The 47,373-nt window shown below is 53.3% G+C and carries 48 protein-coding genes (1 of these 48 running past the window's edge); 20 read left to right on the top strand and 28 right to left on the bottom strand.

The window, feature by feature from the left end; genetic code table 11:
- Positions 1 to 133 carry the 3' end of a chemotaxis protein CheD gene (locus tag KKG35_03850; GenBank protein ID MBU1737249.1) on the top strand. Its footprint begins 473 nt before the window's first position, so 133 of the gene's 606 nt are visible here — the last part of the coding sequence; the start codon falls outside the window, past its left edge; the stop codon is at positions 131 to 133.
- A gap of 12 nt (positions 134 to 145) precedes the next feature.
- Positions 146 to 1,228, top strand: coding sequence for a chemotaxis response regulator protein-glutamate methylesterase (locus tag KKG35_03855; GenBank protein MBU1737250.1), 1,083 nt, complete (start codon positions 146 to 148; stop codon positions 1,226 to 1,228).
- Positions 1,229 to 1,363: 135 nt separating this feature from the next.
- Here KKG35_03855 and KKG35_03860 read toward each other — a convergent pair whose 3' ends face one another.
- The gene (locus KKG35_03860) at positions 1,364 to 2,428 is read right to left on the bottom strand and encodes a response regulator (GenBank protein ID MBU1737251.1); all 1,065 of its coding nucleotides are present in this window, start codon (positions 2,426 to 2,428) and stop codon (positions 1,364 to 1,366) included.
- A gap of 355 nt (positions 2,429 to 2,783) precedes the next feature.
- On the opposite strand from KKG35_03860, the gene KKG35_03865 reads away from it, so the two are divergent.
- Positions 2,784 to 4,679, top strand: a complete 1,896-nt coding sequence (locus KKG35_03865) for a hypothetical protein (GenBank protein ID MBU1737252.1) — start codon at positions 2,784 to 2,786, stop codon at positions 4,677 to 4,679.
- 63 nt (positions 4,680 to 4,742) lie between these two features.
- Here KKG35_03865 and KKG35_03870 read toward each other — a convergent pair whose 3' ends face one another.
- The 5 genes from KKG35_03870 to KKG35_03890 all read right to left on the bottom strand — a co-directional run bounded on the left by KKG35_03870 (position 4,743) and on the right by KKG35_03890 (position 7,625).
- On the bottom strand, positions 4,743 to 5,033 hold the full coding sequence (locus KKG35_03870) for a hypothetical protein (protein ID MBU1737253.1): 291 nt from the start codon (positions 5,031 to 5,033) through the stop codon (positions 4,743 to 4,745).
- Positions 5,034 to 5,115: 82 nt separating this feature from the next.
- Positions 5,116 to 5,331 (bottom strand): DUF2892 domain-containing protein, encoded by a 216-nt coding sequence (locus tag KKG35_03875; GenBank protein MBU1737254.1) that lies wholly within the window; start codon positions 5,329 to 5,331, stop codon positions 5,116 to 5,118.
- 152 nt (positions 5,332 to 5,483) lie between these two features.
- On the bottom strand, positions 5,484 to 5,774 hold the full coding sequence (locus KKG35_03880; GenBank protein MBU1737255.1) for a metalloregulator ArsR/SmtB family transcription factor: 291 nt from the start codon (positions 5,772 to 5,774) through the stop codon (positions 5,484 to 5,486).
- 60 nt (positions 5,775 to 5,834) lie between these two features.
- Positions 5,835 to 6,635, bottom strand: a complete 801-nt coding sequence (locus KKG35_03885) for an SAM-dependent chlorinase/fluorinase (GenBank protein MBU1737256.1) — start codon at positions 6,633 to 6,635, stop codon at positions 5,835 to 5,837.
- 18 nt (positions 6,636 to 6,653) lie between these two features.
- Complete coding sequence (locus tag KKG35_03890) at positions 6,654 to 7,625, bottom strand: divergent polysaccharide deacetylase family protein (protein ID MBU1737257.1); 972 nt, start codon at positions 7,623 to 7,625, stop codon at positions 6,654 to 6,656.
- A 215-nt stretch (positions 7,626 to 7,840) separates the two neighbouring features.
- Between KKG35_03890 and KKG35_03895 the strand changes: the two genes are divergently transcribed.
- Together KKG35_03895 and KKG35_03900 are read left to right on the top strand one after the other, a co-directional pair.
- Complete coding sequence (locus KKG35_03895; GenBank protein MBU1737258.1) at positions 7,841 to 8,380, top strand: DUF1566 domain-containing protein; 540 nt, start codon at positions 7,841 to 7,843, stop codon at positions 8,378 to 8,380.
- A gap of 716 nt (positions 8,381 to 9,096) precedes the next feature.
- Positions 9,097 to 10,338, top strand: a complete 1,242-nt coding sequence (locus KKG35_03900; GenBank protein ID MBU1737259.1) for an ATP-binding protein — start codon at positions 9,097 to 9,099, stop codon at positions 10,336 to 10,338.
- A 243-nt stretch (positions 10,339 to 10,581) separates the two neighbouring features.
- On the opposite strand, the gene KKG35_03905 is transcribed toward KKG35_03900, so the two are convergent.
- The 5 genes from KKG35_03905 to KKG35_03925 all read right to left on the bottom strand — a co-directional run bounded on the left by KKG35_03905 (position 10,582) and on the right by KKG35_03925 (position 16,670).
- Positions 10,582 to 11,829, bottom strand: coding sequence for a PAS domain S-box protein (locus KKG35_03905; protein ID MBU1737260.1), 1,248 nt, complete (start codon positions 11,827 to 11,829; stop codon positions 10,582 to 10,584).
- A gap of 164 nt (positions 11,830 to 11,993) precedes the next feature.
- Positions 11,994 to 12,617 carry a metallophosphatase family protein gene (locus KKG35_03910; GenBank protein MBU1737261.1) on the bottom strand — a complete coding sequence of 208 codons (624 nt, stop codon included), beginning with the start codon at positions 12,615 to 12,617 and terminating at the stop codon, positions 11,994 to 11,996.
- A gap of 152 nt (positions 12,618 to 12,769) precedes the next feature.
- Positions 12,770 to 13,555 carry a formylglycine-generating enzyme family protein gene (locus tag KKG35_03915; GenBank protein ID MBU1737262.1) on the bottom strand — a complete coding sequence of 262 codons (786 nt, stop codon included), beginning with the start codon at positions 13,553 to 13,555 and terminating at the stop codon, positions 12,770 to 12,772.
- 99 nt (positions 13,556 to 13,654) lie between these two features.
- The gene (locus KKG35_03920; protein MBU1737263.1) at positions 13,655 to 14,647 is read right to left on the bottom strand and encodes a polyprenyl synthetase family protein; all 993 of its coding nucleotides are present in this window, start codon (positions 14,645 to 14,647) and stop codon (positions 13,655 to 13,657) included.
- A 70-nt stretch (positions 14,648 to 14,717) separates the two neighbouring features.
- Complete coding sequence (locus KKG35_03925) at positions 14,718 to 16,670, bottom strand: ATP-dependent DNA helicase (protein ID MBU1737264.1); 1,953 nt, start codon at positions 16,668 to 16,670, stop codon at positions 14,718 to 14,720.
- Positions 16,671 to 16,839: 169 nt separating this feature from the next.
- On the opposite strand from KKG35_03925, the gene KKG35_03930 reads away from it, so the two are divergent.
- A complete protein-coding gene (locus KKG35_03930; GenBank protein ID MBU1737265.1) occupies positions 16,840 to 17,286 on the top strand; it encodes a universal stress protein in 447 nt (148 codons plus the stop codon).
- A 142-nt stretch (positions 17,287 to 17,428) separates the two neighbouring features.
- Here KKG35_03930 and KKG35_03935 read toward each other — a convergent pair whose 3' ends face one another.
- Positions 17,429 to 18,445, bottom strand: coding sequence for a hypothetical protein (locus tag KKG35_03935; protein MBU1737266.1), 1,017 nt, complete (start codon positions 18,443 to 18,445; stop codon positions 17,429 to 17,431).
- A 75-nt stretch (positions 18,446 to 18,520) separates the two neighbouring features.
- Here KKG35_03935 and KKG35_03940 point away from each other — a divergent pair, with 75 nt between their 5' ends.
- Positions 18,521 to 18,811 carry a hypothetical protein gene (locus KKG35_03940; GenBank protein MBU1737267.1) on the top strand — a complete coding sequence of 97 codons (291 nt, stop codon included), beginning with the start codon at positions 18,521 to 18,523 and terminating at the stop codon, positions 18,809 to 18,811.
- Between the two features lie 80 nt (positions 18,812 to 18,891).
- Here the strand turns inward: KKG35_03940 and KKG35_03945 are convergent, their stop codons facing one another.
- Entirely contained in the window at positions 18,892 to 19,698 is an 807-nt protein-coding gene (locus KKG35_03945) for a hypothetical protein (GenBank protein MBU1737268.1), read from the bottom strand.
- Between the two features lie 127 nt (positions 19,699 to 19,825).
- Here KKG35_03945 and lon point away from each other — a divergent pair, with 127 nt between their 5' ends.
- From lon to KKG35_03970, 5 genes are all read left to right on the top strand, one after another.
- Positions 19,826 to 22,195: an endopeptidase La gene (gene lon, locus KKG35_03950; GenBank protein MBU1737269.1), complete on the top strand. Its 2,370-nt coding sequence runs from the start codon at positions 19,826 to 19,828 to the stop codon at positions 22,193 to 22,195.
- 18 nt (positions 22,196 to 22,213) lie between these two features.
- Positions 22,214 to 23,245 carry an endolytic transglycosylase MltG gene (gene mltG / locus KKG35_03955; GenBank protein MBU1737270.1) on the top strand — a complete coding sequence of 344 codons (1,032 nt, stop codon included), beginning with the start codon at positions 22,214 to 22,216 and terminating at the stop codon, positions 23,243 to 23,245.
- Positions 23,246 to 23,258: 13 nt separating this feature from the next.
- Positions 23,259 to 23,687: a type II secretion system major pseudopilin GspG gene (gene gspG, locus KKG35_03960; protein ID MBU1737271.1), complete on the top strand. Its 429-nt coding sequence runs from the start codon at positions 23,259 to 23,261 to the stop codon at positions 23,685 to 23,687.
- Between the two features lie 351 nt (positions 23,688 to 24,038).
- Positions 24,039 to 24,479 carry a MarR family transcriptional regulator gene (locus tag KKG35_03965; protein ID MBU1737272.1) on the top strand — a complete coding sequence of 147 codons (441 nt, stop codon included), beginning with the start codon at positions 24,039 to 24,041 and terminating at the stop codon, positions 24,477 to 24,479.
- Positions 24,476 to 25,888 carry an MFS transporter gene (locus tag KKG35_03970; protein ID MBU1737273.1) on the top strand — a complete coding sequence of 471 codons (1,413 nt, stop codon included), beginning with the start codon at positions 24,476 to 24,478 and terminating at the stop codon, positions 25,886 to 25,888. The genes KKG35_03965 and KKG35_03970 overlap by 4 nt, the downstream gene beginning before the upstream one ends.
- A 404-nt stretch (positions 25,889 to 26,292) precedes the next feature.
- Here KKG35_03970 and KKG35_03975 read toward each other — a convergent pair whose 3' ends face one another.
- The 3 genes from KKG35_03975 to KKG35_03985 all read right to left on the bottom strand — a co-directional run bounded on the left by KKG35_03975 (position 26,293) and on the right by KKG35_03985 (position 31,067).
- Positions 26,293 to 27,381 carry a flagellar hook-length control protein FliK gene (locus tag KKG35_03975; GenBank protein ID MBU1737274.1) on the bottom strand — a complete coding sequence of 363 codons (1,089 nt, stop codon included), beginning with the start codon at positions 27,379 to 27,381 and terminating at the stop codon, positions 26,293 to 26,295.
- Between the two features lie 9 nt (positions 27,382 to 27,390).
- A complete protein-coding gene (locus KKG35_03980; GenBank protein MBU1737275.1) occupies positions 27,391 to 29,337 on the bottom strand; it encodes a response regulator in 1,947 nt (648 codons plus the stop codon).
- Between the two features lie 473 nt (positions 29,338 to 29,810).
- Entirely contained in the window at positions 29,811 to 31,067 is a 1,257-nt protein-coding gene (locus KKG35_03985; GenBank protein MBU1737276.1) for a YeeE/YedE family protein, read from the bottom strand.
- 546 nt (positions 31,068 to 31,613) lie between these two features.
- Here KKG35_03985 and KKG35_03990 point away from each other — a divergent pair.
- From KKG35_03990 to KKG35_04005, 4 genes are all read left to right on the top strand, one after another.
- Positions 31,614 to 31,871, top strand: a complete 258-nt coding sequence (locus tag KKG35_03990; protein ID MBU1737277.1) for a sulfurtransferase TusA family protein — start codon at positions 31,614 to 31,616, stop codon at positions 31,869 to 31,871.
- A 93-nt stretch (positions 31,872 to 31,964) separates the two neighbouring features.
- Positions 31,965 to 32,282, top strand: coding sequence for a peroxiredoxin (locus KKG35_03995; protein ID MBU1737278.1), 318 nt, complete (start codon positions 31,965 to 31,967; stop codon positions 32,280 to 32,282).
- Positions 32,283 to 32,294: 12 nt separating this feature from the next.
- Positions 32,295 to 32,597 carry a hypothetical protein gene (locus tag KKG35_04000; protein ID MBU1737279.1) on the top strand — a complete coding sequence of 101 codons (303 nt, stop codon included), beginning with the start codon at positions 32,295 to 32,297 and terminating at the stop codon, positions 32,595 to 32,597.
- Positions 32,598 to 32,617: 20 nt separating this feature from the next.
- Positions 32,618 to 32,791, top strand: coding sequence for a hypothetical protein (locus KKG35_04005; protein MBU1737280.1), 174 nt, complete (start codon positions 32,618 to 32,620; stop codon positions 32,789 to 32,791).
- A 95-nt stretch (positions 32,792 to 32,886) separates the two neighbouring features.
- Here KKG35_04005 and KKG35_04010 read toward each other — a convergent pair whose 3' ends face one another.
- From KKG35_04010 to tadA, 11 genes are read right to left on the bottom strand one after another with little or no spacing between them, the layout of a single operon-like run.
- Positions 32,887 to 33,219 (bottom strand): hypothetical protein, encoded by a 333-nt coding sequence (locus KKG35_04010; protein ID MBU1737281.1) that lies wholly within the window; start codon positions 33,217 to 33,219, stop codon positions 32,887 to 32,889.
- Positions 33,220 to 33,222: 3 nt separating this feature from the next.
- On the bottom strand, positions 33,223 to 35,487 hold the full coding sequence (gspD, locus tag KKG35_04015; protein MBU1737282.1) for a type II secretion system secretin GspD: 2,265 nt from the start codon (positions 35,485 to 35,487) through the stop codon (positions 33,223 to 33,225).
- Between the two features lie 60 nt (positions 35,488 to 35,547).
- Entirely contained in the window at positions 35,548 to 36,402 is an 855-nt protein-coding gene (locus KKG35_04020; GenBank protein ID MBU1737283.1) for a hypothetical protein, read from the bottom strand.
- A 43-nt stretch (positions 36,403 to 36,445) separates the two neighbouring features.
- Entirely contained in the window at positions 36,446 to 37,030 is a 585-nt protein-coding gene (locus KKG35_04025; protein ID MBU1737284.1) for a hypothetical protein, read from the bottom strand.
- Positions 37,027 to 38,169 carry a hypothetical protein gene (locus KKG35_04030; protein MBU1737285.1) on the bottom strand — a complete coding sequence of 381 codons (1,143 nt, stop codon included), beginning with the start codon at positions 38,167 to 38,169 and terminating at the stop codon, positions 37,027 to 37,029. The genes KKG35_04025 and KKG35_04030 overlap by 4 nt, the downstream gene beginning before the upstream one ends.
- Positions 38,166 to 39,161, bottom strand: coding sequence for a general secretion pathway protein GspK (locus KKG35_04035; protein ID MBU1737286.1), 996 nt, complete (start codon positions 39,159 to 39,161; stop codon positions 38,166 to 38,168). The genes KKG35_04030 and KKG35_04035 overlap by 4 nt, the downstream gene beginning before the upstream one ends.
- 1 nt (position 39,162) lies before the next feature.
- Positions 39,163 to 39,495, bottom strand: a complete 333-nt coding sequence (locus tag KKG35_04040; GenBank protein ID MBU1737287.1) for a prepilin-type N-terminal cleavage/methylation domain-containing protein — start codon at positions 39,493 to 39,495, stop codon at positions 39,163 to 39,165.
- On the bottom strand, positions 39,492 to 40,151 hold the full coding sequence (locus tag KKG35_04045; GenBank protein ID MBU1737288.1) for a prepilin-type N-terminal cleavage/methylation domain-containing protein: 660 nt from the start codon (positions 40,149 to 40,151) through the stop codon (positions 39,492 to 39,494). Before KKG35_04045 ends, KKG35_04040 begins: the two co-directional genes overlap by 4 nt.
- Positions 40,152 to 40,159: 8 nt before the next feature.
- Positions 40,160 to 40,642, bottom strand: coding sequence for a GspH/FimT family pseudopilin (locus KKG35_04050; GenBank protein ID MBU1737289.1), 483 nt, complete (start codon positions 40,640 to 40,642; stop codon positions 40,160 to 40,162).
- Positions 40,639 to 41,862, bottom strand: coding sequence for a type II secretion system F family protein (locus KKG35_04055; protein MBU1737290.1), 1,224 nt, complete (start codon positions 41,860 to 41,862; stop codon positions 40,639 to 40,641). Before KKG35_04055 ends, KKG35_04050 begins: the two co-directional genes overlap by 4 nt.
- An 11-nt stretch (positions 41,863 to 41,873) precedes the next feature.
- A complete protein-coding gene (tadA, locus tag KKG35_04060) occupies positions 41,874 to 43,541 on the bottom strand; it encodes a Flp pilus assembly complex ATPase component TadA (GenBank protein ID MBU1737291.1) in 1,668 nt (555 codons plus the stop codon).
- Positions 43,542 to 43,731: 190 nt separating this feature from the next.
- Here tadA and KKG35_04065 point away from each other — a divergent pair, with 190 nt between their 5' ends.
- From KKG35_04065 to KKG35_04075, 3 genes are read left to right on the top strand one after another with little or no spacing between them, the layout of a single operon-like run.
- Positions 43,732 to 44,073, top strand: a complete 342-nt coding sequence (locus KKG35_04065) for a histidine triad nucleotide-binding protein (GenBank protein ID MBU1737292.1) — start codon at positions 43,732 to 43,734, stop codon at positions 44,071 to 44,073.
- A gap of 21 nt (positions 44,074 to 44,094) precedes the next feature.
- Complete coding sequence (gene mobB / locus KKG35_04070) at positions 44,095 to 44,766, top strand: molybdopterin-guanine dinucleotide biosynthesis protein B (GenBank protein MBU1737293.1); 672 nt, start codon at positions 44,095 to 44,097, stop codon at positions 44,764 to 44,766.
- Positions 44,753 to 45,331, top strand: a complete 579-nt coding sequence (locus KKG35_04075) for a molybdenum cofactor guanylyltransferase (protein ID MBU1737294.1) — start codon at positions 44,753 to 44,755, stop codon at positions 45,329 to 45,331. Before mobB ends, KKG35_04075 begins: the two co-directional genes overlap by 14 nt.
- Positions 45,332 to 45,442: 111 nt before the next feature.
- On the opposite strand, the gene KKG35_04080 is transcribed toward KKG35_04075, so the two are convergent.
- Positions 45,443 to 45,853: a hypothetical protein gene (locus tag KKG35_04080; protein MBU1737295.1), complete on the bottom strand. Its 411-nt coding sequence runs from the start codon at positions 45,851 to 45,853 to the stop codon at positions 45,443 to 45,445.
- Positions 45,854 to 46,050: 197 nt separating this feature from the next.
- Here KKG35_04080 and serS point away from each other — a divergent pair, with 197 nt between their 5' ends.
- The gene (serS, locus tag KKG35_04085) at positions 46,051 to 47,322 is read left to right on the top strand and encodes a serine--tRNA ligase (GenBank protein MBU1737296.1); all 1,272 of its coding nucleotides are present in this window, start codon (positions 46,051 to 46,053) and stop codon (positions 47,320 to 47,322) included.
- Positions 47,323 to 47,373 lie beyond the last annotated feature (51 nt).

Consider the following 47,373-nt stretch of genomic DNA (forward strand, 5'->3'; position numbering starts at 1 on the left):
CGTCTGGTCTAAAAAACTCTCGGCGGGGGAGCCCTGTCCCAGATACCCGGAAAATGTCGGCCATCAAAATATCACCCTGGGCGGATTCACCATCTGCCCGGCCACGCAGCAGCAGGATTTCAATTTTTTATAACGGCCACCGCGCATGGATTTCAAACCAAGTCAAAAAAAAATCAGGGTTCTTGTTGTTGATGATTCAGCCGTGGTCCGGCAGGCCCTGGAAAGCATCCTCAATTCAGACCCGGAAATCGAGGTCATGGCCACCGCCATGGACCCGTTCATCGCAGCGGACCGTATGCGGACCGAACTTCCGGACGTGATCACCCTCGACATCGAAATGCCCCGGATGGACGGGATCACCTTCCTGCAGAAGATCATGTCCCAGAACCCGATTCCGGTAGTGATCTGCTCGACCCTGACCGGCCACGGCTCGGAAACCGCCCTCAAGGCTCTCGAGCTGGGAGCGGTCGAGATCATTCAAAAACCGAAACTCGGCGCCAAAACCTTTCTGGAAGAGTCCCGGATCTCGATCTGCGATGTGGTGAAGGCCGCCGCCCAGACCCAGATCAAGAAACTTACGGTCAGAAAAACCGTGCAGCCCAAACTGACCGCGGACGCGGTCATCGCCAAACCTACCGGCAAGGCGATGATCCAGACCACCGAAAAGGTCGTGGTGATCGGGGCCTCAACCGGAGGGACCGAAGCGCTCCGGGTTTTTCTCGAATCCCTGCCCAGGGACGCCCCGGGCATCGTCATCGTCCAGCACATGCCGGAAAATTTTACCGCAGCCTTTGCCCGGCGGCTCGATTCACTCTGCCAGATCTCGGTCAAGGAAGCCGAAAACAACGACACCGTCCTCCGGGGAAGGGCCCTGATCGCCCCCGGCAACCGGCACCTTCTACTCAAACGAAGCGGCGCCCGTTATTATGTGGAAGTGAAAGAAGGTCCGCTGGTCAGCCGCCATCGGCCGTCGGTTGATGTTCTGTTCCGTTCCGCAGCCCGTTATGCCGGGAAAAACGCGGTGGGGGTCATCATGACCGGCATGGGGGATGACGGCGCGAAAGGAATGCTGGAGATGAAAAACGCCGGCGCTTACAACATTGCCCAGGACGAAGCGACTTCGGTGGTCTTCGGCATGCCGAATGAAGCGATTAAATTAAAAGCCGTCGACCGGATTGCGCCGCTGGAGTCGATCAGTGTCAACATCCTGAAGATATGCGATTCGTAGGAGAACAAAGGTTCCGTTGGCCAGCCCGTCTGCCCGTCCCGATCAGCGGGCTTGCGAAGCATCGAAACCTTTCCCCGAAGAGAGAAGGACGCCGGACAAAAACGCCTTCCGGCGCCATGCCTCGCCGCAAGGAAGTTAGTTCGCCCTGATTTGCGGGGCCAGGCTCGCCATCTTGATCTGCATCAGCGTGGGATTACAATCCGGTGCAACCAGGGCAACCAGCAGGAACTCCCCTTTGCTTCCGGCGCTGCGTGTGGCCAGGGTGCCATCGGTCGACTCCAGGACAATGGAGTCGCATTTTTCCAGTCCGTTTTCGGTTGTTGTCTGTGACGCCAGCCTGAACAGGTCGGCAATAACCGTCCCGCCGCTGTTGAGGTCGATCGAATTCCCGTTTTTCTCCTCCGCCAGCAACACCCCATTCCTGTGCAGGATTGCTGCCCCGATATATCCCGCCACTTTTGCCAGCGCCCTGAATATCCCGGCCTGCGGCAATTCCTTTTCTTCCGGCTGGGTCACGGCCCGGCTTGCGGTTTCATCTTTTCTGCGGCTTGCCTCGAGCAAGAGCCCGACATAGCTCTTTTCAATGCTCAGGACCGGGGGCCTGACATTCCTCCTGCTTTCGATATTGCCGCCCCCAAAGGCCATAATCCGGTAAAAAGCCTCCTCTCCTTCAATATCACCGGCAATGGCGTGGACAATATTGCCGCTGTCGAAAAATATCATCCCCGATTTTTTTCCGTCACGGATCTTGAGCGCTACAGTATTGCACGACAGGCAATTGAGCTGAATCATGTCTGAGAGCTCAATACCGGCCATGGTACCGGTAAAGCCTTTCTGTTCGGTCAGAGCCTCGATCACGCTACCACGTAAGAGCTCGATATCATAAGGTTTTTCAATAAAACGAAGACATCCGCCGAGGAGCGCGTCGCGTTTTATTTCAGCAGTCGGGAAGGCGGTCATTACAATAAAAGCAAGGTCCGGGACTATCGCCGATGCCGCCAGAATCAGTTCCATGCCATTCATTCCCGGCATATGAACATCGGTGATCAGGAGACTGATACCTTCCTTTTCAATGATCGACAGCGCCTCTTCGCCGGAGGAGGCGGTGATGATTTCGGCATTGATCTCTTTACAGTCAAGGCTTAAGGCGAGAATTTTAAGCTCCTCGATCTCGTCGTCTACCAGTAATATTTTTTTCATAGGCATCACCCGATATGTGCATGCAACAGCAGATAAAACTTTATGTAATCAGACAAACATTTCCGACCCGACAGGGATTTCAACAGCCTCCCAGAGGACTCCCGGGGGAAGATCAGCCCATACCCGGAAAGACTTTTGCCGAACATTTTCCTGATTATAAAAGGATATTACGCACTCCACAGAAGTGTCAAGAATTGAATTCCCGAAAAGACTCTTTTGACCTGTTTGAACCCATGCCTTTGACTTTCCGTATATTCAACCATTATAATAACATTAGGGCGTATCCTGTTGCTGCCCGGCTCCCGGCTTTTCTCTTAAAGGCCGGACATATTCCCCCCTCTCTGGAGGATTTACCATGCCACTTAAAATCAATGACCCTTCTTCTCTCTTTGGCTTGAACCGCCTGAACCAGACTCACAAAACCCTTTCCAGTTCGCTCGAGAAACTTGCCACCGGCAGCCGCATCAACCGGGCTGCGGATGACGCCTCGGGCATGGCCATTGCCGATGCCCTGGAAAGCCAGCGAAAGGGATACGTCCAGGCAATCCGCAACGCAACCGATGCGATCTCCATCACCCAGACCGCAGACGGCGCGATCGGCGAAATGACCAGTATTCTCCAGGAGATCCGGACCAAGGCGATCCAGGCCGCTTCCGACAGCCAGTCCCGAGACTCACGCCAGGCCCTGCAGGCGGATATCAACCGATACCTTGAAGGGCTGGACAATATCGCCAGGACCACATCCTACAACGGCCAGAAACTTCTGACCGGCCAGTTCGCAGGGAAATCGTTTCAGGTAGGCGCGGTTTCCGGGGAGACCGTGCAGATCAGTATCGGAGATATCAGTCTTGGAAAACTCGGCGGAGGATCCGATTCCGGCGATGGAGAACAGGTCTCGCGCACCTATCTTGCCTCGCCCCTGACCCTGCAGAATCCCCTGACGACCAGCGCCGAGTCAAGCCTTGAACCGGGTTCAACGTTAACAGCGCGGACGGAACTCGCCGCCGGGTCCTCCCTCGGGTTCGCTCTGGACAGCGTCAATCTGGGCGCCGATATTTCGACAACCGGCGAATCAGCTCTCGCAGCCGGTTCTACCCTTGGGGCGGGGAGTGTTATCGCAGGCGGCACAGAGCTCGGCGGCACAGTCACGCTTGCCGCCGACACGACCACAAGCGGGGTGAACACCATTGCCACCGGCTCGACTCTTGCCACCGGGACCATTCTTGCCGCCGGGACCGTCTTGAGCACCGACATAACCAGTGGCGGCACAACGTATTCCTCCGGGCAGCCCCTTGCCGCAGAGGTCACCCTGACCCAGGACGCAGCGATAACCGCACCATTGCACCTCGGCCCGGGATCATCCGTCGCCGCCGGCAGCTCCCTGGCCGGAGGTTCCGCCATATCCGGCAATATCACCCTGGCCGCCACCGCAACCATGACCGGCCCGGCAGTTTTGAAAAGCGGTTCAATCATCGCGGATGCTGCGGGAACAAACATTCTGTCCGGCTCAAGCATCGGAGGCCGGCTGACTCTTGCCGCCAACACCTCCGTTATCGGGAAGATGACCGTTGCCGCAGGCTCAGAGATCGAGGCGGGGAGCCTCCTTGGGTCAGGATCATCCGTGGGTGGTCCGGTCGTCACAGGGACCCCGTTCACCCTTGACAACACGATGCACATCGGTGCGGGGTCTCTGCTGGAATCAGGATCGGTACTCAAGGCGGGAACAGTTCTGGGAAGCGGGGTCAGCGTGGCCGGAGGGCAATCTCCGGGAGCCGGGACCGTCCTGACCGGCGATGTCGTCACCGAGGGCCGGAATTACCTCGATTCGGGAACGATCCTCGCAAAAGGCTCGACCCTGGCATCCGGCTCAACCATTGCCCCGCAGACATCACCTGTTACTACTGCCGGAGACAGCAGGCCCTCAGGATTCAGCCGGCTTGCGGAAATCGATGTGACTTCCATGGAAGGCGCCCAGGCGGCCATCGGCGCAGTTGACGAAGCGCTGTCCCAGCTGAACCGGACCAGATCGGGCCTCGGCTCCACCCAGAATCAGCTGGTCTCCTCCATCACCAACCTGTCGGTCACCATGGCCAACACCGCAGCCGCCGGATCGACCATTGCCGATCTGGACTTCGCCGAGGAATCGACCCTGCTCAACAACTTCCAGATCCTGCTGAAAGCGCAGGTGTTCGCCCAGGCTCAGACCAACCGGATCAGAGGCAGCAATGTCATGAGTTTATTGCAGGGATAAGAGATAGCACAGAAGGCCCACCGAACAGGAAGCCCCCTGCCGACTGCCTCCTGAACCCTGAAATCACGATTTTTCTTTTTTCTTCTGCAGGAAAGACCAGATGAACAGCGCCAGACCGGCGATGGAAACGACGATCGCAACCGGCCAGGGAGTGCGGTAACTTCCGGTTTCCATGGCGGTAACGATAAAAACGGCGGCAATAAAAAGGACAACATAGCTGGCGTTGCGAAGATCATCCCCGGGAATACTGTGGTCTTCTTCGCTCCCCGACCCTGCTCCGTTGCCTGCGCCGCAGGACGCCTTCTCTGCATCCCCCAAATCTACACGCCCTTTCTTCTCAGTGGATTCGTCCATATTCAATCCTCTCCTCCGGAGATCCGGTTTCACCCTACGGGTAGAAGTTTCGCATGCGCAGGCAAGCTGCCCGGCATAAGCTTTACTTGCAGCAGCTCTGCCGCTCTTCAGGCACACCAAGCTTTTTCAGGATCAGCCCCATCGGGCAGAAGCCGGTGATCCCGAACTGAAAAAGATTGGCGCCGACAAAAGCGGTAAAGAAGTACCAGTAAGGATGGACCCAGGTCCCCAGAGCAAGACTTGCGAGAATAAAAATACCGGCAATCGAGTGTATCCAGTCATTCACTGTTTTCGTCATGGTGAAACCTCCTGAGAAATATCTGAAAGCAGAACTTGTTTGAAAATAATGATAAAGGCGGAGAATGCGAGGCGACCTGAAAGGACAATATCCGCGCTTCAGGAACCGCACACCCCGCCGGTCCCGAAAGCGACAATGGAAAACCGGCGGGACTATTCCTTGCAGAACAACTTGCGCATGGTAGCGATAAGTTCGAGAATTCTTCTATCTTCAATCTTGTTGTAGATAAAATTTGCATCCTTGCGTGAGCTGATGATCCCCTGATTTCTCAGGATCGAAAGATGTTGCGAGACATTGGCGTTGGTGGTCTTGACCTCTTCCCGGATATCGCCCACCGCCATTTCACCATCCTGCAGCATGCAGAGAATCTTCATTCTGATCGGATGGGACATGGTCTTCAACAGGGCCGCCACACTTTTTACGTCTTCTTCCTTCAAGATCATCACCCCTTTTTACTATTTCAGCGTTTAGTTTAATTTCAGCCACAGGAGTTGTCAATGAGATTAAGACCGGGAAACTGTGACTTTTATCCCCTTCGCCGCCTTCAGTTCACAGGCAGCACTGCCGCCGTTGACGGCAACCTCCAGGTAATTCCGACTGCCGAGCAGGGCCAGCAGGCGCCCTTTTTCCACATCACTGTATGCACGCCGGAGAGGACCTATGCCCTGCCCCCCGACACCAACAGCCAAACCGCCATCCGCCGGATCATACCCCCAGTCCATCATATTATCACGACTTATATTGCTGATCAGAGAACCGAAACTGTCGACCGAGACGACCTTTCCGCGAATCTCACCTCTCGCGGAATCAGGCACGGGGAAGATATCTTGCAGGGAAACGAGTTCCGCCACCCCGATTTCCGGGCCGACCATGGAGGAGGCCAGGCCGCCATCGAGTTTGGCGGCAACCGGAGCAAAGATATCGCGCCCGTGAAAGGTCGCGCTGACCGGTTCAAGAAAGTATTCCTCGCGAGAAACAACGTACGCCCGGACCGGGCCAAGCTCATTGAGCAGAAGGGTCGCCACCCCGTTGTCCGGCACCAGGAACCGATGCCCCGCCGCCTCAACAAGAACAATCCTTCTTCCGGAACCAACCCCCGGGTCCACAACCACCACATGGACGGACCCTTCCGGGAACCAGGAAAAGACCGACCGGATCAGAAAGGCTGCTTCGGTGATGTCCTGCGCAGCCAGAGAGTGATTGATATCGACAATCGTCGCGTGCGGGGAACGTGACAGGATCACCCCTTTCATCACTCCGACATACTCGCTGGTCAGCCCGAAATCAGTGGTCAGTGTGATCATGCCTGAATATCTCAATCATTAATGCACCATTCTGCTGACCCCGACCAGTCTGGCCCGCCTCCCGATCTCCGGGCGCATTTCCTTTAATGCCGCCATGGTTTGCGGATAGGGATGCCCGATCCCGATCGCCCAGCCCTTCTTCCCGGCCACATCGAGGAGATGGGAGAGCTGTTTTTTGATCTTGCGCTTTTCCCGGTCATTATCGAGAAAGACATGCCGCTTGGCGGTCTTTATCCCCATCTCTCGCGCCATGAAATAGCCGACACTGTTTCTGGAGGTCATGCTGTCGAGAAAGAAGAGCTTATGTTCCTGCACCATCTCCAGAAAGAGGGCCATCGCCTCCCGGTTCTGGGTGAACCGGGAACCCATGTGATTGTTCACCCCGGTCGCCTGCGGAAGTGCGGCAAGATCTTTCCGGAACATCGCCCGCATCTCTTCACGATTCATCGAAATAAACAACGCGCCCGGTCCCGGGTCCCAGCGACTGTCGGCCGGCTCCAGCGGAACATGGAGAAGAACATCGCGTCCTTTCCGGGCGGCCATTCGAGACAGCTTCTCCAGGTAGGGACCCGAGGGCAGAAAAGCGAATGAGAGTTCAAGGTCGAGGTTTAAAAGCCCCTTCCCTGTTTCAAGCTGATAGCCCATGTCGTCGATCACGATCGCCAGCAGCGGTTTTTCAGCATCGTCCGGCTCTTCTCCCGCCGGTTTTACGGCATCACGGTCAAGCAGAAGCTTTTTGTCTCCGGGTTCGACAATGACCGGGGCATGCGGCAAGCCCGGTTCCTCATAGGTGAAAGGCCCGGCTTTGTCCGCGCCCCTCCCGCCATTGCCGTTTTCGGTCGAATAGGGCTTGATCACCAGGATCACAAAAGCGGCGATCAGGGTCTGGAGGATAACCCCGGCAATGATCACCGGCACCAGAAGGTTTTTCTTCTTGCGCTTCGAGATCTTTTTCCGCTTATTATTCTGTCTGCCTTTATATACAGCCATGCCACTATTTTCTGCCGGTCAGATTTTATTACCAACAGTCATGAAGAGAGGGGGAAACAATCCGGGAATCACAACCGTCACCAGGAATTTCATGCACTGCATTACATTATCTGCCACGAAAGAATAGTCAACCGAATTGATCCGGGGCCGTCCTGATGGTATACTTTGTGGCACCTTGCATCCCCATAAGATCAACACATCACCGGAGTCATCCCATGTGCGCAACCAGATATCTATTTCTCATTCTCTGTCTTCCCCTCATCTTTTTGCCGCCGGCAACAGCAGGAGAAAACCCGGCAGCAGGACGTTTTGTGAAACTGGATGAACAGGCTAAAGAGCTTCCCGATGACGCACCGCACTGGGTGATGGTGAAAGACACCGGAAACGGTCTGATCTGGGAGGTCAAAACCGATGACGAATCCGTCCACAATTTGAACAACGTCTATTCCTGGAAAAAATCAAAAAGTCAGTTCATCAAACAGCTCAACGATGAAAAATTCGGCACCTTTTCCGACTGGCGCCTGCCGGAAGAAGACGAACTGGGCTCCCTCCTCGACAAAACCGGAGCTCCCCCATACATCAACGACCAATACTTTCCGAAAACCTTGCCGGAACACTATCAGAGCTGGGTGTTATGCGGAGATGGCCAATCAGTGAACAGCAGCACGATCCATTTCGGCGATCCGCAGAAAGACAGGAAGAAACCACGCGAAATCAGGGTGCGGGCCGTTCGGGGGCAGACGGCAAAGAAATGAAGCAAAACCCGGAAGAGACGGCAGACATTTCCAATTCCGTCAAAGTCATGGTGGGCAAGGAAACTATGTTTTGCAAGGGCTGTCAGGGAACCTTAAGTTTTGTGAAATGAATTGCCGATCCAATCAATCCTCACATTGTGACCCGGCGGATTCGCTGCTTACAGAGACCACATTCTCAGACCCACAATCGGGACATATCGTTTTGGCTTCATACATTTTTGGTGAGGTGTTTACCAAAACAACTGTTTTTACCATATGACAAAAAGTTTTCTTGCAATCACAGCAACACTTGATCACTTCGTATCTTCCGTCGCATTTATCACACTTCATCCCCTTTCTCCTCAGAATCACTGATAATAAATCTCATTATACTATAAAATGAATGGATTACGATTTCGTCTGCACATCATATTTTTTGCGTCACTCATGTGTACAGAACTTGCCACGGCATTCTAAATACTGACTCCCTGGCGGCTTACCGGTTTGAGGGCAAAAAGGCAACCCAGGATTGCAACTCCCCCAGCAGATAGTGAACAGCGCGAGACTCCGAGCTACGCGGAATGATGAACCCTTACGGGTACTCGCTCCCCTGAGGAGTGGAAAATTATCGCTTTGCGGATCAGAACTCCCCCCACCTTTTCCTCGGCAAATAACCCAGTGACCACCCTGTCGCCGCCCTTGACACCCATGGATTTTACGGGTAGCCTGTAAATATCATGGATAAAAAAAGAGCGTTGGAAGAGAAAATCAACCGCCTGCTTGAGATGTTCCCGGTAGTTGCGGTCATTGGACCCAGGCAGTGCGGCAAGTCAACTATAGTTCGCCGTTTACGGGCTGACTGGAAATATTATGACCTGGAAAGCCCGGACGACTATCAGCTGATCAGCAACGACCCGGTAGCATTTTTGTCCCTTAACCCGGAAAGGGTGATCATTGACGAAGCCCAGCAATACCCCGAACTGTTTCGGGTGCTCCGGGGGGTTATTGATGCCGATCGGAAGCAGAAAGGCCGATTTCTGCTGACCGGCTCAAGCTCGCCGGAAATTGTCAAGGGGATCACCGAGAGTCTGGCCGGTCGTATTGCCACGATTGAACTGTGGCCATTCAAACAAAATGAATTTTATGAAACCCCTTTTTCAGGCGTCTATGAGAAAATAATCGCTCCTTCCGTCCGCCCGAAAGACTATTCAGACCTTGCCCCATCTCTCAAGCTGAACCAGAGCATGCATCTCTGGCTCAAAGGCGGCTTTCCCGAACCGCTCGTTGAGGGTGCGGGGAGTCAAGATTTCTACCGGCAATGGATGGAGAACTACATCATCGATTATGTCGGCCGCGATATCCGGCAGCTTTTCCCCAGGCTCAATATCCACAACTTCAGGAGATTTCTCACCCTGCTGGCTCAATTCTCAGGACATCAGCTCAATATGAGCACCATGGCCAGGGCCCTTGAGGTAAGTGTGTCCACGGTCAAGGATTATCTGGATATCATTCACCAGACATTCCTGTGGAGAAACCTGCCCCCTTTTACCAAGAACCCGCTCAAGAAGATGCAGAAAGCAAAAAAGGGATTTTTCCGGGACACCGGGATTTTGCACTACTTTCTGAAGATCACGGAACTGGACCGCTTGCTTATTCATCCGGTTGCAGGTTTCTCCTTTGAAAGTTTTGTGACCGAAGAGCTGATCAGAGGCCTTCAGACAACAATGACGACCCAGCTGGACTTCACATATTACCGAACGATCGACAAATCAGAAGTGGACCTGGTGATAGAAGGTCCTTTCGGCATTGTCCCCGTGGAAATAAAACTCCATTCATCTATGGAAAAGCGGAGCTCTTTGCGAGGTCTGGAAAACTTCCTGGCCGACACCGGGGCTCCATACGGAATTCTGATCAACCGGGGAAAAAGGGTGGAACTTCTCACCGACAAAATCGTGCAAATTCCGGTCAACTATCTCTGATCAGGGACGGCCAATCAGTGAACAGCAGCACGATCCATTTCGGTGATCGGCAGAAAGACAGGATTGAATTGACGAGCCGAAATCTTCAAGAGCCGAAGGTCTTTCAGCAGGCAGATTGTTCCCGGCAGGATGCAGAAATCACAGCTCGGGTCAGAACATTGTTTTGTTACCCAAACCTGTTATTTCAAGACCTGACCCCACGTATGACCCCACGTACGTTCTTTCGACATCAGCTATCGTTGCTTATTTATCCGGGTAATACTTTTCCATGCATGCCGGACAAATTGTATGGCTGAAATCCACTCCTGAGTGTTTATGAATATACGATTCAATCTGTTCATAATAACCCGAATCGTTGCGTACATTTTTACAGAAACAACAGATCGGTAATATCCCTCGCAGGGTTGAAATCTCGGCAAGGGCCTGCCGGAGTTCTCCGATCAATCGCTCCCGTTCATCCTCAGCCTTCCTTCGTTCCGTGATGTCCACGGTGAACCCGGCAAGCATGTTGCCCGTACCGTTCAAGAATATTGGAAATTTTGTTGTTTCATATATTCTGCCACCCAGTTCTTCAACAATGTTTAAAACCTTTCCCTTGCTTAAGATCTGTTTATCATCTTCGATCATGCTCTTTGCCAGATCGGAAGGAAAAATCTCGTCCATGGTCTTGCCTAAAATATCTTCAACGGGCATGCCGAGCAGTTGCTCGTAATTTCTACTCAGCATCAATGGCCGAATTTCACTGTCTTTAAAAAAGATATATACCGGACTGTTTTCAAGAAATGCGTTGAAAATAGTCTGAGTTTTCCGCAGCTCTTCCTCAATCTTCTTACGTTCCGAGATATCGGAAACGATCACGAGAAAATTTGGCTCATCACCTTGGCCGACAATCCTGCAGACCCGGCACCCAAGAACCCTTTTGATAGAGTCAGGGGTTGTAAGCGTAAGCTCCAGGACCCCTGACCCTGTTTGAATGACCCCGGCAAAGCTTTTCCTGATTGTGTCCCTGTCAATCTCCCCAAAATGGTCGCCCAGATTCGTGCCGACAACTTCTTCAGTCGGTCTTTTTGAAAAGGTATGATTGATGAATCGGATATTCGCTTCCTGATCGACAATAAGAATGAGATCCGGAGAATTTTCGGTAACGGATCTCAACTTTGCTTCGCTTTCCAGCAAGGCTTGATTTGCCAGAGTCAACTCCCTGGAACGTTCCTCAACCAGTTCTTCAAGGCGGTCTTGATAAACCTGCAGTTCATTGCGACTTTGCTGGAGGTTTTCGGCAAGGGAACTGTAAGAATAGATCACAACCGGGGCTATGACACCGGGGCAGAGTGCGGCTACAACAAGAAATTCAGCTAAAAAATCGGGCTCCCCAACCACTAACCAGGAAATAAAGGAGATAAGGACCGAAGCAATAACACAAAGCACACTCAAAAAAAATGTTGTCCCGGTTTTGCCGTACTTATCCAATGCCTGGTTCAAAAAGCCCATTCGGTTAATCCTCCCATCTCATACTCAACATAGGTTACGTTATCATCTGACGATTCACGTTGTCGAGCAGAACGTCGGACCAGAGTTGCTTTTCCTCCTCCGGGTGTTTCCAGAAGAACGAAAAGCTTGCCCCAATCAAGCAAGGCACAGGAATCCGCGGGACTCTAATTCCTGGCAAGCATACTCCAGTTCCAGCTTTTCAGGATTTCAGAGCCGCTCAGAGTATAAAAATCGACCGTCAGGTCAGGCAGGTTTAAAATGGCACAACTGTGGTTGTACACACTGCTTCCGGGATTAATAACAAGAGTGTTGCCCAACGGTTCGAAAAACACCTGATGCGTGTGACCGACAATGAGGATCTCTCTTGCAAAGTCATCGAGGGCTTTACTCCAGCGCTGCCTTTGCCGGTCGATTATTCTGCCATTTTCATCGAGCAATTTTATCCCGCCGTGCTGTGAATTTGGCGGCTGGGCATGCACAACATAAATGCGTTTATTTTCTATGAAATATTCACGGACGGCAGGTAAGGATCGCAGATAATCCCGGCATTCTGCATTCTGCCCGTTTTTGTCTTCTTCGAGATAAGCTTGATCGTGATTACCGATAATCGCCTCGCAGTCGTTTTTTACCAGCAGATCAACAGTCGCTTCGAGCTGGTCGTTATACCCTGCAATGTCGCCGACACAGATAATCTTATCGACCCGTCGACGCCTGAATAAAGCCATCGCTTCCTCAACCGGAGCCGGGCAGGCATGCACATCACTTATGAGTCCGATGCGAAATGACATAACGACATTATAGGTTCATTCCATTCAGTTTCCAGATCTAAATTAATGATAAAACCTCCGGCAAAATGATCTCCGGCAGAAAGTCTTACTTTGAAGGGTGGCTGATTTTTTGGATGTTACCGGAGCTTCTCGCGTAGAGACCCCGTGGCGCTTTACTGTGCTGAGGGCAAGGCAAGGCGGAAGCCGAGGAAGAAGTGGCGATCGTCCGGAGTGAGCCAGAAACGGGAAGTAGCGCGCAGGTATTTTGTTTTGAAATTCCATGCCCCGCCCCGAAACACGCGATCGGAGCCGGAACCGGAACCAAGCGGGTTGGTGCGGGGGCTTGCGGCATAATAGGCCGGGTCGAACCGGTCGCCGGTCCACTCCCAGACGTTGCCGCTCATGTCGTAAAGCCCCAGAGTATTTGGCTGTCTGGTGCCCACAGGATGGGTTGCGCCGTTACTGTTGGCGTCATGCCAGGCAAGTGAATCGACAGCGTCCCCGCCGCAGTATTTTTCGTCTTTCCCGCCGCTGCGGCAGGCATATTCCCATTCCGCCTCGGTCGGCAAGCGAAAATTCCTGCCGCTCCTGCGGTTCAACCTGTCGAGATATGCCTGAACATCGTTCCACGACACCTGCTCAACCGGATAATTGCCTCCCCGCCCAAAATACGATGGATTCTCCCCCATAACCTGCCGCCATTGTTCCTGGGTCACCTCATATCTGCCGAGAAAGAAATCATCGACGCATACTTCGTGGACCGGCTGTTCGTCTGCGGCTCCGGAATCGCTGCCCATCAGGTAACAGCCTCCTTTGACCGCAACCAGCAGGTGGCCGTCGATTGTTCCGGCCTGAACTCCTGGCGCGGGTGGTGGCGGAAGCGTTTTCGGCTGCGAATAAACGGGGGAAGAGGATGAAATAACTATCAGGCAAGCAATGATCGAAATCCTGAAGTTCATAACACCAACCGGGCTGAAATGAATAGTGACTGAATAAACGCCTGTGCTGATGATTGTATGGCCTGCGGGAAACGAATGCAAGATTTTCACGCCACAGGCTTATTTGTCCCTGCTGAGCACGTATCCGGCAAGACCTTTGAGGATTTCCTGCTGCACCCCGTCGGCAAAGACCTCAAGCCCCGAAACCCCTTCAGAAACCAGTGTCTGCGCTTTCTCCCGGGCGTACCTGAATCCGCCGCAGCTCTCGATAACCGCTGTTGCCTCGCCGGTAAGCCGAAGCCTCTCCTGCGGCTCCTTTGAAAAAATCCCTGCCAGGAAATCCTTGTCACTTTGGGAGCCGTTGCTGCAGGCATAAATCAAAGGCAGGGTCATCTTTCCTTCGGCCAGATCATTGCCGATCGTCTTGCCGGTTTTGGCAGGGTCACCGAGATAATCAAGCAGGTCGTCAACGATCTGAAAGGCCAGGCCGATGTTTTTGCCATAGGTTCTGATGGCTTGACGATCTTGATCATCGCCGCCGGCCAGGACCGCTCCGCATTCGCAAGCAGCGGCAATGAGCGCCCCGGTCTTGCCGGAAACGACCTGGAAGTAGATCTCTTCCGAGGTATCGACCCGGCCCGCCGCCTGCATCTGCAGAAACTCCGCCTCGACCATCGCCTCGGTTGCCCTGCCGACGATGGCCACGCACTCTCTGCCGCCGACGGTTCCGGCCAGGGTCATCGCCCGGGCATGGAGGAAATCTCCGGCCAGAATCACCGAACTTGTACCATATACCGCATTGGCCGTCGGGCTGCCGCGCCTTTTTTCCGACCGATCGATCACATCATCGTGGAGAAGGCTTGCGGCATGGAGATATTCAAATACGATGGCCAGCCTGAAGAGCCCTTCCCTGGCCGGCGCATCCTCCGGCAACAGCATCTGTCCGGCGAGAACCGTGAGCTGGGGGCGGATCCTCTTGCCGCCGTTGAAAATGGCATACCGCAAGACCTCGGGCAGAAGCCCTTCGGCAACTCCGGCCAGATCCTCTTCCATGACCCGATCGATCGCCCCGGAGGCCTCTTTAAAGTATTGCAGCAGTTCAGGAGTATTCATGATCGCACACGCATCAATTATTTCTGTATTTCCCGGCAAAGATCCCAATCTATAACCTGGTTTCAATAAATCAAGCCATATCTGAGCCGTTGTCGCGCCAGAATGCCCTGACCCCTTCCAGGCTCCGGACTACCGGGCTCGGGGGCAGACTCTGCAGAAAAATCCGCCCATAGCTCTTCCCGAACAACCGGGTATCAAGCACGGCAAGGGCCCCGCGGTCCTGCATGCTTCGCATCAATCTGCCAAGCCCCTGCCGCAAGGTGAGAACCGCCCGAGGCACCTGATAATCGAAAAAAGGGTTCCCCCCTTCCTTTCGCACCCTTTCAATCCTCGCCTTCACCACCGGATCGCTCGGCACCTCGAACGGGAGCTTGTCGACAATCACGCAGCTCAAGGACTCGCCCGGCACATCAACACCCTCCCAGAAAGAGGCGACCGCCAGCAGCACCGAGCTGACATCATTGATGAATGCATCGAGCAGTACCGCTCGTGGCGCCATCCCCTGGACCAGCACATTATAGGGCAATCGCCCGACCAGATAATCAAAGGTCTGCTGCATCGCCCCCATACTGGTAAAGAGAACCAGGGTCCGCCCGCCGGATATCTCGATCAGACTGCAGATCTCCTCCTGAACGGCAGGGGCATAGTGTTCCGTTCCCGGAGAGGGGAAACCTCCACCCGGGACATACAGGCAGCTTCTTCCCTGATAATCGAACGGGGTCGGCAGAGCCATGGTCTCGGTGTCGGGGGGCAACCCGAGACGGTTCAGAAAAAAGCCGAAGTCTTTTCCGGCCACCAGGGTTGCCGAGGCGAATACCGCAGCGGAAACCCTGTTATAGAGATGTTCGGACAATTCATCGGCCACTTCAATCGGCGAAGCGGAAAGGACTACGGTCCGCTCTCTTCGTTCAAGCCAGTAAATCATGGAGTCATCCTGCCCGGAAGTCACTGCCGTCAGGTTCCCCTGCAACTCAGAGCAGCGGCGGAAGAAGCCCCCCCAGAGTTCCGCGCCCTGCAGCGCATCAAGATTTGCGGCAAGGCTTGAGAAGCAGCCGTCAAGGGCCGCAAGTTCTCCCGGCCAGAAGCTTACGCCCGCCACCGCCTGGTCAAGATCAAAACGACCCGTCTCAACCGGCAGGATGGACACCAGCCGGTCTGCCTGGGAGGCCAGAGCCCTTGCCAATTGCACCGTCGGCTCCCGCCGCTCTTTGGGCAGGTCCGCTTCAGCAGCCTGTTCAATATCCCTTGCCAGATCAATGGCCTGGTAATGGCTGAAAGACACCCCGAAATAACGGGTCGCCACCTCCTCGATATGATGCGCCTCATCGAACACCACCGCTTCATACCGGGGCAGAACCTCGGCATGACCGTATCGGCGCAGCGCCAGATCCGAGAAGAAGAGATGATGGTTCACAATCAGCAGCCGGGAATACGCCGCCTCCTTACGCAACCGGTTGATAAAACATTCGGCGCCGTCCGGGCAGTTGCTGCCGAGACACTGTGACGCGGAAGCGGAAACCGCGCTCCACAGGGAGGCCCCGTCGGCCAGCCACTCCAGTTCCGCCCGGTCACCGGAGGTCGTTTCCTGAAGCCATTCGCCGATCGCCTCCAGCTCGTCGGTTGTGGCAAAAAGCCGGTGCTGCGGGGTTGCCGCCACCTGGCGCCAGCGATAAAGACAGAGATAATTCTGCCGCCCCTTCACACAGGTCACTTCCAGGTTCCGGTCGAGATGCTCGCGAATGAAGGGGATCTCCTTTTCGATGATCTGGTCCTGCAGATTCAGGGTGCCGGTGGAGATCACCACCCGCTGCCCCGACAAGGCGGCCGGAACAAGATAGGCCAGGGTCTTGCCGATTCCGGTTCCGGCCTCGGCGACCAGAAGCCCAGGTTCACCATACGCGCGACCGGACCGATCTTCCAGGGTTCTCCAAACCGACTCGGCAAGAGCGAGCTGACCGGGACGGAACTCATACCCGGGCAATTTTTCGGCAAGGACTCCCTGTCGGCCGAATATATCTTTCATGGATCTCATTGATCTGTTTCCCGCATCTTTCGCGCCCCCTTCCGCCCTCCATTTCCAACTCCCGGCAAGCCGCTTGACAAGAGGTTTTTCATTCTGATAGCCTGATTACAGAGAGAGCCGTTACTGCTTCACTAGTCAATGGAAATAATCAATCCAAAGGAGAAAAAAAATGACCGAATACAAAAGGATTATGATTCCGGTGGATTTTTCGGAAAATTCCCCCAAACTCCTTCAGGCGGGTGTTGATGTGGCGGAGAAATTCCAGGCCGAACTCTTCATCGTGTTCGTGGTCCAGAGCTTTGAAGACTACTCCGGATTCTTTGTCCCCCATATGCCGATCGCCCAGTTCGAAGAAGAAATGCTGCAGAGTGCCGAACAGAAAATGGACAACTTTCTTCACGAAAACCTGAAAACCTCGCTCACCTGTCACCGGAAGGTCCTGAAAGGAGACGTTGCCGAAGAACTCGCCAGGTACGCCGCAGAAACCAAGGTGGCAATGATCATCATGGGAACCCATGGCTACAAAGGGCTGGAACGGGTCCTCTTCGGGAGCGTGGCCGAAAAAATCGTCAAAACGGCCCCCTGCCCGGTCCTGACTATCAACCCATACCGGTAGCTAGCTGTTGTCGATCCCCGGCTGCCTCACACCCTGTGCGGCAGCGGAAGAGATTGGCGGACACACGATTGCGGCGTTGGCGACCAGGCCCCCCCCTCATTTCACGCTGCGAACCGACAGTGCCATCTTATCACTCGGTCCGCTAACCAAGGCGGGACCTGATGATTCCCACCAGACAGCGGTCGCTTGTTCTGACCGGTTTTACCCCGCTGATTTGCCCGAACAGATCCGGCACCGACCCGCCTTCCAGCAAAAAAACCTCCATTGAAGAAGAGCCTGCCGGACCGTCGCAGGCAAGATCCTTTCCATGTGCTTCCCAGACATCATGAACACCTGCCGTTGACCGGCCTCCGGCAATAGCAGCCAGTGCCTGTTGCAATTTCTTCCTGGCCTCTGCCTGGCAGGGATCACCCTCCGCCCCTGCTCTTTCCGGCAGCCCGGCCTCAAAAAGCCTTTCCGGCTCTCTTCCCATCTTCCTCTCCCATAGATCCAGAAGAAGACCTGCGCAGCCGTCGTTGTCCGTCACCAGAAAGCTGCTTTCCGCCGGATCAAGCGCATGAAGACATCCCCAGGCCGCAAGCAGAACATGTTCATTGAGATGACGCCCGGCAGTCGGTGCTGCCGGAGCCGGAATCAGATCGTCATCCGAATCCTCCACCCCCGCCTCGTCACCGTGCAGGGCAACAAACAATTCCCGCTCCTTTCTGCGCACATCATTCAGAACCAAACCGACCTCACGCTCCTCATCAGCCAGGATCTCGGCCAGTTTCAGAATGAGCCGCGCCTGCCACAATCTGTCCGCAGCCTTTCTCCCTCCCTCTTTCCGGGCGTCACCCCGATGGAGCCTGGACACCAGACTCCAGACCGAGGATTCATCAACATCATAGCGGGCGGCGGTGGAAATGAAAGAAAGAAGGCCGCCATAATAATCGGCCTGATTGGCTTTGAGATCGGCAAGCATTCTGACAAAAAGATTTTTCTCCGGTCCGAGAGGGACCGGGGTGTAGGGATGACACCCATCAGGGAAACCACCCTCCGGGGTGATTTCATTCTCAATCACCTGATAATACGAAAGACGATCAACCAGCCAGGAGATTTTCCCCGGCAGGTTACCGGGAATAATCGTCCCCGGAAAAAAAAGGGCCTCAAGCATGTTCATATTCCATTTCCCTGTCAAATACGCTAGTTTGTGCTGACCTTTACCAGAAACATTCATATATTGTAATACTTAAAAATGCCGAAACATCGAGAAGCCGCCATTCTGTTTTTACTGACCACAGTCTACCTGCTCTGCGGACTCCGCTATTTCCCGGACCAGCCCCAGAAAACGGCAGTCAGCACCATCATTCATCTCCTGATGACCGCCCCGTTTATCATCGGCAGCCTTCTGATGATCAACTCCCTGGTCAGAAAAACAAGCGGTGAAAAGCTGGCCGCAAACAAGCTCGCGAGATTTTACCTGACGGGGGGAATTGTCATCGAATTCTTTATCGGGCTTTACAATTACCTGCAGATCAGCGCCTGACCGGGAAAAGCGACCAGTTACCGCGCCACACTCCTCCCGCCTCCACCTTGGGTTCAGGGAGGTATCCCATCTGCCACTGTTCAACGGATCATCGAGCTGTCCGGATGGTAGCCGGAAGGGGCCGTTGTATTCGGAAGAAGAAATGATTTTTTGCCGATCAGGGTCCCCGGGCTGGTGACGGAATTGCACCCGGTCTGGGTCTGATCGCCCAGAACCGCGCCAAACTTGCGTAACCCGGTATCAATGGTCTTTTCTGCCGTTCTGACATTCACGTTGCCACTGACAAAACGTAAGTTCGCCATCTTGGTGCCCGCCCCGAGATTCACATGATTGCCGAGGATCGTGTCACCGAGATACGCGAAATGGCCGGCCTTGGCATCGTCGAAGAACACCGTGTTCTTGACCTCGGTCACATGCCCCGCCACACAGCGACTGCCGATCAGACAATTCCCCCGTAGATAGGCTCCCTGTCTGACTTCGGACATGTCGCCAATGACGGTCGGGGAATGGATCAGGGCCCCCGGCTCAATCAACACCCCCCGCCCGATCGCGATTCTCTTGCCGATCAGGACCGCACCGGCCATGAGCACACTGGCCCCTTCGAGTCGGTTCGCTCCCCGGAAAACGGCGAGTTTCCCTTTCGTCGCATCTGCGTACTCAATCCGCAGGTCCTCACCATTCAGGAACTCGCCCCGGTAGAGAACCAGAGTTTCCGCAAGCGGCACGCCACGCCATCCTCCCGACGGAATTGTGGTGTACTCCTGATCCCCCATATACTCCGCAAGTCTTTTCAGCCCGCACCAGACCGGCTCCCGCTCTGAAAAGAGTTCCCGGTGGGCAAATCCTGACATTTCAAAAAAAGCCTTGGCTGTTAAGTCCGTTGTCATATATAGTGTTCCTGAAATGAATATTTTCGTGCAAAAAGAAGCAATTTAACCTCATACTGTTGCAAAAAAGCGATTTGTTCAAGCTAAAAACTGCAACGGCTTATTATACCCAAGGAGCATATCCCCGATGAACATCAACGATACCATACCCGAAGGAATTCCCGAGTTCCCCGATTTTGAAGAACACGATATCCCTGAAGTCATGCCGATGATGGCCGTGCGGGATGTTGTTGTCTTCAATTATATGATCATTCCTCTTTTTGTCGGCCGGCCGGCTTCCGTCGGAGCCGTCAATGAGGCCCTGACCAAAGACAAGATGATCATGCTTGCCACCCAGAAGGATGCCACCACCGACGACCCTGGTGTCGATGACATCTATAAGGTCGGCATGGTCTGCATGATCATGCGGACCCTGAAACTCCCCGATGGTCGGCTGAAAGTTCTGGTCCAGGCCATGAACAAGGCCAAACTTGTGGAATTCCAGCAGACCGATCCTTTCTTCATCGCCAAGGTCGAACTTCTGAACGATAGCGAAGTGAAGGAGATTACCGTTGAAATTGAAGCCATGATGCGGACCGTCCGTGAGCAGACGGAGAAGATTCTTTCCCTGAAAGGCATCATGTCTTCGGACCTCATGGTCATCCTGAATAATATTGAGGAACCGGGCCGCCTTGCCGATCTGGTGGTCTCAAATCTGCAATTGAGAACGGCTGAATCCCAGTCCGTTCTCGAGATCAACGACCCGGTCGCCCGCTTACAACTCGTTTCCGAATATCTGAACAAGGAACTTGAAGTCTCCGTCGTCCAGGCCAAAATCCAATCCGAGGCCAAAGAGGAGATGGGCAAGACCCAGCGCGAATATTATCTTCGCGAACAACTCCAGGCTTTGAAAAAAGAGCTTGGCGATATCGATGAGCGGTCCCAGGAAATCGATGAACTCCGGGAAAAGCTGGCCAAGAAGAAATTGCCGCCCTTTACCCGGAAAGAAGCGGAAAAACAGCTCAAAAGACTTGAGATGATGCACCCTGACGCCTCCGAGGCAACCACCGTCAGAACCTATCTCGATTGGATCCTTGACATTCCCTGGCGGAAATCCACCCGTGACCACCTCGACCTGAAAGAGGCAAAAAAGGTTCTGGATGCCGACCATTACGGCCTCGACCGGATCAAGGAACGGATCCTCGAATACCTGGCGGTCCGCAAGCTGAACAAGTCCACCAAAGGTCCTATTCTTTGTTTTGTAGGTCCTCCCGGGGTCGGCAAGACATCCCTCGGGCAGTCCATCGCCAAGGCACTCGGCCGGAAATTTCATCGCCTTTCTCTCGGCGGCATGCGGGATGAAGCCGAAATCCGCGGCCATCGCCGGACCTATATCGGCTCGATGCCGGGCCGGATCATCCAGGGCTTGAAAACGGTCGGCTCAAACAATCCCGTATTTATGATGGATGAGATCGACAAGGTAGGTTCGGATTACCGGGGCGACCCTTCTTCCGCACTCCTTGAAGTTCTTGATCCCGAACAGAATTTCGAGTTTTCCGACCACTATCTGAACATGCCCTTCGATCTGTCGAAAGTCATGTTTATTACCACCGCCAATATTACCGACACCATTCCGGGGCCACTTCTTGACCGCATGGAGATCATTCGCCTTTCCGGGTACATGCTCGAGGAAAAGATCGAAATCGCCAACAGATATCTTCTCCCGAGGCAGATCAAGGAGAATGGGATCTCGGCCAAAAATATCGTCATCACCAATGAGACGATCAAGGAAATCATTACCCATTACACGCGAGAGGCCGGTTTAAGGAACCTTGAAAGAGAGATCGGCAAGGTCTGCCGGAAACTCGCCAGGCAAATTGCGGAAGGGAAAAAAGGCCCGTTCGCCATTTCCGGCAGGACCCTCAGCAAATACCTGGGCCCCCCGAAACATATTCCGGAAATGGAGAAGGAAGCCATAGATCAACCGGGACTTGCCACGGGACTTGCCTGGACCGAAGTCGGCGGCGAAGTTCTTTATATCGAGATCTCGATTCTGAAGGGCAAAGGCAACCTGATTCTGACCGGGCAGCTCGGAGATGTCATGAAAGAATCCGCCCAGGCGGCTTTGACTTTCTGCCGGTCCCGGGCCAAATTGCTGAAACTCAAGGAAGACATCTTTGAAGAGATGGACATTCATGTCCATGTTCCCGCAGGCGCAATCCCGAAAGACGGACCATCGGCCGGGATCACCATTGCCACGGCTCTTTATTCGGCCCTGTCGGGAAAAAAGATCCGGCAGGATGTGGCGATGACCGGGGAAATCACCCTGCGCGGCAGGGTTCTGCCCATCGGCGGACTCAGGGAAAAAGCACTCGCCGCTCTGCGGGCCGACATCAGAAGGGTTATTATTCCTTTTCAGAACAAAAAGGATCTTGACGAAATCCCCAAGGACCTCAGGGACCAGATGGAGTTCATCCCGGTTAAAAACATTATGCAGGTCTTCACCCATGTTTTCTAGACCTGCGCCCATGCCGGCATGAAAGCAAAGGACACTCGACTTAAATTTTTAGTTGCAGTTGTTCTGCTAGCGGGACTCCTTCCCCTTTTCCTGATCACCACCATCAGTATCTACGGCTTTGCGTCAGGCCCACTTCCCGGGAACTCTGAAGTCGCACTGGTTATTTCGCCCGACTCAAGCTTCAGAACCATTACCGCAAAACTTGCGGATGCAAAGGTGATCACACCTGATATCCGGTTTCGACTGCTTGCCGGTTTCATGGGCGTCACCGGCAGGCTTCGTGCCGGTGAGTACATATTCAAAGGCGGCCAGAACCCTTATCAGGTCCTCCGGCTTCTCCACCAGGGATCCATGGTTCAGAGAGCCTTGACCATACCGGAAGGGGCGACCCTGCAGCAGATTGCAGCCATTCTGGATCATGGCGGGTGGGTGAAAAAAAACCAGTTTCTGAAGCTCTGCAAAAGCAGGGAATTTATCTCCGGACTGGACCTCTCCGTCGACAGCCTGGAAGGGTATCTTTTCCCGGACACCTATTTTTTTGAGCGGGGAGGCGTTTCTCCGGAGAAGATTATCACCACAATGGTCCTGAGAATGCGCGAAATCCTGTCGGAAATTCGGGAAGAACATGACAATCTCAACGGATTTGATCTGCACAAGTTGCTCACGCTGGCCTCAATCGTCGAAAAAGAAACCGCCCAACCTGACGAACGCCCCCTGATTGCCCGGGTTTTTCTGAACCGCCTGAAAAAAGGGATGAAACTGCAGACTGACCCGACAGTCATCTACGGCATTGAGAATTTCAACGGCAACCTGACCCGCAGCGATCTGCAGACCCCAACTCCTTACAACACATACCTGTTTAAGGGTTTGCCGCCCGGACCGATCGGCAACCCCGGTAAAGCCGCCATCCTGTCGGTTTTGAACCCAGCCCAGGGTGCTTATTATTATTTTGTTTCAAAAAATGATGGTTCGCATTATTTTTCCAAAACACTGTCTGAACACAATCAAGCCGTTGCCAGATTTCAGAAACGGCTCTATTCAAGGAAATAAGGAGAGCACTTCAATGACTTCCATCAGCATACCCCGCGACAACCGCGGCTTTTCTCTGCTTGAGATTATGATCGTTATGGTTATCATCGGGCTGATCGCCGCCATGATCGGCCCCGAGTTATGGGGGCGCCTCGGAACCGCCCAACAGAAAGCCGCCAAGACCCAGATCGAGATGCTGCTCACCTCCCTTGATGCGTATCGTCTGGATGTCGGCAGCTACCCATCACAACAGGAAGGCCTCAACGCCCTGGTAACCAACCCAGGCGCCAACGGGTGGTCCGGTCCCTATCTTGCCAAAGGCTTTGTCCCCGACGACCCCTGGAAGCATCCTTACATGTACCAGAACCCGGGACAACACGGTGAGGTCGACATCTATTCCCTCGGCAGCGACAACCGCCCAGGCGGGACCGGGGTTGACGCCGACGTTGTCAGCTGGGAATAAACAAACCCGACCGACTTCCACATCCCTGCCGACTCCGGCAGGGATGCTGTCTCCGCCTTCCCAACCTTCCCCTGCCATACAATAGCGCTTCACCAAAATCTTGCATTTCTGCAAACAGTGCTCCGTTTCTTCTCATCTTTCACCTTTAGAATTTCTCCAGAGTTAGAAAACATTTCTTCTGCGGAGTGCCTGTGTTTCGCCACCGTTCATACTCCTCCCCATGATCAACGAAAGCAATGCACGCCAGACACACCGGATGATAGTTTGATAATCAAATAAATTGCTTATCAAACTATCCCCCGGTATACTTATCACAACATCACCAAATCATGCCGGAGCACAGGACGACCCATGAACCCCCAAAATGAGCTGTCATCTCTAACCGAGCTGATCTTCACTCTGCATAACCGGGTTACGGTCTGGAAAACCATTTCTGCATCCAACACCGGTCTCTCCCCTTCACAGTCGAATGCCCTGGAAATCATCGGCCACAACTATTCCCTTAAAATGAAGGAACTTGCCTCCCAACTCGGCGTGAGCACAGGGACCCTGACCGCGACAATCGATCGTCTTGAAAAGAAAAAACTGGTTGTCAGAAAAAACTCAGAACATGATCGGCGTTCAATAATGCTGTATCTTACGGAAAATGGACGCGCTCTTTTTCTCGACAACTACAAAAAACAGCTGGAATTCACAAGAGCCATGACGACATCTCTGACCGCAGCCGACAAAAAGGCCCTTTTATCCGCGTTGGATTGCATTGTCGGCAAGCTACGGGAAATGACACCATGACGGACTACAGCAAAAAGTGGCTGAGATTCATCATTGTCGCGACCGGGGTATTCATGTCCACCTTGGACAGCTCCATGGTGAATATCGCCTTACCTTTTATCATGAAGGATTTCCAAAGCCCGATGGCAACCACCGGCTGGGTGGTGCTGATCTATCTTCTGACCATTACCTCCACCCTGTTGTTCTGGGGGCATCTGGCAAACAAATACGGCAGAAGCATGATCTACGGCATCGGGATGCTCATTTTCGGAATTGCCTCCTGGGCCTGCGCCCTGTCCACGTCATTGGCCTCTCTGATTGTTTTCAGATGCCTGCAGGCCCAGGGTGCTTCAATGATGATGGCAATCGGCCCGGCCATCGTCAAGGAGAGCTTCCCTCCCGAGCAGCTCGGCCGGGCGCTTGGCCTGATCGGCGTGGCAGTCTCTCTCGGCCTGATGTCCGGCCCTTCTCTGGGGGGAATATTTATTGAGTATTTTTCCTGGCGAGCCCTGTTCTACATCACAGTTCCTGTAGGCATTCTCTTTGCCATCCTTGCAAGAAGAATGCTTCCTGCAAACCACTCGCACGCAGCCGATGAAACTATTGACTGGATCGGCGCCATTACTCTGGCCGGATCACTGTGCGCTTTTACCTATACCATGACCAGAACAGCCGAGCGGGGCTTGACACCTGTTACTCTTTCTCTTCTGCTGGTTCTTGCAGCGGTTCTCTTACTCATATTTATCAGAACAGAACATCGCTCTGCCAATCCGGTATTGCCCCTGTATCTTTTCAAAGACCGTTTCTTCAGCTTCGGCATCTTAAGTGCGGTCCTCTCTTTTACCACCCTTTTTACGGCAATCATGCTGATTCCATTCTATCTCGACCGTCTTCTGGAGTTACCCCCGGTAAAAATCGGCCTGGTAATGATGATCATTCCGGCATCGATCATGATTGTCGCCCCCTTCTCCGGATGGCTTTCCGACAAGGTCGAGCGCCGGTTCGTCGCCAGTGCCGGACTGCTGATCGGGTCCTGCGCCATGGCATCATTGACCGGGATCACCGCTGAATCCGGCTGGCTTGACATCAGCTGGAAGCTGGCATTGCTTGGCGGCGGCCAGGCAATGTTTCTGTCACCCAACAGCGCCGCAGTCCTTTCAGGAACAAACGGTCGCTTTACAGGTACCGCAGCGGCACTTCTCGCCACCAGCAGAAATCTCGGCATGCTCCTCGGTGTCGCTCTGGCGACACTGGTATTTACGGTGGTATTCGGGAAGCTGACCGGCGGCCTCGACATGAAAGACTCTTCGGCACTACACCGCGCCGAATTCATTACCGCAATAAGAAGCGCCTTTGTGATGGCTGCTACAATCGGAACTGCCGGGATGATCTTTTCATTCTGCAGGGGACGCAAGACTGTGGAGAAGTGACCGGAACGACCTTTCTGTACAATAAAACCCTCCACTTTCCGACTTGTCTATGGGGTGATTTACTGTCATAAAATGGTTCATAGTCATAGTGGCATTCCATGATGAGAATTCAGAAGTCAGTAGCCAGAATCCAGAATGACTGATTTTTTCACCCTTCGGGTATAAGTCTCGATGTCTCGCTGGCGAGCTTATCGGTACGAGCAGACAAGCTGCTCAACTCAGCTTTAAGCTTTTCTCCTGGCTCCTGACTTCTGCCTTCTTGCGGGATACAGGCACCAAAAAATCGCCAAAACCCCTTTATTATCTGGAGATTATCCTAACTCAGAAAGTTGAGTAATATCTCTTTTTCAAATCGACCGTCAAGACAAACCGGAGACAATACTTTTAGAGCGTTGGGGGGCAGTTCATGCCTCGATGTCAACCAGCGATACTTCACGGAACCGCCCTTTCTTCTCCGCAGTTTCCTTCATGATTTTTTTCAGTCCGCCATCACATTGTCGACAATTCAAACTCACACGGGCAAAACCGTTTTCATGAAGCAATTTCCTGAGTTCATTGAGGTTTGCTCTCAGAAAGTCCCGGACTTTTTTATCACCAACCAGAAAACTGCCTATGAGCTCCTCCGGACCAACCTCCAACGAGAGATGAATTTCGCCAAGCCGGCTCATTTCCAGGAAAAAATCTAAACAGTAGCCGCCTGCAATGCCGCCGGCAGCCCCCTCCTTTCGTTCGGCAAAGAACATCCACTGCCCCCAGCCTTCAGAAGCCGAGAAAAAACAGGGGAAAACGAAAAAATCCGAAGGCTCGCTCACCGACGCCGACTGGTTAAACACCTTCAGACTTTCAAGAAAACGACCCATCCTGACCAGACCATCGACATTGTCATGACCGGCTCTGTTTTTCAGGATGCCAGGATTCCCTTCCAAAAGTTCCTGCCAGGCATCAGCCTGTTTCCTGTCATGAAAATATCCCGCCTCACTCCCGAATACCGACAGGGACTTGAGCATCATCAGGATCTTCCCGGAGTCACTGTCCTCATTCACCCCTGCCCCGGCGAGAAGCATCAGCACCTCTTTCACCATTGCCCCCCTGTCGCCCGGCAGTTGATCAACCTGGTAACTCCCGGACAAAAAAGGCTCCAGCAGCTTCAGGGCTTCGCCAATTCTGCCGGTATGAGAAAAAAGGTTCCTGAGCAGATCCGCCATGGCCATTTTCCGGACTGCCAGGGACAGGCTCGGCGGGTCGCCCTCTTTGATAACTTCCAGCACAACCTCGGCTCCTGCCGGAAAGGAGACCTCGCTTCTGGCGGTGATGATTCCACCCTCGGTTTTTAGCTGCAGCAGCCCATCTTTTGCCGCGCCAAGAACCGTGGCCCTTAGTAACTGACCGGCTTTGAACCCGGGCCCGGAGCGCAAAGCGCCACCGGGTCCCCGATCAATAGCGGAAATCGAAACCTTCAGAACCTGCAAAGGAATGCGGGAAGAAATCTTCATCTTGATGAATCAGGAATTGTGCAGCAAGGAAACCGGAAGATAGACCACCACATCGAGACCGCCGGAAGCGCTTTTCTTGATCTCGGAAAAGCCGCCATGATTTTCAAGCACCTTTTCCACCATGGTCAGCCCCATCCCGGTCCCATAGGTCTTGGTGGTAAAGAAAGGGTCTGCCGCTTTTTCGATATAATCTTCAGACATCCCGATCCCGGTATCGGAAACGGAGACAATGACCCAATCACTTGTTTTACTGACTACCACTTTCAGGAAGCCCCCTTCCGGCATAGCTTCCACAGCGTTTTTGAAAAGATGCAAAAAGATCTGCCGGATCTGCTTGGGATTTACGACAACCTTGAGTTCCTGATCATCACACTCCAATTCCCACCTGATCTGCTGCTTCTGCATATCCTGCTGGACCAGCATCATGGTTTTTCGCAGCAATCCGTAGAGCACCACAGGCTCCCGACTTTTCTCATCCTGCTGCTCGGTGTAATCGCAGAGATCATCAAGTATCTTTTCCAGACGGTCTGTTTCAGTGCTGATCACCTCGAGAAACTTTTTCTGCTCCTCGGTTGCATACTTCCGGTTCAGGATCCTCGCAGATCCGCCGATGGAGGTGATGGGATTCCTGATGGAATGAACAAGCTGTGCCGCCATCTGCCCCAGAGCGGAATATCGATCAGCTTCAATCAACAGGTCCTTGTTTTTATCAAGTTCCTCATTCAGGCTTTCCAGTTCCTCGATCTTAAGCTGCTGATCACGGTAGAGATGGCTGTGTTCAATGGCAAGGCTTGCCTGGCTGGCAAAAAGCTCAAGAGAACCGATGTGGTTGTCGCTAATCGGCTGCCGGGTGACAAAATTGTCGGCGATGATCACCCCGAAAGGGCGGCTCGGCGAGAACAGTGGCACAATTACAAAAGTATCTTCATTCAACAGCTCCATCAGCTGATGGGGAACCTGGATCGCTCCGGAAGCGGCATCATAGCGTCGTTCAACGGCCTCCGGCCAGATACTCTCGCCAAGCAGACTTTCCTGGGAGCGTCTTTCCAGTGGCACCGGCAGACTGCCGTTGTCCCGGGAAACCCGGATGCTTCTCCTTTCCCGGGCTGCCTTGATCAGGATGTTATCAATGTCGTCAGCGGGAATCCTCAACTCTTTGATGATCCGGTTCACTTCGCTGTCGGCGCCATTGCAACTGCTCCGAAATTCGTTGACTATCTGCAGGAAGCTTAACGACTTGTCCTGCATCTCGGCCCAGATCTTCCCGGCATCATCCCTGCAATCCGGACCGATAGCAAGCCTGCCCTCAAGATACCGGTTATCGTCATCAAACATGGCCAGAAAGGCCCGGTTAAAGCGCAGACCTTCGTTTGCGGTAATGCCCACCAGAACCGCCTGCAGAATCTCATCGAGTTCCACCGTACTCAGGTAGGCATGATTCATTTTTACGGAGAGCTGATGCAGTACATGAATCCTGAAATGGGCTTTTTCAAGATCCTCATGATATTTGCGATTTTCAAAAATCAGACGCCTTTTTTCAAGCGTCTTCTTCACCACGATGAGGATTTCACTGAACTGAACCGGCTTGGAGAGATAATCATCCGCACCCTCCCGGATACAGTCGAGAGCAACCTTGAGATCGGCAACCCCTGTCAGCATGATGACCGCCACATCAGGATACTTCTCATGAATCTGGGGAAGCAGGGAACGGCCGTCAATATCAGGCAACCCGATATCAAGAAGAACAAGGGCAACTCCGCCCTTATCCATCGCCTGGAGAAGCTCTTCAGCGTTGGAAAAATCACCTACTGAAAGGCCCTGGTCTTCCAGAAAGATCTTGAGAGGCTCACGAATGGACGGATCATCATCGACGATAAATATCTTCTCTCCAGGACCCAATAACTGCCCTGTTGCGAGAGAGGCGTGATGACGAAGTCCGGAAAAATTTCCAACCATAATAAATTCTGCCCAGCAAACAGGAATGATTGTTTAATATTCTATCTACAGGCTATGTGGCCGACGGAGTATAGTCAAGGAAAATCACCGGCCATCGCAAAGTGCAGCCCTTTTCACCGGAATTGAAGCTCCCCGCGGCAGATCAGCAAACGGAGTGCGACTTCGAGCCACGGGGAATCTCCGTATGGAAGGTTACTTACATCAGATTCGCTCACTAACCCCGCAGCAGATAGCGAACAGCGTGAGACTCGGAGTCTCCTTTGCAGTCGCTTACCTCGAGCTGCGGGGAATGCGTTTCGCTATGCATGTTCAAGGGAAGAGACATCCCGGTTGAACTTCTTGTGCCGATCAGGAGTGAATGGGTGTTCCGCTCCCCCTCTCCATCAACTCATCCAAAAACAAAATGCACCTCCGGACGATCCGGAGGTGCATTTTATGAACTTCAAGGCAAACCTTCTATCGCCGGTGCAGAATCACATCGGCACAATAAATTTATTGGTATCTTCATTCCATTTCACAATCAGGAACCATGCAGCCATTGCCAGCGAAATCAATAACAGGGTTCCGCCATAACCGAGAAAAGTATCCGGCATGTAGACAAATTTCCCAAGCTTGCCGCCAAAAACAAGAAGCTTGTCGGTGTCGGCATCCGACAGAAATTCAGCCCATGCTGTCTGGCCTTCCACATCCCCGCTATTAAACCAGGCGGTCATGATTGAATTGGAGATCCCGAAAAACGGCACAACGATCCACAATTTAATCTGGCCCTCGCCAACACGCCACAAGGTACCGGTACCGCACCCTCCGGCAAACATGGCGCCCAGGGCAAAAATAAACCCACCGACCACCCCACCCCAACCAAAGGTCCCGCGGACATAATGGATAGGAGACTGAAGTCCGGCAGCCTTCACTACAGCGATACCGATAGCCAGCAGAAGAACACTTAAGGCAACGGATTTGGCCATGGTGCAGTCACCGGTCATATGCGGCTCACGGAACCCCTGGATCATGCACCAGCGGCCACGCTGCATCGCATATCCAAGACCGGCAGCAATGACGAGCATCCCGCTCATCTTGGCCAGATCTTCATTGCCGGAATAATTGTATGCTCCGTAAATCAGGCCGCCAATGGCAAGAAGCCCGAGAACAATCTGCAGCGCCGAAGGAAGCTCAATGGTTTTGGCGCCGCCGCTACCCCAGGTAATATGCTCCATCTCCCAGTAAAGATATTTCAAACCGGTCACAGCGCCAAGCACAAGACCGATCATCATCGCAAAACCGTGCGCGGAAAGATTGCCGATCGCATTGTAAAACCCGCCGACATTACAGCCACCGGCCAGAGCTGCGCCAACTCCCATCAGGCCACCCGCAATTACCGCCTTGACCATCTCCAGAACAGGAGGAATACGGAAAGCAAAATTGTTACCGAGGCAGGCAGAGACAAAGGCACCGCCAATAAAGCCAACGCCGATCACCGAACCGCTGTTTTTCAGAACATGGGAAGGAGCTTCACCATCAAACATCCCGAACGGATCAAAACCCATCCCGTAGATGATCCAGTCACCCCAGTTCCGAATCGCTCCGACCGCGCCCCAGGGACGAGACCAGGCCAGCATCAGCACGCTGAGAAAGGCAATGATAATGCCTACCGTATAAGCGTCCCACTCGTCCTGACAGAGAGACTTGTACAGCCCTTTGACTTTGCTCCCCATAACACTTCCCTCAGCCATATCCAATTCCTCCTCGTCTCATTTGATATATTGTTGAACCGGAAACAATAATGATCCCTGTTCCATAGCCGGATCCCCGATTATGAACGAACGTTCATTTTTCTTACTCTTGACTGTATAATTTGTCAAGTTTGTCAGCACCTGTACCCATAATGTGTGAACGGAAAAATTTTCTGCTAATCCTCACCTCGAGCAATTTCTTTTAAAAATCAAACATTTATCACAATTGGGCTTCGCGGTTCGTTAGTTTTCATGTTTCACAACGTAAGTTCCGCCCTTCGGATTACTGTGCCACAATGTATCAGGAATAATTATTGAAAACTTATCCGTTTCAGCATGCATATCATTATTCACCGCATATAATAATTTCAGAATGAATTGTCATTCATTTACACCTTGACAGGCTCCCGGAATCTTGGTAGAAAAAATCCTTGCGATCATCTGGAATCACCTATCAATGGTATCAACAATATGAGGTGACACCGAGCTGTACTTTTCAAGAATAGCTTGCGCCACCAAATCAACAATGAATGTAAGGAGGAAGATATGAGCGGAACCAAAACAGCCCCTGCCGGGATCAATGCAGACCGCACTCTCGATGCCAAAGGCTTAAGCTGCCCCATGCCGATGCTTCGCACCAAGAAAGAGATCGACAAGATAAACTCCGGCCAGATACTCGAAGTTCTTGGCACCGACCCCGGCTCAAGAAATGATCTCCCCGGCTGGTGTGAGCGGAGCGGCCATGAGTTCCTTGGCGAGAAGGAAGATTCAGGCTTCTTCCGTTTTTATATCAAGAAGGGATGAGGTAAAACTTCCTCCTGTTTTTAACAGGTGGCAATTCTGTGGCGCATTATCTAAACAGATGGTGCGCCAGCACTTTTTTATCTGGAGGGAAAAATGGCTAAGAGTTTAGGTATCTTCGTAACCAACCCCGATAACTTCCGGCATGTTATGGGAATCACCAAAGCTGCCAAGGCGAAAGGCTCGAAGGTCAAGGTATTCTTTACCTGGACTGGAACCCATTGCGCAAAGAAAGAGGCAGAATTCCCAGCCCTTTGCAAACTGGCCGACGATGTCTCCATCTGTCTGGACAGTTATGGCAAACAGGGGTACGACAGGAATGATGTCCCCGCTGGTCTGGAACCGTCAAAAATGGCCACCCAGGCACAGCACGGGGCGATCATTGAAGACTACGACTGTTATATCAGTTTATAGGAGGCTGATCAGATGGAATATAAAAAAGTATGCTTCATGTACAGAAACAAAGACTACACCATGGATGGCATTCGTTCCGCTCTCGGTCTTGCGGTAGAGAACATGTACGCATACGGTGTTGTTCTCGACAACGAAATCCCGGCGCTTGATGAAAACCAGCAGGAGAGCATTGAAATGCTCCGGGACATGGAAGGTGAAGTCTACTCCACCGTTCAGGCCAATGTTGACAAAAGTGGCTTTGAGGCTATCACCATTGAGGAACTTGGCGAGAAACTTCGTGAAATGACCAACATCGTTCCCTACGGAATCAAATAGGAGCTTAGGAGATAAACACCATGAAAATACTCAATGTATATCGATCCGAGCCTGATGCAACCACCAAAAAACTGGTTGAGATCGTTACCAGGGACCGGGAAGCCGACAGCTTCAAGCTCAATGTAGACGCTCCAGACTACGATAAGCTGGTCGACAAGATCTTTGCCGCCGATCAGACCATCTGCTGGTGGTAAAAGATTTCAGGCAAAACTGCTGACGCGAAAACGCCCGCCCCTTGGATTCAAGGGGTGGGCGTTTTTATTTTACCCTTATGCATGATCGCTCACCGTCAGGCCTTTATCTTCTCCTCCTTGAGCATTCGATCCACAAATCGCAACAAGTGATCCCTTTGGGCATCCGTCGCATAGCATATACATGAACAGTGCAGGTTGCTCTCGCTTCTGACCAGAAACTCGAACGCCACTGAATTCCTGCCCAGCTCAATCCCGAAATAGAACGGGCCGCAATCACCATGACCCAGCTGGGCCGGGCCAAGCAGGTCGTCCGGGACGGCAAGCCAGAACATCCCAGCGATCGAAGCACTCTTTACGGTTCTTTTCAGATACGAATCTATATTGGCCTGCTCTTCTATGGAAAGGCCGTCTATCAACAACTGACGCATAGCCTATTGTTTTTTCCCTTGATTGAGTTTTTTACGCAGATCAATCATCTTTTTCTCAAAATTCGCGGCGTACTGGGCCAGCACATCTTCCGTCTCAATCACATAGGGCGTTATCATAACCAGCAGCTCGGTTTTATCTTTGACCTCTTTCTGATATTTGAAAAACCACCCCAGAATCGGGATGTCTTTCAGAAAGGGAACACCGCTGTCGACCAGATTCACATTATTTTCAATCAGGCCACCCATGAAGATCGTCTGCCCGTCGCGAACCGCAAGCTTTGTTTTGAGTTCCCGATTTGAAATAATCGGAGACTCTGTTCCACTTAAGGTATTGGTGGAAGCGGAACTGACCTGCTGATTGATATCGAGGATGATGATCCCGTCATAATTGATCTTGGGGGTCACATCGAGAATGACTCCGGTATCCTTGTATTGAATGGTCTGGTTGAGATTGGATGAGTTGATATCCCCGGTCTGACTGGTGACAATAGGGACCTGCTGACCGACATTGACGGTGGCAGTCTCGTTGTTGAGCACCATGACCTGGGGCGAGGAGAGAATGGTCAGTTCGGTGTCATCGGCAATGGCATTCAGAATACCCATCGCCTCTCCGGCGGAATTCAGCACACTGTAGGTGAACCCGGCCGCAACCGATTGCAGGCTGTCATGATTGATAGGACTACCACTCTCACCATTGGCGATCTGGCTCAGGTTGCTGAAATACTTATTGGTATATTTTGTCCCATCCAGCTTCAGCCGCCCGGTTTCCTTCATCCCCCACTCGATACCCATGGCCCAGGAGTCGTTCAGGTTCACCTCGGCTACCATCACCTCAATCAGGACCTGCCTCGGAATATTATCCAGCCGTTCCAGGAGTTTGGTCAACCGGACATAGTCGGCCGGATGGGCTCGCAACAAAATGATATTCCTGCTGTCATCGGCAATAATCACCGGCTCTCCTGCGAAACGCAGAGATTCACCGGTTTCGCCGCTTTTCTTTGACGCCCCGGTTTTACGTACCGCCGTCGATTTGGCAGGCTTAGTGATTGCCGTTGGGGTGGCAGAGGAGTCTTTCTCTTCACTGCTCTTTGCGCTGGACTTCGCCGCGCTCGACCCGGTGGTGACGCTTGGACTGGAACTGATCAGTTCATTTACCAGGGAAGCCAGATCGGAGGCCACCGAATTCCTTACATTGTAAATATAGATGTTGTCGCGCCCTTCGCTCGGCACCACATCGAGTTCCGTCACCCAGCGGGTTGCGCTGTCAAGCAGCTCCTGGTTGCTGCTCACCAGAAGGAGAGAATTCACCCGCTCAAGGGCCAGTACGGAAACGCCGTCATACCCTTTGCTGTTGACCTGCAGCGAGCTCAGGATCTCAACCAGCTCATCCTTCAGTTCGAAAATCGGCGCCTTGTCGATTCTGACCAGCCGCACCCTGAGGCTTGAGAGGGGGGAAACATCAAGTCGGGCCAGGATCGTCAGCACATCCAGAACCTTACTCTCATAATCACTGACAAACAGGGTGTTTGGATTTTCAAGGGTGAACATTTCACCCTGCTCCGAAAGATAGGGTTTCAGAAGTTTTACCGCTTCGGCCACCGGAATGTGCATGACCGGGACAATCTGGATCATGATGCTTGGCGACTCTTTCAGGGAATCGGCCTGATCCGGCCCCTGGACCATTTCCGAGGATGGCTTTTTGGCACTGAAAATATAGTTGTAATCTCCTTCACTGCGGATATCGAGGCCGTTGATATTGAGGAGTTTTTTGAATACCGCATAAAGCTGCGACATCGGTATTTTCTTTCCGGATCGGATGTTGACCACCCCCTTGACCTGCGGGTCGATGATATAGCTGATATCAAGGATCTCGGCGATCACCTGGATCACCTCATAGACATCGGCATTGTCGAAATTCAGGAGAACTCCCTCACCGGGAGCGACTTCCATCGATGGTTCAGGAGGCGGCTGGGCACCCTTGATCTTTTTCAGGTAGGGGTTACGTCCGTCAACCCGGCTCGGGATATCCCGGACCGGCACCGTTTTGATCGCCGTTTCAGAAACCTCGTCTTCCGGGACTTTTTCTTCCTCTTCAACGACCGGGGCAGGTTTTTCAATGCCCTTGCTGATTTCGGCAAGATCGAATATGCCGTCAGCTCCGTCTCCACCTGAAAAATAGGCGCATCCCGACAAGGTTGCGGTGGCAAGAAAAACCACTATTCCGGCGACAAAATATTTAAAGCAGAGCTGCGCTGCTTTACTGCTCAAACGAAACTTATGCCCTTGGGGTACAAAACACATATCTCACCTTCGTTATTAGAATCTTCATTACTGAACTGCCCGACCATGCGGGAAATCGCTGCCTGCGGTCGGCGGCGGGGGCGCCATCATCGACGGATCAAGCCTTAACAGCCGCTGTGACCTCCGCTGGAGCAGATCGGCCGGCGGCCCAGGCGGTTTACTCGGCGCACCGGAACCCGTTTCCGGTGTTGGCGCGGTATTTCTCGGGGTTACTTCGGTCGGCGGCTCAGGAGCCCTGGTTACAGCAGGGGGAGAGGCAACAGGGCTCGCCTCAGCTGCCGCTGCGCGCGTCGGCTGGCCGGCACGTCCCCTGACCACAACCCGGGACTTGTTCTGGTCATGGAGAAATTTTTCAATTTTCTCCCCGTCCTTTTCGAACACGATCCGGTCTTCCTCGACCCTGGCCACCACAAAACCCATAAAAAGAGCGCCCTGGTCAAGCTGTTCGTGCTGCAGCACCGAGGCCGCTCTCCCCTTTACAGGAGCTCTGGTTCTGGAGCCTTTTTCCACGTTTGCCGGCGCGGCCGGATAAGCAACGAGGGCTTTCCGCAGTTCGCCGATAATCACCGACCCTTCGTAGAAAACCTCCTCAAGATCGGTCGAGCTGACAATTTCCGGTTCCTTTTTGCCGTCGCTCGTGAACTCGTCAAGATCACTTTCATCCAGCTCCCGATCCTCAACAAAAACATATCCTTGATTCAGATCGGGCAAGGGTTTGGCTATCTCCGGATTAAAAACCATTGCTTCGGGCACTTCACTCTCTTCCTTTGCCTGGCTCTCAACCACAGGTTTTTCATCAGGCGTCCATGGCCCGCTTAAACCAATGCGCATGATGATCATCAGGCTCAAAAGGAGAAGTATCAAATGGGTAAATCGTGTCATTTCACCTGCTCAATGTCCGTCCGTTCCGTTTGCCCGGCCGGACTCACTCGGAATTCTTCAGGAAATAATAACTCTTGAATTCTATAAAAATCTTGAGCCCCGCTTTTTTATACGGCTTCAAGGTAAAACTCTCAATTTTGAAAAACTGCTGTGAACTGTAAATGTCGCTCAGAAAATCGATAAACTGCTGCTGGGTCCCGGCAAGTCTCGCCTTGATTATAACCTCCTCAAGGGGGACTGCGCCAGCGTCACCTTCCCGGTTCCGATCAACGGCCTGCCGGGTTGGCCGGATCGATTCAGACTCGAGCCCCGCTTTCATGACCAGATTCTGAATCCGGATCTGCATGGCCGAGGCGATCTCCTCATCGGAAACACCGGTGAAAAATGCTTTCTCCACCTGCGCTTTCACTTTAAGATTTTTTTCGAGCTCTTCCTTCAGCTGATCGATCTGTCTGGCATTGAAACGGTACTGTTCGACACGCTCGGCGGTGCTCTCCGCCTCGGCGACCCTGGTCTGGTAGGCAGTATTGACCCAGCGGACAAGATTCAGCACCAGCAGCAGCACGGCGGCAACGATAAGAATGGCACGACGTCGGTGCCGGTTGTAGTATTTTGCCAGACTGATCATGGCAGTCCGATCTCCACCTGAAAATAGGTTCTGTTCTTTCTCCGGCTCGTGGACTTGAGCCTGGTTTCTCCCAGAACCTGAAGTTTTTCGGTCAACTCACCGACGTTATCCGTATACCCCTGGATGACCACAACCTTCTCCTTGCCGTTCAACTGCAACTGGTCGAGATAAGAGGTCTCGGGCAGTTCTTCAGTCAGCCGGGTCAGAAAGGAGATCAGGTCGGTATTGGCTTCCAATCCCTGAACCCCGGCCAGAAAATCCTTGTTCTTCTTGATCTCACGCCGGAGTTCGCTGACTTCCATCATCACCGGCGCCAACCGGGCGATTTCAGCCTCGGTTTCACTGATCACCCCGTCGATCTGCCGGAGCTTATACCCGGTTACAAAGATCAGGGCAAAGAGATTTACGGCCAGGAGGGCGATGATTGCCATCCTCGTATAATCCGGCCTCCGGTAAGAGGCCGGCAGCATGTTGAAATCCTTGAGAACCGGAGAAGCGCTCAGGAGGTCGCTGCTCGGCTGAAACCGGCTGGCAGCCGGCCTCGCGGTATGATAAAGGCTTTCCGTGCCGCAGAGTTCGGCGGTTTTGGCAAAGCTGAGGTCCGGATGGCACAACATCCGGTCTTCGAGAACCGTCCCCGAAAAAACAAAAACCTTGGTGAACTTGCCGGGCATTACCAACGCCCATTTTTCTTTGCCCAACTTGTTCGTGACATAACGCTGGCTTTCCGGATACAGCCCCCTGACCTGGAAGCCGGCCGCGATAATCTCTTCAATGGAATTGGCCAGAAGACCTGCCCGGGCGGCAAAGATCGTTGTTTTATACAGTTCACCCGCCCGCTGCGCAGAATAGCTGTACAACACCTCATCTTCCCGAAAAGGGGTGATCAGGCCAAGCTGGAACTTCACGGCTTCAGCAATGTCGGGGGTTCTGACCGGAAGAGATATCGAGGTCGCGAAAATCAGCTCTTCGGAAACGAACAGGTTGACGGAGGTCGAGGTGATTCCGTGCCGGTCGGTGAAACCGTGCAGGCATTCCCCGCCGTCGAGACCCTCGCCCCGGAATTCCTGGACGGTCTTCCCTCGGCCATAGCTCACGGTAAAGCCATCAGCCTCGATTATGACCTCAAGACCACTCATGAATAATATACCCTCCAGGACAGGTAGCGAATCCTGCCCCCATTGCTGCTGACCAGAACCCTGACCCTGCCCCCTCTTTTTTTCTTCTGCCCTTCCCCGGCCAAGCCCTCATCTATTACCTCATCAGCGGCGCCCTCTTCGGACGTGAACCCGGCAAGCCCCCTGGCCACTATCGAATAATAAGGATTGTTGGGGACATTATAAACCAGGATGTTATTGAACATCGCATATCTTTCACTCCCAAGCACCTGCTGGGCATGGGCGCCCGAAAGGGTGCGGATGTCCTGCCGTAACTCCCAGTAAAGATCCTTGTCTTCCTGGTTGCCGGCCGTCAGAAAATCGAGCATGGCCGGAGTGAGGCTGTTGAAGTTGATTTTCCCCTGCGCGCCATGGGTCGTAAACACCTCATACGGATCAAACATCCCGCGCAGCCTTTCCGTTCCCCTGATCAGAAAAAACTCTCCCGGATCTTCGATTTTGGCGTTCCGGGGAACATACGGTCTGGGCAGCTCCTCATAGTAATCCCTTTCGGCGCCGTTTACCCGGTAAAGATCATCACCATCGCGCCAGTCCAGCAGAGAGTCCGCAACCACCGCCCGCTCATCCTCGTCTAGACCGAGATGCTCCAGAAAAAGCATCAGCGGAACCATCGAACCGGAGTTCAGGTCGATCTTCCCGGATTCGCTCACCGCATAGTACTCTATTTTGCCCGCCGGAAAAACAGATTCATAGATTTTTCCGAAACTGAACGGCCCGCCCAGAAGCTCCTCGGTGTCGAGGTCAAGTTTGGCGTTCAGCCTGAACAGGGCGAGGCTCACCCCACCCTCCGCCAGCATCCGTTCACTGAAATGCGCCGCACGGTTGCCGGCGATCTTAAGCTCGGTCCGGACCTGGAAGATCAGCTGTAAGGCGAGAAAGCTGATCAGGAGCATGACCACAATGACCACCAGCAGGACAAAGCCTGTATTCCCTGTGGGCTTACACCGGGCCATCTTATTTTTTCTCCAGCTTCAGGGAAAAAAGAAGCCCCTGCCGGTCGGTGAACTGGATGACCTTGAGCGAATCGTCTTCTACAAAGATCTCACCCTCCGCCTCTTCACCCTCTTCATCCGAAGTAATATCCAGAAAATGCTTCTCCATTTCGAGCATCGCCTCAAACCTGCTGCTGCCGCTGCGGTCGATCCGGCCGATATTCTGCATCGAAAGAGAAAAACTCTGCAGGATCACCAGGTAGGCCATGCCGAGAATGGTCACCGCGACCAGGACCTCCATAATGGTGAAGCCGGCCATGTTCCCTGTGCTGCTCCTGCCGCAGACCAGTTTCATGAGCCCGCCACCTCTTCACTCCAGCATCTGGGGACAAATTCATAAAGCTGCCCGCCGTAACTGACACTCACGATTCCTTCCTTCTCGTCGTACTCAATGGCAAAATCAGCAAGATCCTCAAGCAGCACAAACATTTCCTGCAGGTCGGGATCGTAATCCTCAAAATATTCAGGATTGTAAAAATCAACCCGTTCCGAATAGTAGAGGTTGCCCGCCCCCCGGTCATAATAATAAAATGCCATCACCATCGGCACATCCCTGTTCAACAGGGGGCTGGTGGTAACCAGCCGCATGGTGTCTTCTTCCACCAAAATTTTCAGTTTTCGTTCCCCAGAACCGAACCAGGTGCCATGGATCTGGCGATGGAGAAGTTCCAGGAAAGCCCGGTCCCTTTCCCCGCTGATGATCCTCTCCTCTCCTTTACCGGAAAAGGAAATCCCGGCATTCAGGATCGAATAGAGCATCGTTGAAACAAGGACCATCATGAACATCGCAATCAAGAGCTCGAAGAGGGTGAACCCGGCTCTTCCGGTTGTCATGCGCCGCAATGTCTCACCCCGTCCGACTCTATCTCCCGATTTCGGCCGGGAACGGAAACTTGCCCCTTTTCCGAACAACCTCCAGGCGCAGGAGACCCGGCAATCCTCTTTATTCATCGCCATGTTCATCGCACGGTAATCGGCATGGCCGTCAACAGATCAACTCGGATCTTTTTCACCCGTTCACCCTTCTCGAAGGTGATGAGGGCCGGCGTGGCCGTCCCTTCTGGAAAGAACAGGATCTCTTCGGGTTCCATAATCAGCACATCATCTTCCTCGAGACCGCATTCCCGGGTCTCCCGGACCGCGCCGCTCAGCTTGAAAATGCATTCCTCGCCTTCATCCAGGGTCACCCGCAGCTCTCCGCCCCTGGAAATCGCCTGCAATCTTGCATAGCGGAGAATGCTGCTGATTTCCCTGGTCTGGCTGCGGAACTTGAGATTGTCGGCAAGTCTGCCGACGGCGGGAGTGGCCATTGCCGCCATCACCGCGAGGATCATCAGCACCACCAGCATTTCAAACAGCGAAAAGCCCTCTCCGGAATAGACACCCTTTCCCGGGGGCAAGGGGAAAACAGAACCACCCCGATCTTTTGCGGAGGGAATCATCCTGATATTTCGTTAATACTGAGGATCACGGAAAGCATTGAGATCACCACATACCCGGCGACCAGGGCGATGGTCAGAATAAACAGCGGCTCGATCAGGGCGATGATCCGTTTGGTCTTCAGGCGCAATCCTTCTTCATAATGGTCGGCGATCTGGCCGCACACCTGGCCCACCCGGCCCGACTCCTCGCCGATGGCGAGCAGGTCGCCCGCCAGATCAGGGAGCAGACCGGCTCCTTTCAATTTAAGGCCCACCTGCTGACCTTCTTTCAGAGCGGCGGTGGCCCGCTGCAGCAGACGCTGAAACTCGGTGTTGCCGGCGACACCGCTGCTTATTTTCAAGGCAGTGGAGAGATGAACCCCGTTATTGACGAGCACCTCCAGGGTCCGGAAGATCCTCGTTGTTTCAAGATCCTTGACGAACGAAGAGATCACCGGCACCTTGATCGCAAACCGGTCAAAAGCCATTTTCCCCTGTTCGCTTTTCAGGTACCGGAAAAAAGCAAAGGGCAGACCGATAATGATGATGAGGCAGATGAAGATGTTATCACTGATCACCTTGGCCGAATCAATCATGATCTGAACGTGAAGCGGCAGCTCCTGGCCGACCCCGGCAAAAAGAATCTCAAACCTCGGCAGAATGGCGGTGATCAGAATCATTACCGCAACAAACCCGACGATCAGAAGGAAGAGGGGATAAATTGAGGCGGAGACGATATACTGTTTCAGTTCATTGAAGGTGGCCTGATACTCGGAAATCCGGGACAGCATTGCCGGCAGAATCCCGCCCTCTTCACCTGCCCGGACGATGTTCACATACATCGGCGAGAAATGCTCGGGATATTCGGCAAGAGATTCGGAGAACGATTTCCCCTCTTTCAGTTTCCGCTCCACGTCCCCGGCAAAATCACGGAACGCAGTCTTGTGACTGTGCTGTTTTATGGTCCGCAGGGCGCTGTCCAGCGAGAGCCCTGCGCTTAATAACAACGAAACCTGCTTGGTGAAAAAATCGATGTCGTTCCTGGTGACCTTCTCCGTTTTGAAACGATTGAGCGAGAAGGCCTTGCCCGTTTTTCCGCTTTCAAAAGATCTCTTGATCTCCAGGGGCCGCAGACCGGAACGCATGAGCCTGTCGGCAACCGCTTCGCTGTTCACTTCATCGAGAGTTCCCTTCTTGATGGTGTTCCCGGAATCAACGGCTATATAGCTGAACAGTGGCATAATTCTGCGACCTATTTCCCGGTGACCCTGACAACTTCGGCGAGAGAAGTGACGCCATCCCGCACTTTTTCCAATCCGTCATCGTACATGGTCCTGAAACCGCCATCGGCCGCGATTTTTTTAAGTTCCACCAGATCCGCGCCATGGGAAATCCCCCGGGACAGGGCATCGTCGATCACCAGAAACTCATAGAGCCCAACCCGGCCGGTAAAGCCGCTGTTGCCGCATTTCTTGCAGCCGCGCCCTTCGAAGAGATAGAAGTCCTCACCTCCGGGCATGTACCCGAGCGCCTCCGAGGCAAGCCCCCTTTTCTCCTTGCAGTGTTCGCAGATCCGCCGCACCAGACGTTGCGCCATGACCCCGCGCAAGGACGAAACCAGCAGAAATCTTTCCACCCCGAGATCGACCATCCGCACCACGGCGGACAGGGCATCGTTGGTGTGGAGGGTGCTGAACACCAGATGTCCGGTCAGGGATGACTGGACGGCGATTTCGGCGGTTTCCAGGTCCCTGATTTCACCAATCATGATGACGTCCGGGTCCTGCCGGACAATGGAGCGCAGCCCCTTGGCAAAGGTCAGGTTGATCTCCGGCCTGACCTGGATCTGGTTGATGCCTTTCAGCTGATACTCAACCGGATCTTCAATGGTGATGATCTTGTTGCTTTCGTTGCTGATCTGGTTCAGGGCGCAATAAAGGGTGGTTGTTTTCCCGCTCCCGGTGGGACCGGTCACGAGAATAATCCCGTCCTGGATTTTGAGAAGATTACGAAATTTCTTCTCGGTATCCGCCTGCATCCCCAGAAATTCGAGATTGAGGATTGCCGAACCCTTTTCAAGGATACGGATGACGATCCCCTCGCCATGCACGGTGGGCAGAGTCGAAACCCGGAGATCAATCTCCTTGCCGGAGATCCTCATCCCGATCTTGCCGTCCTGCGGAAGTCGGCGTTCAGCAATATCCAGAGCCGCCATCAGTTTGATACGGGAGATGATCGCCGCAATCATCGAATGGGGAGGGATGTCATAATCCTGCAAGATTCCATCGATCCGCAACCGGACCTGCAGCCCTTCCTCATGCGGCTCGAGATGAATATCGCTCGCCTTCCGGCTGACCGCAGTATCGATGATACCGTTCACATACTTGATAACCGGGGCCTCGGAGGCCATATCCTTCAACCGGTCGATGTCGGACTCATCCACAAACATATTGTTGCCGACCACGGTTTCATGTTCCAGCCCGTAATGTTCGGCCATGATGTTTTTCAGATTTGATTCCAGGGTCAGCTGGACCACATAATCCCTGGTGGTGAGAACACCCATGGCGGCGAAAAGGTCGCCATCCAGAGGATTGGAGACCAGCAGGATCGTCTGCCCCTCTTCTCCCCGGCTGATCATGGCAAAAGGATGCTCCCGGTGAAAGAGTTCAGAGATATCAACGGGCAGGAACACATCTTCCGGATCGGGCTCATACATCGACAGGGAGAGCTGCTCACCGAGGACCTCGACCAGATCTTCCTCACTGACAAACCCCAGGGTGATCAGGATCTCACCGATCCTGCTTGACACATTCGCCTGGTGAGAAAGGGCCCGGTCGAGCTGCACCTGTTCGAGCTTGCCATAGTTGACCAGCATCTCACCAACCCGCTTGTACTCACCGTAATACACCATATTATTCATAATGCCACCGGCTCAATCTGTTCATGATCATCAACAATAGTCACTCCCCTCCTGACAGACCAATTAAATCCGAAATGATACTAAAATACCGGTCCGGTGGCGAGACATTTATAGTATAGTTTGACTTCCCGCATCCCCTCCGGTAAGTTTTTTTACTTTCAGAGCAACTTCACGAATACAGGAGAATGGCATGAGTAACGATTGCATATTCTGCAGGATCATAAAAGGTGAAATTCCGGCCAACAAGCTCTATGAGGATGACGAGCTTCTTGCCTTCTGGGACATCTCCCCCCAGGCGCCGAAACACTTTCTGATCATCCCGAAAAAACACATCAGCGGTCCTGGTTCAATTACCAGTGAGGAAACGGAACTGATCGGCCGGCTGGTGCAAAAAGGCGGCGATCTTGCCAAAGAAAACGGCATCAGCTCCTTCAGGACAGTCATGAACAACGGCGCGGAGGCGGGCCAGACGGTTTTCCACCTCCATATGCACGTATTGGGCGGCCGCCCGCTGAGCTGGCCTCCGGGATGACTCTTGAAACAAAAAACCCTTATGGCACCAGCAATACTCGCCCTGGTAGGTAAACCGGACTGCGGCAAAACCACTCTCCTGGAAAGACTCATCCCGGAACTGAACCGCCGCGGGTTTAGAATCGGCACCATCAAGCACCATGTCCATGCCTTTGAGATGGACCTTGAAGGTAAAGACACCTGGCGCCATAAAAGGGCCGGAGCCCGAACAGTGGCCCTCTCCTCACCCACCGGACTCGGGATCATCAGCGATGTGGACCACGACCAGGCCGCGAATGAATTGCTGGACCGATATTTTCCGGATATTGACCTCGTCATCGCCGAAGGCTACAAGAAATCCTCTCTGCCCAAAATCGAAGTCTTCAGAAAAGAGGCCCACGCAACTCCTCTTGAAAACAGGGATAACAGCTGGCTGGCCATGGTCAGTGACGATCCGCTGCATATCGACCTGCCGCAGTTCGGTCACAACGACACCCGGGAACTCGCCGATTTCATCTGCAGAAAATTCCTGGCCGATCAAGGTCACCCCCAGGCCTCACTCTTCGCCGACGGCAAGCCCATTGCCCTGAACAATTTCCTGGAAAAATTTCTCCGCCAGGCCGTGACGGGCATGATCACTTCCCTGAAGGGATGCAGCAAAGCCGAGAAGATCACCCTGACCATCCATCGAAAAAACGATCATGAAAGACGCTGATTTCACCGGGGTCATTCTTGCGGGCGGCAAAAGCAGCAGGTTCGGATCAAACAAAGCGCTGGCTGAATTTCACAGCCGCCGGCTGATCGAGCATCCTGCCGGGGCTCTGGAAAACATCTTCACAAAACGCCTGCTGGTGACAAACACCCCGGATGAATACCTTTTTCTCGGTTGGCCCATGACCACCGACATCCATCCCGGGAAAGGCCCCCTGGCCGGCATTCACGCCGCCCTGAAAACAGTCTCCACTCCATTTATCTTTGTTGTCGGTTGCGATATGCCGTTTCCCGACATCAGTCTGATAATCCACCTCTGTGACCAGGTCCCTGGTTTTGATGCCGTCATTCCGGCCACCGCAGATGGTCTCGAACCCCTGCATGGAGTTTACGGGAGAACCGGACTTCCGGTTATAGAACGATGCCTGAAGGCTGAAGAAAGGAAAATAACGGCTGTGCTGCAGCTGATGAATACCAGAATAATTGAAACTGCGGTAACGGAAAACATTGCCGGCTCACGACGTCCGTTCAAGAATATCAATTCACCGAATGACATGAACGGGATCTGAAGTTGAAGTCCGTGTGCCCAAAGTCTCTCGAAAAAAGTGCCGGGGGCAAGCCCAGGTTTACAGGAACAAGACTCAATCTGATGATACCGCCAGGCGCGCTCTTCCGGCCGATCAGGATTTTTTCCCCGAAGATTTTACCCCGACCCGCAACATCTGGGGGCTGCTGTCCGACCCGTGAGGGGAATGACATTTCAAGCATTTACTGGCAACACCGTCACTTGAATGCTGGCTGCCCGTTCCCTTGGTGTGGCAGGCCTGGCATAAATCCTTGCCCTTCAGGGTGAATTTCCCCGCTGTTTTCGCAGTGCATTTCGCCCCGGCCGGCACATGACACATCTCACAAGCTTTCACTCCGGCCATCTCCGCAGCCACAGGCCCATGCAGATATTTGACTCTGACAAGGGCCTGATGACAACTGCCCGTCATGCAGCCCTTGGCAAAAACTTCTGAGGGGAAAAAAACAACGAGAAACAGCAGGGCCGGAAACAACTTCCCGGCCCGGGAAACAGCTAAAGACATCATCAAACTCTCCCGATATTTCAACAGCTTATCGCCAATCGACCCCTGTTGACATTGGCCGGGAGTATAACAGCTCCTACGCTCGGGTGTCAATTGGAAAAGAGGTTGCCCGACCCGATTCAACAGCCTTGATTTATAAGGTCCGGCGTGATAAAAAGCCTCTTTGAATCGCTTGTTTCAATTTTTCAGGAGAACCAAAAATGCTTGAACTCCGTTTTATTCGGGAAAATATAGATCTGGTGCTGGAAAAAATGAGATTCCGCGGGATGGAAACCGGCAGAATCGACAACTTCATCACCATCGATGAGAAACGCCGTGAAATCCTCTCCGAAAGCGAAACACTTCGCAACAAACGGAATATCGATTCCCAGAAAATCGCCGAGCTGAAAAAATCCGGCCGGGATGCGGATGCCCTGGTCACTGAAACGCGTAAAATCGGCGACCGGATCAAAGAGCTGGAAGCCGATCTCACCTCCATTGAATTATCACTCCAGGAAATTGTCATGGAGATCCCGAATCTCTGTCATGACTCCACGCCGTTCGGCAAGGACGACAGTGAAAATGTGGAGCTGCGAAAGTGGGGGAAAATCCCCGAATTCCCTTTCCCCCCAAAAGCGCATTACGAGCTGGGCGAAGAGCTCGGCTGCATCGATTTTGAGCGGGCTGCCAAGATTTCAGGCGCCCGCTTTGCTCTGCTCAGCGGTTTTGCTTCCCGGCTGGAGCGGACATTGATCAACTTCATGCTGGATCTGCACACCCAGAAACACGGCTACCGGGAAGTCCTTCCCCCTTTTCTGGTCAACACCGAAACCATGACCGCCACCGGCCAGCTGCCTAAATTTGCCGCAGATCTTTTCAAGACCTCGGTTTCCGACCGGGACCTGTGGCTCATCCCCACCGCCGAAGTGCCGGTAACCAATATTCATCGAGATGAAACCCTGACCGAAAAAGAGCTACCGATAAAATATTGCGCCTACACCCCCTGTTTCCGTTCCGAGGCCGGCTCGTACGGCAAGGATACCCGGGGGCTCATCAGACAGCATCAGTTCGACAAGGTTGAACTGGTTAAGTTTACCACCCCTGAAACATCCGATGACGAACTGGAAAGCCTGCTCGCCAATGCGGAAAAAGTGCTGCAGCTTCTGGAGCTGCCCTACCGGGTAGTCTCCCTCTGCAGTGGCGACCTTGGTTTTTCATCGGCAAAAACCTACGATATCGAGGTCTGGATGCCCGCCCAGAACAAGTATCGGGAAATCTCGTCCTGCAGCAATTTTCTTGACTTTCAGGCCAGGAGGGGCGGCATTCGCTACCGCCCGAAAGACAGCAAAAAAAGCCGACTGGTCCACACTTTAAACGGCAGCGGACTCGCCGTGGGCCGGACCCTGGCTGCCATCTTTGAAAATTACCAGCAGGAGGACGGGACGATCAGGATTCCGACCATCCTGCAGCCCTATTTCGAAAACCGTTTCTGAAATCCCAGGCATCGGCGGGGATCCCGGGCCACGCACCGCCCCCCCCCCCCC

This window comes from Pseudomonadota bacterium (assembly GCA_018823285.1).
In the GTDB taxonomy this organism is placed as follows: domain Bacteria; phylum Desulfobacterota; class Desulfobulbia; order Desulfobulbales; family JAGXFP01; genus JAHJIQ01.

Excerpts from the sequence above, each read along its gene's own strand:
- KKG35_03965 (MBU1737272.1), top strand. The coding sequence starts at position 24,039 with ATGAACCCCCAAAATGAGCTGTCATCTCTAACCGAGCTGATCTTCACT.
- serS (MBU1737296.1), top strand. The coding sequence starts at position 46,051 with ATGCTTGAACTCCGTTTTATTCGGGAAAATATAGATCTGGTGCTGGAA.
- KKG35_04065 (MBU1737292.1), top strand. The coding sequence starts at position 43,732 with ATGAGTAACGATTGCATATTCTGCAGGATCATAAAAGGTGAAATTCCG.
- KKG35_03995 (MBU1737278.1), top strand. The coding sequence starts at position 31,965 with ATGGCTAAGAGTTTAGGTATCTTCGTAACCAACCCCGATAACTTCCGG.
- KKG35_03930 (MBU1737265.1), top strand. The coding sequence starts at position 16,840 with ATGACCGAATACAAAAGGATTATGATTCCGGTGGATTTTTCGGAAAAT.
- KKG35_03925 (MBU1737264.1), bottom strand. The coding sequence starts at position 16,670 with ATGAAAGATATATTCGGCCGACAGGGAGTCCTTGCCGAAAAATTGCCC.
- KKG35_03905 (MBU1737260.1), bottom strand. The coding sequence starts at position 11,829 with ATGGGCTTTTTGAACCAGGCATTGGATAAGTACGGCAAAACCGGGACA.
- KKG35_04035 (MBU1737286.1), bottom strand. The coding sequence starts at position 39,161 with ATGGCCCGGTGTAAGCCCACAGGGAATACAGGCTTTGTCCTGCTGGTG.
- KKG35_04005 (MBU1737280.1), top strand. The coding sequence starts at position 32,618 with ATGAAAATACTCAATGTATATCGATCCGAGCCTGATGCAACCACCAAA.
- KKG35_03975 (MBU1737274.1), bottom strand. The coding sequence starts at position 27,381 with ATGAAGATTTCTTCCCGCATTCCTTTGCAGGTTCTGAAGGTTTCGATT.
- mltG (MBU1737270.1), top strand. The coding sequence starts at position 22,214 with ATGAAAGCAAAGGACACTCGACTTAAATTTTTAGTTGCAGTTGTTCTG.
- KKG35_04055 (MBU1737290.1), bottom strand. The coding sequence starts at position 41,862 with ATGCCACTGTTCAGCTATATAGCCGTTGATTCCGGGAACACCATCAAG.
- gspG (MBU1737271.1), top strand. The coding sequence starts at position 23,259 with ATGACTTCCATCAGCATACCCCGCGACAACCGCGGCTTTTCTCTGCTT.
- KKG35_03915 (MBU1737262.1), bottom strand. The coding sequence starts at position 13,555 with ATGAACTTCAGGATTTCGATCATTGCTTGCCTGATAGTTATTTCATCC.
- KKG35_03945 (MBU1737268.1), bottom strand. The coding sequence starts at position 19,698 with ATGACAACGGACTTAACAGCCAAGGCTTTTTTTGAAATGTCAGGATTT.
- KKG35_03980 (MBU1737275.1), bottom strand. The coding sequence starts at position 29,337 with ATGGTTGGAAATTTTTCCGGACTTCGTCATCACGCCTCTCTCGCAACA.
- KKG35_04075 (MBU1737294.1), top strand. The coding sequence starts at position 44,753 with ATGAAAGACGCTGATTTCACCGGGGTCATTCTTGCGGGCGGCAAAAGC.
- KKG35_04025 (MBU1737284.1), bottom strand. The coding sequence starts at position 37,030 with ATGATCAGTCTGGCAAAATACTACAACCGGCACCGACGTCGTGCCATT.
- KKG35_04020 (MBU1737283.1), bottom strand. The coding sequence starts at position 36,402 with ATGACACGATTTACCCATTTGATACTTCTCCTTTTGAGCCTGATGATC.
- KKG35_03920 (MBU1737263.1), bottom strand. The coding sequence starts at position 14,647 with ATGAATACTCCTGAACTGCTGCAATACTTTAAAGAGGCCTCCGGGGCG.
- KKG35_03895 (MBU1737258.1), top strand. The coding sequence starts at position 7,841 with ATGTGCGCAACCAGATATCTATTTCTCATTCTCTGTCTTCCCCTCATC.
- KKG35_03880 (MBU1737255.1), bottom strand. The coding sequence starts at position 5,774 with ATGATCTTGAAGGAAGAAGACGTAAAAAGTGTGGCGGCCCTGTTGAAG.
- KKG35_03865 (MBU1737252.1), top strand. The coding sequence starts at position 2,784 with ATGCCACTTAAAATCAATGACCCTTCTTCTCTCTTTGGCTTGAACCGC.
- KKG35_03870 (MBU1737253.1), bottom strand. The coding sequence starts at position 5,033 with ATGGACGAATCCACTGAGAAGAAAGGGCGTGTAGATTTGGGGGATGCA.
- KKG35_04030 (MBU1737285.1), bottom strand. The coding sequence starts at position 38,169 with ATGAGTGGTCTTGAGGTCATAATCGAGGCTGATGGCTTTACCGTGAGC.
- KKG35_04050 (MBU1737289.1), bottom strand. The coding sequence starts at position 40,642 with ATGATTCCCTCCGCAAAAGATCGGGGTGGTTCTGTTTTCCCCTTGCCC.
- KKG35_04010 (MBU1737281.1), bottom strand. The coding sequence starts at position 33,219 with ATGCGTCAGTTGTTGATAGACGGCCTTTCCATAGAAGAGCAGGCCAAT.
- KKG35_03860 (MBU1737251.1), bottom strand. The coding sequence starts at position 2,428 with ATGAAAAAAATATTACTGGTAGACGACGAGATCGAGGAGCTTAAAATT.
- KKG35_03970 (MBU1737273.1), top strand. The coding sequence starts at position 24,476 with ATGACGGACTACAGCAAAAAGTGGCTGAGATTCATCATTGTCGCGACC.
- mobB (MBU1737293.1), top strand. The coding sequence starts at position 44,095 with ATGGCACCAGCAATACTCGCCCTGGTAGGTAAACCGGACTGCGGCAAA.
- KKG35_03875 (MBU1737254.1), bottom strand. The coding sequence starts at position 5,331 with ATGACGAAAACAGTGAATGACTGGATACACTCGATTGCCGGTATTTTT.
- KKG35_03990 (MBU1737277.1), top strand. The coding sequence starts at position 31,614 with ATGAGCGGAACCAAAACAGCCCCTGCCGGGATCAATGCAGACCGCACT.
- KKG35_04080 (MBU1737295.1), bottom strand. The coding sequence starts at position 45,853 with ATGATGTCTTTAGCTGTTTCCCGGGCCGGGAAGTTGTTTCCGGCCCTG.
- KKG35_04040 (MBU1737287.1), bottom strand. The coding sequence starts at position 39,495 with ATGAAACTGGTCTGCGGCAGGAGCAGCACAGGGAACATGGCCGGCTTC.
- KKG35_03885 (MBU1737256.1), bottom strand. The coding sequence starts at position 6,635 with ATGATCACACTGACCACTGATTTCGGGCTGACCAGCGAGTATGTCGGA.
- lon (MBU1737269.1), top strand. The coding sequence starts at position 19,826 with ATGAACATCAACGATACCATACCCGAAGGAATTCCCGAGTTCCCCGAT.
- KKG35_03935 (MBU1737266.1), bottom strand. The coding sequence starts at position 18,445 with ATGAACATGCTTGAGGCCCTTTTTTTTCCGGGGACGATTATTCCCGGT.
- KKG35_03910 (MBU1737261.1), bottom strand. The coding sequence starts at position 12,617 with ATGTCATTTCGCATCGGACTCATAAGTGATGTGCATGCCTGCCCGGCT.
- KKG35_03900 (MBU1737259.1), top strand. The coding sequence starts at position 9,097 with ATGGATAAAAAAAGAGCGTTGGAAGAGAAAATCAACCGCCTGCTTGAG.
- KKG35_03890 (MBU1737257.1), bottom strand. The coding sequence starts at position 7,625 with ATGGCTGTATATAAAGGCAGACAGAATAATAAGCGGAAAAAGATCTCG.
- KKG35_04045 (MBU1737288.1), bottom strand. The coding sequence starts at position 40,151 with ATGAATAAAGAGGATTGCCGGGTCTCCTGCGCCTGGAGGTTGTTCGGA.
- tadA (MBU1737291.1), bottom strand. The coding sequence starts at position 43,541 with ATGAATAATATGGTGTATTACGGTGAGTACAAGCGGGTTGGTGAGATG.
- KKG35_03985 (MBU1737276.1), bottom strand. The coding sequence starts at position 31,067 with ATGGCTGAGGGAAGTGTTATGGGGAGCAAAGTCAAAGGGCTGTACAAG.
- KKG35_03940 (MBU1737267.1), top strand. The coding sequence starts at position 18,521 with ATGCCGAAACATCGAGAAGCCGCCATTCTGTTTTTACTGACCACAGTC.
- KKG35_04000 (MBU1737279.1), top strand. The coding sequence starts at position 32,295 with ATGGAATATAAAAAAGTATGCTTCATGTACAGAAACAAAGACTACACC.
- KKG35_03855 (MBU1737250.1), top strand. The coding sequence starts at position 146 with ATGGATTTCAAACCAAGTCAAAAAAAAATCAGGGTTCTTGTTGTTGAT.